Origin of the sequence: Clostridium pacaense (assembly GCF_020709765.2) — a bacterium.
GTDB classification, from domain to species: Bacteria; Bacillota; Clostridia; order Lachnospirales; family Lachnospiraceae; genus Enterocloster; species Enterocloster hominis.
The window spans coordinates 57672-115342 of record NZ_JAJFEB020000007.1 but is presented as its reverse complement, the minus strand read 5'-3'; the positions used below and the strand labels follow the sequence as shown (position 1 = coordinate 115342).

Below are 57671 nucleotides of genomic sequence, written 5' to 3'. Positions count from 1 at the left end.
ATATGTCCTTGACAATCAGGGGAGCCAGACCGAGGGACGGCTCATCCATCATCATCAGCTTGGGACGGCTCATGAGGGCCCTTGCAACGGCCAGCATCTGCTGCTCGCCGCCGGAAAGGGTGCCGGCCAGCTGCCAGCTTCTTTCCTTTAAACGGGGAAACAGGTCGTAGACCCAGTTGATATTGTCCTCCAGGGAATCGCTTCTTAAGTAGGCCCCAATCTTGATGTTCTCTATTACCGTCATGTCGGGGAATACCCGGCGGCCTTCCGGTACCAGGGTAATGCCCTTTGCCACGATATCCGGCGTGTCCATGCCCAGAAGCTCCGCGCCGTCAAACTGGATGGAACCGCCGGAGGCCTTGACCAGTCCTGTGATGGAACGCAGGGTGGTGCTTTTTCCCGCGCCGTTGGCGCCAATCAGGGTGACAATGGATTTTTCCGGGACCTCGAAGCTGATGCCTTTTACGGCTTCAATCCCCCCATAGTTTACCCTCAGATCTTTAATCGTTAACATCGTCACTCACCCCCAGATATGCTTCAATTACTTTTGGATTGTTCTGTACCTCATCCGGCGTGCCATGGGCTATGAGCTTGCCGAAATCCAGCACATAGATGCGGTCGGATATCTGCATGACCAGGTCCATATGGTGCTCAATCATGAATATGGTCAGATGGTAGTCATCCCGGATCTGCCTGATGAAATCGGTCAGGTCCTGTGTCTCCTGGGGATTCATACCCGCGGCAGGCTCGTCAAGAAGGAGCAGGCTGGGGTTGGTGGCCAGCGCGCGTGCAATCTCCAGACGGCGCTGCAGGCCGTAGGGCAGGGAGGAGGCAATCTCATCCTTAAGGTGTGCCAGGCCCTGCATTTTAAGAAGCTCCATGGATTCATCCCGCATCCGCTTTTCCTCTGCATGGTTTAAACGCAGGGTGGCGGAGAATACGTTCTGTTTGGCGCGCATGTGCTTTGCAATCAGTACATTGTCAAATACGGTCAGGTTGCCGAAGAGACGGATGTTCTGGAATGTCCTGGCAATCCCAAGCTTTGTCACTTCATCCGGCGTCTTGCGCACGGGCGTAAGCTCCTTTGGCGCCACGTCCCCGGCGTAGAGACGGCGCATCTTGCCCTGAGGCGTGTCGGCCAGGATCATTTCCCCGTTAAAGGAAACAGAGCCGTAGGTGGGCTGGTAGATGCCTGTCACACAGTTGAAGGCAGTGGTCTTGCCGGCGCCGTTGGGTCCGATGAGGGCCACGATTTCGCGTTCATTTACATCTAAGGATAATCCGTTGACAGCTACCACGCCGCCGAACTGCATGGTTACGTTGTCCATGTGAAGTACGTTTTTCATGTTATCCATTACTTGGCACCTCCTTTTTTGGAGGCGGCTTTCTTACCGCGGCCTTTCTTCAGCCTGTCGGGTATGCCGCGTATGAGCCGGGACAGTCCGTCCCAGGAAAACTCGTTGTTGCCCATGATCCCGCGGCGGTAGAACAGCACCACTACCATCAAAAGGATGGAGAAGATGACCATGCGGAAACCGGAACGGAACAGCGGGATATGCACCCCTGCAATGGTTAACGGGTCATCAAAGAACCGCAGCAGTTCACGTCCCGAGGTTACCAGGAACGCGCCCAGGACGCTTCCCGTGACGCTTCCGATACCGCCCAGGACCACAATCAGAAGAAGGTCGTAGGTAAGCGCCACCTGGAAGGTCTTGGAATCGATGGAGCGCATGAACATGGCCAGCATCCCGCCCCCAACCCCGGTGAAGAAAGAGGAGATGACAAAGGAAAGCTCCTTGTAGCGGAACAGGTTAAGTCCCATGGACTGGGCTGCAATCTCATCCTCGCGGATGGCCTTAAAGACACGGCCGTAGGAGGAGTTGATTAACAGTACCATGAGCGCGATGCAGAGGGCTGCCAGACCGAATACAGCAAAGATATTGGGGAAGCCGGGGATGCTCTTCAGACCGTAGGAACCGTTGGTGACAGTGTCAAACATGGGCGCTGCGATGAAGGCGCGGATGATTTCTGAAAAGCCAAGGGTTGCAATGGCCAGGTAATCGCTCTTAAGGCGCAGCACCGGGATGCCGATAAGGGCGGCCAGGGCAGCGGCGGCAAGCCCGCCAAGGAGCAGGGCCACGGGGATGGGAAGCGCTACATTGGCAATCACGGGTGAGATCCCGCTCACATAGTATACGCTGGCACGGGAGCCTACAGGGATGGTGAATATGGCCACGACATAGGCCCCGATTGCCATGAAGCCTGCCTGCCCAAGGGAGAACAGCCCGGTAAAGCCGGTGAGCAGGTTCATGGAAACAGCCACCACCGCATAGATGGCGCTCCGCTCCAGGATGGATATCTGATAACTGTATTCTGCCGTGTCAGACTGCAGGAATGCCAGGATTCCAATGAGCACGGCCAGGGCAATGATGGTATAAACCTTGTTTTTGTTCTTTGTCATATTCTTCATGTCCGCCACCTCACACTTTATCGGTTGTCTTCTCACCAAACAGGCCGGTCGGGCGGATGAGAAGCATAACAATCAACAGGATAAATGTAAATGCGTCACTGAAGGTGGACTGTCCCATGGCAACCAGGGCTGTCTCCCCAAGTCCAAGGATGAAACCACCGATGACAGCGCCGGGAATGCTTCCGATACCGCCGAATACAGCGGCAACAAAGCATTTGAGGCCGGGCAGTGCGCCTGAGAACGGGAATACGGTCATACGGTCCGTGAAATAGAGGATGGAACCGATTCCTGCCAGCAGGGAACCCACTGCAAAGGTGAAGGAGATGGTCTTATTGATCTTGATGCCCATCAGGGACGCGGTTTCGTAATCCTTAGAAACAGCCCTCATTGCCATGCCGATTTTGGTGTGGTTGATCAGGAGTATCAGAAGATATACCAGGACCAGGGTCAGGACTGGCGTGAGGAAGGTTACGAAGGATGCGGAAAGACCGCCTATCTGGTAAATCCTCTTTAAGAAAGGAATCTCAGGATATCCCTTTGGAAGGGCCGTGAACAGATAGGTAGCAAGGTTCTGCAGCAGATACGATACGCCAATGGCTGAAATCATGACGGACATCCTGGGGGAAGAACGCAGGGGACGGTAAGCCACCCGTTCAATGGTAACACCAAGGACAACGGTGACAATCAGGGTAACCGGGATTGCGATGAACCAGGGAAGGCTGGCCATTGCGAAAATCATAAAATAACCTGCCATCATGAATATGTCGCCATGGGCGAAATTAATCAGACGGAGGATGCCGTATACCAGTGTATAGCCGATGGCAATCAGCGCATAGGCGCCGCCAAGGGAGATACCGGTCAGGCACTGCTGTAGAAATGTTGTTAAACTCATAAGAGTCTGCCTCCTGTTTTCTTAATAATTGTATCCTGCAGGGAATGGCATGAGGACATGGTATCCTGCGCATCCGCCATAAGCCGGAGAAAGGCCGCGGGGCAATGGCTGCCGCCTGCGGCCTCTGTGTCATATGTAACTGTCAGATGACCTTACTCTACGGTTGTAGTTGTAAGGAACTGGAACTTGCCATCCTTGATGGTCTTGATGAAGGCGATATCCTTGTTGGCATCACCTGTCTCATTAAAGGTAATGCTTCCGGTCACGCCGTCAATCTGGACGCCCTTCAGCGCATCGCGGATAGCGGTGGTGTCGGTGGAATTAGCTGTCTCGATGGCCTTGATGGCTGCCAGGTAGGAATCATAGCCCAGTGCGGATACGGCCGGGATGATGTCTTCCTGTTTGTTCTTTACCAGATATTCCTTGAAGCCCTTGATGAAGGCGGCTGCCTCGTCATTGGCCGGTTCAGCCTCGTCAAAGAAGGTGGAAAGCACAACGCCCTCGGCATCCTTGCCCGCGTTCTCGATGATGGTGGAGTTCTCCCATGTATCGCCTGCAGCGATGGTTGCCGTAATGCCAAGCTCCCTGGCCTGCTTGATGATAAGCGGTGCAGTGGTGATGGAGGATGGCGCGAAGATGATGTCAGGGTTGGCTGCCTTGATATTGGTCAGGATTGCCTTGAAATCAGTCTGGTTGGTCTGGAACTGCTCCTCGCTTACGATTTCCCCGCCTAATTTGGCGAATGCATCCTTAAAGAAGGAACCAAGGCCTGAGGAGTAGTCATCGCCCAGCTGTGTGATCACAGCAGCGCTCTTTGCTCCGTTCTGGAATGCGTAGTTAGCCATTACCGTGCCCTGGAACGGGTCGATGAAGCAGACACGGAAGTAAAAATCATTGCCCTCCGTTACCTGCGGGTTGGTACAGGAACAGCCGATGGCAGGAATCTTGGCGTCTGCGAATATCTGTCCGGCTGCAATGGATACGCCTGAGCCGTAGCTTCCAAGGACCACGCTTACCTTCTCGCTTACCAGCTTCTGTGCTGCGTTGACAGCCTCTGTCTTATCGGACTTGTTGTCAACCTCCACCAGCTCTACTTTGTATTCCTCGCCATTGATTGTTACGGTTGGGTGCATCTCCTTTGCATAACGGATACCCAGTACTTCCTGGAATCCGCCGCCGCCGTTCTCACCTGTGGTCGGTTCAAACACGCCGATCTTGATGACTTTTTCTTCTGCTTTCTTGCCGCATCCTGCAAGGGAACCTGCAACAAGACACGCGGCCATGGTTACGGCCATGATTTTCCTGATTCTCATACTACAATCCTCCTCATTTCATGAATGATCCATTGATTCCAAATCCCCTGCGCAAGGTGTGTTCATCTGGCAAAGACAACTGTCCTCAATGGGAAAACAATGAGTATATTATATCAGATATTACGAAAATTTCAAGAAAAAATCAGAAATACTTTAATTTTTACTGTTTTTTAACCGGACAGAGCGTTTGGGCAGTTCTTTATAGTGCTGTTTATAAGCCCTGAGAAAGGTGGAATAGTTCTGGAACCCGGACGAAAAGCAGCTTTCGGTCGCACTTTTTCCCTGGGCAAGCAGGTCGCGGGCCCGTAACAGCCGCTTTTCTGTGATATAGTTTCCGATGGTATAGCCGGTTTCCTCCTTGAACATGCGCATCATGTGGTAGGGGCTGAGACAGCAGCTGTCAGAAAGGGTACGGATACTCAGGTCCCCGGACAGGTGCTCATTAATATAGGATATAAGTCCTGACACATGGTAGTTTAAAGTGCCGGTGGGGATGTACTGGGCGTTGGCGTCCATGGATGCCCGCCCCAGTTCCACCAGGAATTCGAGGCATAGCAGGCGGCAGTACAGCGGTCCTGCAAATTCTTCTTCCTGCCAGTTCTGGGCCCGCTCCAGCCTGCGAAGGAGGGACAGCATGGGATGGCGGGTATCCTCCTTTAAGCGCAGCACATTGGAATGGCGGTAGGCCGCGGTGGAAAAGCAGCTGTCCAGGGAAGAGCCATTTTCACCGTACCGCTCCAGAAAGTCCGGGGACAGGTACAGGACCAGGCGCTCATAGGGAGATGTAAAATCCACCTGGGGCCGGTGGATCTGTCCGCGGTCCACCAACACAATGTCCCCGGGACAGAGGGAATAGGAACGGCCTTCTATTGTATAAGTTACATTTCCTTCCAGATGTACCAGGATCTTGAGGAAATCATGATAGTGGAAATCGTAGGTGCGCTGCAGTTTATCCTTAATGTGGAACAGACGGAAGTCGCCTTCCAGATATCCCTGCTTCTGGGTGGCAGGGGAGCCGTCGCTTATATACATGGATCATTCCTCCTTACAGGAACAGTATATACGAATGACAGCATTATTTGCAATATAAAACAGCATCATATCTATATTTTTATGATAAAATGCCTGATAAAATATAAATCAGGATGTAAATTGGAATGCCTGGAAAATATGGAGGATATGGATATGAGGCTTATAGTGGAGAAATATCATGGACTGGGAAACGATTATCTGGTTTATGACCCTAATAAAAATGAAATGAAACTGAACCCGTCCAACGTGCAGCTGATGTGCAACCGGAATTTCGGCGTTGGGGCGGACGGCGTGCTGGAAGGGCCTGTAATCAGTGAGGACAGGATTTCCATGGTGGTGTGGAATCCGGACGGAAGCATTGCGGAGAAAAGCGGCAATGGGGTCAGGATATTTGCCAAATACCTGAAGGACGCGGGATATGTGCAGAAAAAGGATTTTACCATCTATTCCAGCGGAGGCGAGGCGGCAATCCACTACCTGAACGAGGAAGGGACACGGCTGAAGGCGTCCATGGGCAGGGCCTCCTTCTGGAGCAGCGACGTGCCGGTGGAAGGCCCGCGCAGGGAAATCATCAATGAGACAATGGTATTCGGACGGATTCCATATCCCGTGACCTGCCTGTCCGTGGGCAATCCCCACTGTGTCATCCTTATGGATGAGATATCTAAGGACCTGGTGTGCAGGATTGGGAAATATTCAGAGGGCGCAAGGCAGTTCCCGGAGAAAATCAATACGCAGATCATGAAGGTGCTTGACAGGACCCATATCCAGACCGAGGTTTACGAGCGGGGCGCAGGATATACCCTGGCCTCGGGCAGCGGATGCTGCGCGGCAGCGGCAGCGGCTTACCGTCTGGGACTGACAGACCCCAAGATGGTGGTCCAGATGCCCGGCGGAACATTGGAGATTGAGATTGACGAGGACGGCGTTGTGCACATGACCGGGGATGTGGGGTATGTGGGCACCATGAAATTAGGTAATCATTTCACAGAACAACTTCGCGCTTTAAAGTGATATTGGTGAAAAACACGAAATCGTCAATTCACATTGACAAATAAAAAATCTGTTGCTATATTTTTGTGTAGAGCGAGGCGGGAGCGTCCCAGGGCGTCCCCGCCTTTCCTGTTTCACGGATCCACATGGTTGGTATTGCAGTTTGCAAGAGAGGGAGAATAGAGATGAGCAAATACAGTAAGGACGACATTATCCGCATGGTGGAGGAAGAGGATGTGGAGTTCATCCGTCTTCAGTTCACGGATATTTTTGGTATGCTTAAGAATGTGGCCATTACCTCCAGCCAGCTTGGGAAGGCGCTGGATAACCGCTGCATGTTTGACGGCTCCGCCATTGAGGGATTTGTAAGGATTGACGAGTCCGACATGTACCTGTACCCGGACCTGGATACCTTTGAGATATTCCCGTGGAGGCCCCAGCAGGGCAAGGTGGCAAGGCTGGTCTGCGATGTGTATAATCCGGACGGGACCGCATTTACGGGGGATCCCAGGAATGTGCTGAAGCGGGCGGTTAAGAAGGCCGCCGGCATGGGCTATGTGTTCAATGCGGGACCTGAGTGCGAGTTCTTCCTTTTCCACACGGACGAGGAGGGAAGGCCCACCACCAATACCCATGAGACGGCCGGGTATTTTGACGTATCCCCCATTGACCTGGCTGAGAATGTCCGCCGGGACATCGTGCTTAACCTGGAAGAGATGGGATTTGAGATTGAGGCCAGCCACCATGAGATTGCCCCGGCCCAGCATGAGATTGATTTCCAGTACACGGATGCCCTGAGGGCGGCGGATAACATCATAACCTTCAAGATGGCGGCCAAGACAATTGCCAAGCGCCATGGCCTTCATGCCACCTTCATGCCAAAGCCGAAGGAAGGAATCAACGGTTCGGGCATGCATATCAATATGTCCCTGTCGGACGGGAACGGGAAGAACCTGTTTGCAGACGACTCGGACCCCCTGAAGCTGAGCCGCACGGCCTACTATTTCATGGCGGGCATCCTGCACCATATGAAGCCCATGACCATCCTTACCAACCCGCTTGTGAATTCCTACAAGCGCCTGATACCGGGGTATGACGCGCCCATCTATATCGCCTGGTCGTCCACCTCCAACCGCAGTTCCCTTATCCGCATCCCTTCACCCAGAGGGGAAAGCACCAGGATTGAACTGCGCTGCCCGGATTCAGCCATGAACCCATACCTGGCCCTGGCGGCATGCCTGAGGGCCGGCCTGGACGGGATTGAGAAGCAGATGGAACTTCCGGAGTGCGTGGAAGGTAACATGTTCACCATGGCGCCGGAGGAGATGAAGTCCAGGAATGTGGAGCGCATACCGGAGACGCTGGGGGATGCCATTGAGGCGTTTGACGGGGACTGGTTCATGAAGGATGTCCTGGGGGACCATATCTATACCAAGTATCTGGAAGCAAAGGAAAAGGAGTGGCGCGATTTCAGGGCTCAGGTCACTGACTGGGAAGTAAGCGAATATCTTTATAAATATTGACGCCGGTACCGCAATGAGGTTCCGGTCCCAATGCTTGCTTGGAGGTGAGGCATGTGACTAACATTATCGTAGCGTTCTCCAAACCGGAGGATGGAAAGAATATAAAAGGGATTCTGGTGCGTAACGGCTATCAGGTGGTCGCTGTCTGTACATCCGGTTCACAGGCGCTGTCGGCGGCGGAAGGGGTGGGCAGCGGCATCGTGGTGAGCGGCTACCGGTTTGAGGATATGCTGTACGATGAGCTGCGCCAGTATCTGCCGGCAGCATTTGACATGCTTCTCATCTCCTCTCCCAGCCGGTGGGGAGGCCAGGCCCCGGGCAATGTAATCTGCCTTCCCATGCCCCTGAAGGTCCATGACCTTATAAGCACCCTGGAAATGATGGTGCAGGCCCAGGTCCGTTTCCGCCGGAAGATGAAAAACCGGCCCAGGGAGCGGAGCGGCGAGGAACGCAGGCTGATTGACGAGGCAAAGGCGCTGTTGATGGAGCGCAACAATATGACGGAATCAGAGGCTCACAGGTACATCCAGAAGTGCAGTATGGACAGCGGCACCAACCTGGTGGAAACAGCCCAGATGGTTATCAGTTTAATTCATGTGTGAGGTGTGGGAATGAAGTTTACAAAGATGCAGGGGATTGGCAACGATTATGTGTATGTGGACTGTTTTAAGGAACAGGTAAAGGAGCCGGGAAAGGTATCCAGGTTCATAAGCGACCGTCACTTCGGGATCGGGGCGGACGGCCTTATCCTTATCTGCCCGTCCGGGAAGGCGGACTGCAGGATGGAGATGTACAATGCGGACGGTTCCCAGGGAACCATGTGCGGCAACGGGGTGCGGTGTGTGGGGAAGTACGCCTACGACCACGGCCTGGTGCCGGCTGACAGGAGGACCATGACCGTAGAGACGCTGGGCGGGATCAAGACCCTTGAACTGGAGGTGAAGGACGGGAAGGCCATGTCAATCACCGTGGATATGGGAGAGGGGACCCTGACTTCAGACCTTCCTGAGGACATACAGGTGGATGGGAAGGATTACAGGTTTGTGGGCATCGATGTGGGCAATCCCCATGCGGTGTACTATATGGACGGCATTGACAGGCTGGATTTGGAGAAAATCGGCCCTGCCTTTGAATACCATGAGCGGTTTGCGCCGGACCGGGTGAACACGGAGTTCATAGAAGTGGTGGACCGGAAGCATCTCAACATGAGGGTCTGGGAGCGGGGCAGCGGGGAAACCTGGGCCTGCGGCACAGGCGCCACGGCCAGCGTGCTGGCATCCATCCTCATGGGGTATGTGGATGATGAGGCGGAGGTTTCCCTGCGTGGCGGAAAGCTTATGATACGCCTGGACCGCGCCACTGGCCGTCTTTTCATGACAGGCCCTGCGGTGGAAGTATTTAACGGAAGTATTGACATACCGCAGGAAATATATTATGATTGACAAGATGACTTTAATCAGTTAACACTTTAAACTATATGTAATCAATACACTCTCAGGGACCACGGGCACGAAGATGTGCGGTTTGTCTCTGTACAGGCCCTGTGATGGTGGTTATTTGCTGTCCTTTCAGTCCTGTACGGAGCCGGACGGGTTTCCTGGGAGCGTTTACGTTTATGGGAGACACGCCTTAGCACCGGGCACTGGTTCCGGGGAGGCGGGGCAAGGTATCTTCCGGAAAGGACAGGAGGAACACACATGTTCAAGATTAATGAGAATTATTTGAAACTGCCTGGCAGTTATCTCTTTTCAACCATTGGGAAAAAGGTGGCGGCGTATCAGCAGGCCAACCCTGACAAGGCGGTCATCCGCCTGGGAATCGGCGATGTGACCCTGCCCATTGCCCCGGCGGTGGTGGAGGCCATCCACAGGGCGGCAGAGGAGATGGGACGCGCGGAGACATTCCACGGCTATGCACCGGATCTGGGGTATCCCTTCCTTCGGGAGGCCATTGTGGAAAAAGACTACAGGGCCTGGGGCTGTCCGGTGGAGGCAGATGAGATATTTGTTTCTGACGGGGCCAAAAGCGACTGCGGCAACATCCAGGAGATATTCAGCGGGGACAGCAGGATTGCGGTGTGCGACCCGGTGTATCCGGTGTATGTGGATTCCAATGTGATGGCCGGGCGCACCGGTGAATATGATGAAGGCACCGGGATGTGGAGTGATGTCATATACATGCCCTGTACGGAGGAGAATGGATTTTCCCCGGAGCTTCCAAAGGAGACGCCGGATTTGATTTACCTGTGCAACCCCAACAACCCCACAGGGACAACCCTTGACAGGTCACAGCTTAAGGTGTGGGTGGATTATGCCAACCGGGCAGGGGCCGTCATCCTTTATGATGCCGCCTATGAGGCGTATATCTCAGAATCCGGCGTCCCCCACAGTATCTTCGAGATAGAAGGGGCCAGGACCTGTGCCATTGAGTTCCGTTCATTTTCAAAAAAGGCTGGTTTTACCGGCGTCCGTCTGGGCTTTACCGTGGTGCCGAAGGACCTGAAATGCGGGGATGTGTCCCTACATTCCCTGTGGGCCCGCCGCCATGGGACCAAGTTCAACGGAGCGCCCTATATTGAACAGAGGGCGGGAGAGGCAGTGTATTCAGAGGAGGGAAACCGGCAGGTCATGGAGCAGGTTGCCTATTACATGAGGAATGCAAGGACCATCCATGAAGGGCTTAAGGAGGCAGGGTACAGCGTGTACGGAGGCGTGAACTCCCCTTACATCTGGCTTAAGACGGAAAATGGCATGACCAGCTGGGAATTTTTCGATTATCTCCTGGAACAGGCCAATGTGGTGGGAACCCCTGGCAGCGGCTTTGGACCCAGCGGCGAGGGATATTTCCGTCTTACGGCATTTGGAACTTATGAAAATACAGTAAAGGCAGTGGAGAGGTTAAAGGCCCTCAGACAATAACGCTGCCAAGGGAGGAACATAAGAGTATGGATGATATCGACCGCAAGATACTTAAGCTTCTGCAGGCCAATGCAAGGATGTCCCTTAAGACCATTGCAGAGAACACCTTCCTTTCCTCGCCGGCCGTGTCCGCCAGGATTGAGCGGCTGGAGAAGGAAGGAATCATAACCGGCTACCATGCCATGGTGGACCCCATGAAGCTGGGGTACCACATCCTGGCTTTCATCAACCTGGACGTGGTGCCGGAAGATAAGCCCAAATTTTACGCGTATGCGAAGGAAGTGCCCAATGTTTTGGAGTGCAGCTGCGTTACAGGGGATTTTTCCATGCTGATGAAAGTGGCGTTCCAGAGCACCATGGAGCTTGATATGTTCATCGGACAGCTTCAGAAGTTCGGTAAGACGAGCACACAGATTGTATTTTCCACCCATGTGGGTCCCAGGGGAGTGGATGTGGACGAAATTTAGTGTCAACATTTGTCTCACTTTCACATATGGTATAGTGTAGAGTCATATGTGAAGGAGAGTCTGATATGGCAGACATTAAGAGAGTGATTATCGATGCCGGCCACGGCGGTGAAGAACCCGGCGCCATGTTTAACGGGCGGCGGGAAAAAGACGACGCCCTGCGGCTGGCTCTTGCAATAGGGCAGATATTAGAGAATAACGGGGTGGACGTGGTTTATACAAGGACCACGGACGTGTTTGACACGCCCCTTGAAAAAGCGCAGATTGCCAACCGTTCCGGCGCTGATTATTTTGTGTCCATCCACCGCAACGCAATGCCTGTGCCCGGCACGGGAAGCGGGGCAACGGTCCTTGTATATGAGAACGCAGGGGTCCCGGCCATGCTGGCGGAAAATATCCAGCGCAACCTGGTTCAGACCGGCTTTAACGACCTGGGAATCCAGGAGCGTCCGGGCCTGATCGTGCTCAGGCGGACCCAGATGCCGGCCGTGCTGGTGGAGGCGGGATTTATCGATAATCCGGAGGACAACAGATTCTTTGATGAGAATTTTGACGCCATTGCCCAGGCAATTGCGGACGGCATCCTGGAGACCATACGCCAGCAGGAGGAGCAGCGGCCGGAATATTATCAGGTCCAGGTGGGCGCGTTCCGCACCAGGATGCCTGCGGACCGTCTGGTAAATGAACTCCAGGCCAAGGGACTGCCAGCGTTCGTGGTGTATGATGACGGCCTTTATAAGGTCAGGGTGGGCGCGTTCCTCAACATGGATTATGCGGTGCGCATGGAGCGGACCCTCCGTAACCTGGGGTATCCTACGGTGCTTGTGAGGGAGCGGGCTATTTATTGATTGGCTTGTAAGGGAGCGGGCTATTGATTGAATTGTATGGAATGGCAGATGCTGCCGTGAAATGTCTGTATGGCATTTTGCGGCAGCATTTTTTGTAACTGTTTTGTCATGTATGTGCTATAATTTAGTAAAATGATGTGTGTAAGGAGGAAGGTCCATGGGGGACGAGGGAAGGGTAAAGGATGGAAAAAAACGTTTTTTGACCATTAAAAAGGAAATATTCCTGCTCAGTTTTATTTCCCTGTCCATTGTATCGCTGATTTTTGCCTGTGTATTCCTGCGGATCCTGTACACAGCCAATGTGGACAATGCAAGGAATTCCCTGAGGGAATGCAACAGCCAGATTGTCACCTACACGGAAAGCATGTTCCATGAAAATGCAGCCGTGGTGGGTATCCTGTCCAGGGATGACACGGTTATCCACGGAGGATATGGGAATCCCCAGGCGGTTCTGGACATTTACGGCGCAATCCAGGCGGACAACAGCAATATTACCTACATATATTCGGGATATGAGGACGGAAGCCTGTACATCAGTGATTATGACACGCCTTCCGGCTATTCCCCCATGGACAGGCCCTGGTATGACGCGGCTATGGAAACGGATGGGGTCGCAAGGCTGGCTTACAGTGACGCGGCCACCGGTGAATGGCTGTTCAGCCAGTGTAAGAAGCTGGTGGATCAGGATGGGGAAACCGTGGGCGTTGTGAGCATTGACTGTTCCAATGACAGTATATCCAGGCAGTTAAGCGCCAGATACCAGTATAAGTCCCAGCGCAGCTATATCATGGATATGGATGGAAATGTAATCATCCATCCGGAGGAAAGATATATCGACGATACGCTGATGAACTATATAGACACGTCTGTATGGGAAGCAGTGGTGGAAGGGACCACCAATTACGGTGAATATGAAAAGGACGGGGTCAACGCCATGGCGTACTTTGAACGGATACCGGACACTGGCTTTTTTGTGGCCACCGCCATTGACGCCTCCGAGGTAATCCTTCCGATTGTGCATGGCGTGATACTGTTAGTGGGTCTGGTCGTGTTCATTTCAGTCATCCTTGGATTTGTATTGAGCCGGGTGCTGATATACAGGTTTGCAAGGCCGATCATGGCGCTGCGGGACAGGATTGAAAAGGTAGCGGACGGCTGCCCGGAGGATAATCCTGATCTGGGCTTTACCAATGCGGAGATTAACGGGATTGCTGACAGCATTGAGGTTATTGTCCTGAATATGGGCAAACGGGAGGAGATGCAGAAGGCCGCCGAATACCTGAGTTTCCACGATTCCATGACAGGGATGTATAACAGGCGTTATTTTGCCGAAGAACTGAAGCGCCTTGATACCCCGCGCAATTATCCGCTGTGCGCGGTATGCTGTGATGTGAACGGGCTGAAGCTGGTCAATGACGTGTTTGGCCATGATGTGGGGGACCGGCTGATATGCAGGGTGGCCCGGTGCCTGGAACGCGGTTGCAGGGAGGACGATATCCTGGCGCGGATTGGCGGGGATGAATTTGCCATCCTCATGCCCCGCACCACGGCTGAGGATGCCCGGAAAATCATAAGCCGCATACGTCTGGGGTTTCCCAAGGAGAATATATGCGGGGCAGAGGTTTCGGCTTCCCTGGGCTATGCCGTGAAGGCGGAGGGAACGGAATCCATGGAGGATATCCTGCATAAGGCGGACCGTATGATGTATGAGGAGAAGCTGACGGAGAGCGTACAGATGAAGCGGGACACGGTGGACAATATTATCCGGGCCGCACAGGGGGAGGGCCTGATTACCCGCCTGTCGAGGCCGGAAGAGGAGGTTCTTGGGAAACTGGCAGAAGCCCTGTGCCCGGACTCTGCTGCTTTGTTAAAACAGGGTTACCAGCTTCGCAGGATTGGCATGTGTAGCCTGTTCCGGCCGGGCGGCCCGGATAAGGACGGGATGGACCGGGGACATACGGAACATGCTTACCGTCTCCTGTCTTCCCTGGAGGAATACAGGAATATAGCGGCCTGCCTGCTCCACTATACGGAGCATTGGGACGGCAGCGGATGGCCGGTAGGCCTGGCTGGCAGGGATATTCCCCTGCTCTCCCGTATCATCGCGGCGGCTGACGCATATTTTGCTTCAGGGGAGGATGGAGGTGTGTTTGAGGAGAACGCTTCCTGGTATGATCCGGATATCGTGGGGGTCCTGCTGAGGATTATGGGGGAGCAGGGGCAGTAAGGATAGAGGGAAAGGAAAATCGGCGCCGGTCTGCATGGCCTTGAGGAAAGGATGCAGGCCGGCGTTTTGTTTTATTGGTTCAATCCTTCTAATAATGATTGTGCAATCTGATGATTACAGCCCCCCTGGATGGCGGGATTTAGATAAAAATTGACATGGGGATTTTTGTGTGATATTTTGTATGATGCCACATGTTATGTGGATAGTGTCATTTACAGATGGTACAGATGGGATGAACCTGTTGGGAAAGGAGATGGCTTATATGAAAATCAAGGAAGTCAACACGTATTTTGTCCGTCCGCGCTGGGGATTTGTGGAAATCATCACGGACGAAGGGTTAAGCGGCTGGGGGGAGGCTGTGTTAGAGGGGCATGCAGGCACGGTTCTGGCCTGCGTACATGAGATGGAGGATTATCTGATCGGGGCGGATCCTGCCAATATTGAGGATATCTGGACCGTCCTGTACCGGGCCGGCTTTTACCGGGGAGGAGGCGTGCTGATGAGCGCTATCTCCGGCATCGACCAGGCTTTGTGGGATATCAAGGGGAAATACTTTAACGCGCCTGTCCATCAGCTGATGGGTGGGAGCTGCAGGAATAAGATGCGCGTATATTCCTGGATTGGCGGCGACAGGCCCTCGGACGTGGGGGCGGCGGCCAGGGAGAAGATGGAGGCAGGATTCACGGCAGTGAAGATGAATGCCACGGAGGAACTGCAGTTCATTGACAGCTATGATAAGATTGACGCGGTGCTTGAACGGGTGGATGCAATCCGCGCAAGCTGCGGGAAGGATTTCGGCATTGCCGTTGATTTCCATGGCCGTGTGCACAAGCCCATGGCTAAAATCCTGGCTAAGAAGCTGGAGGTTTACGACCCCATGTTCATCGAGGAGCCGGTGCTCTGCGAGAACATGGAAAGCTTCCGGGAGATTGCGGCTGCCTGCCAGATCCCCATTGCCACCGGGGAGAGGCTGTATTCCAGATGGGACTTCAAGCGCCTGTTTAAGATGGGAGGCGTGGATATCATCCAGCCTGACCTGTCCCATGCAGGAGGCATCACGGAGGTAAAGAAGATTGCATCCATGGCCGAAGCCTATGATGTGGCCCTGGCCCCCCACTGTCCATTGGGGCCCATCGCCCTCAGCTCCTGCCTGCAGGTGGATGCCACCTGCTACAACGCGGTCATCCAGGAACAGAGCATGGGAATCCACTATAATGTGGGCAGGAGCGTGCTGGATTATGTGGATAACCCGGAGGATTTCCAATTTGTGGACGGTTTTGTCAAGCTTCCCACAAGGCCGGGACTTGGCGTTGCGGTCAATAAGGAGTTGGTCCTTGAGGAGAACCGGACGCCCCATAACTGGAAGAACCCGGTCTGGAGGCATGCGGATGGCTCCGTGGCTGAGTGGTAACGGGGAATAGGGCATGAAGGGGATATTACATATCTGGAAACGGCAGACATTCGCCAGGCAGCTTACCATGGTCTTCATGGGGGTATTCCTGTTCCAGCTGGTCATCGTACAGGGACTCAGCAGTTCCTATATGCGCAGGTTCATGAAGGAGAAGATTGAGGAATCCTACCAGAATTCCCTGCGCCAGACCACCCTGAACCTGGATACCTCCTTAAAGGGCTATAAGAAGGCCATAGACGAATTGTTCCGGGACACGGATTTCATAATGGCGGTCAATGCGCTTAACAGCATGAATGAGGAGAATGAGTGGAAGATCAAGTCTGAACTGGATAAAACCATGAAGGAATTCCTGACCTACCGTTCGGAGGTGCGCAGCATGTCCATCCGCACCATTTCGGACATCAGTTACGGCTATGACCGCCAGGAGGTGGAACTGCTCAATCCCAAGATATCCGGCCTGCACCAGCGGTATTTCAGCCAGGGGATTTTTGAGGACAACGGGGGGCTTAAGGGGAAATGGATGCCCACCCAGTACCTGGACCGGAAGGGGACCCGGGAATACTATGTGTATTCCTACGGCAAGCAGATCATGGATTACTACACCAACCGCCAGGTGGGGACGGGGATAGTCAGCATTGAGGAAAGCGTGTTAAGCGAGATATGCGCCAACGGACAGGTAAGCGGGGACAGGGACATCAATTACCTGCTGATCACGGATGCGGACGGCAGGATCATTTCCCACTATGATAAGGACGTCATAGGCAATCTGGTGGACGGATACTTTGAGGAGGCGGACAGGAAGGATCCGGACAGCCCCCATATGGTGCTTATGGAGGAGGTCCCGTCCACCGGATGGAGGATGTACAGCGTGCTGGATGAGAATTATGTCTATCACAGGCTGTATGAAATCCAGAAGACCGTGCTGGCCGTTTCTTTCCTGCTGGCCCTGGCCGTGCTAGCGGCCGTACTGTACGTGTCTAAGAAAATGTCTAAATATATCACGGATATCGTCAATACGATGAACAAGGTCCAGGGCGGCAAGCTGAACGCAAAGGTGGGAATCCACCGGGATGAGAAAAATGAAATCAGCCAGATTGCCACCCATTTCAACATCATGATGAACACGGTCAATGAACAGATGCAGATGGTGAAGGAGTCGGGAGTCAGGGAAAAGGAGGCGGAAATCAGGGCGCTGGAAGCCCAGATCAACCCGCATTTCATCTACAATACCCTGGATTCCATCAACTGGCTGGCCATTGAGAATGACCAGAAGGAAATCAGCAGCATGCTGAGTAAATTTGCCCAGATACTCCGTTACCAGATCCAGCAGAGCAACCAGATTGTCATGATTTCAGAGGAACTATCCTATCTGGAGCGGTATTTATACCTTCAGAAGGTACGTTTCATGGACAGCTTTGAGTACGTCATAGAGTGCCAGGAGTCGGTGAAGACCTGCAAGATCCACAAGATGATATTCCAGCCCTTCATTGAGAATGCCATCCTTCACGGGATGGCGGATGTGGAGCACGGAGGACTGCTTAAGGTCCAGATACGGGAACAGGATGAGGAGCGCCTGGCCTTCATCATCAGCGACAACGGACTGGGCATGTCCAAAGAACAGATTGACGCTGTTTTTGTCCGCAGGATGAATCCGGGTAATTCCATCGGCGTTCTGAACGTGCTGGCAAGGCTGGATTTGTATTATGGGACCGCCTACTCCATCCATGTGGAGAGCGGTGAGGGGAAAGGAACCACCATTGAAACCGTGATACCCAGGCAGTGCATGAGGCCAGGTCAGGAGGAGATTCGTGAAAATACTGATAGTGGAAGATGAATGGAAGACATTAAAAGGATTATCAAACCTGATTGCGGAGCTGGGAGGGGAGTACGAGATGACCGGCCAGGCCAGAAGCGGGGAAGAGGGAATCCGTATGGCAATGGAACTGCACCCGGACATCATCATTACGGATATCCGGATGAACGGCATGACCGGGCTGGAAATGATTAAGGCGCTGAATGAGGAAAAGCTGGACTGCCGCTATATCATCCTCAGCGGCTATGCGGAATTCCAGTACGCCAAAGAGGCCATCAGCCTGGGCAGCATGGATTATCTGCTAAAGCCGATCACAAAGGAAATCCTGGAGGAATCCCTGCGCAAGGTTAGGACAGCCATTGAGGAGGAGGCCCAGAATATCAGGACCTCATCCATGGACACGGAACAGATCCTGGAGCGGGCGCTGTTCATGCAGGGATTCTCCGGGTCCAAATTCGAGGATGAGTGGAAGAAACGGTTCACGTCCCGGGAGATGGACTTCCTTCTCCTCATACGGGGTGAGAACCGGGTGGTACAGGCCGACTGGGAGCGGATCGTGGCGGAGCTGGTACAGGCGGTGCCGGGAATTGAAGCCTGCGTGTGCCGGGAAGCGCGCCACAAGGAAAATTATATCCTGCTGCGTGGGTACGAGGAGGGAATCAACGAGAGGCTGAACCCGGCTGTAAGGCGGTGCAGGGAGCAGGTTAACCCTTATCTGGTTTTTGCAGGGGCCTGCCTTAAGGGGACGGATGAGATAAAGGCAAAGAGGGAACGGCTCCTTGATATGACCAACTGGAACCTTTCCGTGGGGGAACCGGTGGTCCTTACGGAGGAGGTGATAAGCCGGATTGAGACACAGAAATTCAGCTATCCATCGGAACTTGAGAGGAAGATCATCACCTGCATCAATGAGGGGGATATATTGCCGGTGGAAGGGTATCTGGAAGAATTCCTCCTGTATCTCAAGCAGAAGGTTTACTCCTACACGGATATCCGGGAAGCCCTTATCTGCCTGACGGCCGCTGTCCTGTACGCCATACGGAGGGCCAGCTACGGGCTGTATGAGAATATCAGCAACCTGAATATCCTGGAGTGGGTGAGGGACAGCCTGTTTCTGGAACATTATCCCCAGCTTATCCTGAACGTGCTGATGCAGTATGAACAGTATACCAGGAATCTCAGGTCCGGCAACCACCCGATCATCAACCAGGTGCTTAAAATCATGGACAGGGAGTACAAAAGCGACCTGCCCTTAGATGAGATGGCGCAGCGCATGAATGTGACGCCGGAATACCTGAGCACCCTGTTCATGAAGGAACTGGGGATTAAGTATACCACCTACCGGGCCCAGATACGCATTGACGTGGCCAAACGCCTGCTCAGTGAGGGAAAGCTCAAGATTTATGAGGTGGCCGAGGCCAGCGGCTTTCCGGATGTGAAATATTTCACGAAAGTATTTAAGAAATATACGGGGGTCAGCCCGGGGGAATATATCCGGACGAATGGGAAAAATCAGTTTAAGAATTGACACTTTTATTAAAACAGTCAAATTTACGGTGTATGGATTACATGATATGCTTATCTCATCAAATGAGATGGCTCTTGTTGTTAGGAACATGTATCCTGGGAATGGAAAGGACCTGTCTTATGGCAGGTCTTTTTATTGGGGAAATCCCCCGGGGCGTGAATGGGTGACCGGACCCGTCCCGGCTACGGCCCAGAGAAAAAAGGAGGAACAGACGTGAAGAAAAGAAACCTTGTAAAGAAAATGACAGCTTTGGTATTGACAGGGACCATGATGGCGTCACTGGCAGCGTGCGGAGGAGGACAGGGAGCAGCCGCAGGCGGCGGGACGTCCGGGGGCACGGAAAACACAGTTAAGGCGGCAGAGGGCGCGGATACCGCGGCCCCGTCCGGGGAAAAGACAAAGATTACCTACTGGGCACCGTTCTCAGGCGGGGACGGCGATATCATGACGGCCCTTGTGGATGAGTTCAATGCCCAAAGCCCCACCACGGAAGTGGAATTCATGATCATCAAATCAGAGGAATACTATACCAAGCTGCTGGCAGCCATGACTTCTGATTCCGCTCCCACGGTTGCGGTCAACCATATTACCAGGATTAAGGAATATGTGACCGATGAACTGCTGGAACCCTTGGACAGCCTGGCCGCAGATGCTTCCGTGGACTGGACCGGGTTTACGAAACGGCTTCAGGAAGCGTCCCAGGTGGATGGAACCCACTACTGCATGCCCATGGATACCCATCTGCTGCTGATGCATTTTAACACGGATGAATTTGGGAAGATGGGCCTTTTGGAAGATGACGGGACAGTGGTTGTGCCGGATGGGGAAGAGGCGTTCTTTGAATATTTTGAGAAAGTAAAGGCGGACAGCGGCAAGATGCCTCTGTCAGGAACCTCCATGAACGGGCTTCCCATGTATGTGTGGTACACCCTGCTGACCCAGTTCGGCGGCGATGTGTGCGATGCCGACGGCAAGACGGCCACCCTGGACAGCGATGCCAACAGGAAGGCGCTGGAAATCATGATGCGTATGGTGGACAGTGAGATATGGCCCAAGAACCAGAAGAACGGCGCGGAATTGTTTACCGGCAACGTTGCGGTGGCCACCATCAACGGTGACTGGGCAATCCCCACCTTTGAGGGAACCAATGGTCTGAACTTCGTGTCCATGTCATTCCCGCAGTTAGGTACCACCAAATCCGTTTATGCGGATTCCCATACCCTGGTGATGCCTAAGAATGCCAACCTTACGGACGCGGAAAAGACATCTGCCATGGAATTCATGAAATGGATTACGGATAACACAGGCAAATGGGCCAAGTCCGGCCATATTCCCAGCAGGACCTCGGTCATGGAATCCGAGGAATTCAAGGCCCTTCCCTACAGGGAAAACTATGCGGATTCCGCTAACTATGCAAAATTCTATCCTCAGGTATGCGGCGTGGCCGGACTTACGGAGATGACCTACAGGGAACTGGCTGCCATGATTGCAGGGGAGCAGGACGTGCAGGCTACCATGGACCATATGCAGGAACAGTTCCAGGAAATCCTGGATTCCTATAACAGATAGGACGGCGGGGATACGGAAATACCGGGTTAGGAAAATATATTTTTTGAGGCTGCTGCAGGTAATACTGCGGCAGTTTTAAAAAACAGGCGGCGAGGGAACTTAACAGCAATGAAATCGGAGGCATTCCATGGATAAGTCATATCAATCAATCAAACGGAAGAATGCGGTGAGGGAGAACATAACGGCGTGGTGCTTTATCATCCCGTTCCTGCTCTTTTTCCTGTGCTTTCTCCTGTATCCCATCCTTAAGGGCATGAAACTCAGCCTTTTTGATGCGACGCTGGGCGGCAGGACATTTTTTACCGGCATCCAGAATTACGCTGCGATGTTTCAGGACAAAGGGTTCTGGCAGGCCATGTTCAACACCTTGTTTTTTGTGGTAATCTCCACGCCTACGATTGTCCTGGTAGGTTTTATCTTTGCAATGTTCATCAACTCCAGGTTAAAGGGCACCATATTCATCAGGACCTGCTTTTTCTCTCCCTATGTGCTGTCCATGTCCGTGGTGACCGGCCTTTGGATCTTTATTTTCCAGCCTTACACCGGCCTTGTGACACAGCTTACCAATGTACTGGGCATTGGGGAAATGTACTGGCTCAATACGAAATGGCTGGTATGGCTGGCTATCCTGATTACTACTGTGTGGTGGACCGTTGGATTTAACATGATCCTTTTCCTGGCAGGGCTTCAGGATATACCGGAAGACATCTACGAGGCAGCCAGGATTGACGGGGCCAATTCACGGCAGATGCTGTTTTCGGTCACGGTTCCCATGTTAAAGGACACCACGGTCCTGGTAATCATGCTCCAGACCATTGCCTCCTTTAAACTGTTCGGGCAGACCTACCTGATGGCGGGAGGCGGTCCCGGTACCCATACAAGGACCATTGTGCACTACATCTATGAGACAGGCTTTACAAACCGGAGGATGGGACGGGCGGCAGCCATGTCCGTTGCGTTTTTTGTGATGGTGTTCATCATCACCATGCTGCAGAACAAAGTCCTGGGCAGGAAAAAAGATTGAGAAGGAGGAAACCCATGAAGACAAAGAAAAAAATGACCGTGGGAAGGGCTGCTTTATATATTATCGTCTATATTGCGGCATTGTTTTGGATTTTCCCGGTAATCTGGATGCTGGTTTCATCGCTGAAACCCTATGGGACCCCTGTCAGCATCCTGTCCAAGGTGCTGTCCGGTGTGTTCTCACTGGATAATTACGCAGTGGTTGCCAAAAAGGCGCCGATCATCAAATGGATTTTTAACAGTGCCTCCGTTGCCATTGCGGTTACCATAGGCACCCTGATGCTGACTTCCCTGGCGGCCTACGCCATTTCAAAATTGAAGTTTAAAGGGCGAACCGCCATTTTCCTCCTTATCACGGCCGGAATGATGGTGCCCATTGAATCCATCATCATACCGCTGTACCAGGAGATGGCGGAACTTAAGCTTCTCAATACATATGTGGGTCTGATGTGCCCCAGCCTGGCGGCCCCCATCGGCGTGCTGATCATGAAACGGTGTTATGACGGCATTCCCGATGAGCTGATAGAAGCAGCGGTATTAGACGGGGCCAATGCCTTTGAGCGTTGGTGGAATATCTGTATTCCGGTATCCAAATCATCCATGGCAGCCGTGGGGATATTCACATTCACCAATTCCTGGAATAATTTCCTCTGGCCCTTTTTATCCATCACATCGGAGAAAATGATGACCCTGCCTGTGGGAATCCCCCAGTTCCAGGGGGCGAACCTTTCGGAATTCACACTGCCCATGACGGCCAGCGTGATTGCCTCCGTACCGGCCATCATCGTATTCCTCATATTCCAGAAGCAGATCATCCAGGGAATTGCCATGACCGGAATTAAGGGATAATCATGGTTTAGGGTTATAGTTATAAGGCGTGACCGGGCGGGGCGGTTGTTCCGGCACGCCGCAGGAAGGAGATAACAGTTTGAAAAAGGCAGATATGACGGTAGACCGTCTGAATATCATTTCAACCATTGATGACCGCATCTACGGTTCCTTCATCGAACATCTGGGGAGGGCTGTGTACAACGGGATATATGAGCCGGGCCATCCCCTGGCGGACGAAGATGGGTTCCGCAGGGATGTGATCCAGCTGGTGAAGGAACTGCATGTCCCTGTCATACGGTATCCGGGGGGCAACTTTGTATCCGGCTTTAACTGGGAGGACAGCGTGGGTCCTAAGGAACAGCGCCCGGCCCGGCTGGACCTGGCCTGGTTTACCACGGAGACCAATGAAGTGGGGCTTCAGGAATTTGACGGCTGGCTTAAGAAAGTGGATTCAGAACTGATGCTGGCAGTGAACCTGGGAACCCGGGGAGCGGACGCGGCCAGGAACCTGGTGGAGTACTGCAACCATGGGAAAGGCAGTTACTGGAGCGACCTTCGAAGGTCCCATGGGAAAGAAGAACCCTATAACGTGAAGACCTGGTGCCTGGGCAATGAGATGGACGGCCCGTGGCAGATGGGACACAAGACGGCATATGAGTACGGGCGGCTGGCCAATGAGACGGCCAAGATGATGAAATGGGTGGACCCCTCCATTGAACTGGTGGCCTGCGGCAGCTCCAAGATGGTGATGCCCACCTTTGCGGACTGGGAGGCAACGGTGCTGACAGAGTGTTACGATGAAGTGGATTACCTGTCCCTGCATAATTACTGGGGTAATTATGACGGCGATACACAGTCCTACCTGTCAGGAGGCGTCCTGATGGATGATTTCATACGGTCCGTCACGGCTATCTGTGATTACGTGAAGGCAAAGAAGCGTTCAAGGAAAACCATCAACCTTTCCTTTGATGAGTGGAATGTATGGTACCACACCAAGGAAAGCGACAAGAAGATTGAGCACTGGATACAGGCGCCGCCCAGACTGGAGGATATCTATAACTTTGAGGACGCCCTGGTGGTGGGAGGGCTGCTGATTTCCCTCCTAAAGAATTCCGACCGTGTGAAGATGGCCTGTCTGGCCCAGCTGGTCAATGTGATTGCGCCGATCATGACTGAGACAGGGGGGAAGGCGTGGAAGCAGACCATATATTATCCATTCTATTACACCAGCCTTTATGGCCGTGGAACCGCGTTAAAGGTGAACATGGACTGCCCCAGATACGACTGCAGGCAGTACACGGATGTGACTGTATTAGACGCGGTGGCTGTGGCGGATGAAGGGGAAGGCACGGTAACCTTGTTCGTGCTCAACCGCAGCATGGAGGAGGATATCGCCCTTTCCTGTGATTTAAGAAGCGTGAAGGCTGAGTCCTGTCTCTGCCATACGGCCCTTGAAGGTTACGGATATGAGGAAGCCAATTCGGCCCTGGAACCGGACCGGGTGGCGCCGTCCCCTAAACCTACGGACATCCTGGCGCAGGGACGGCTGGAAGTGGTGATACCCAGGTCTTCCTGGCACATGTTCCGTTTCCGTACGAAAGGATGACCGATATGGGAGCACATACAGATCAGCCGGATATACCTAAGAATGAATATCCCAGGCCCCAGTTCAGGCGGCAGGACTGGATGAACCTGAACGGGAAATGGGAGTTTGGTTTTGATGACAAGGATGCGGGGAAGAGGGAAAAATGGTATCTGTCCCACCCCTTTTCCAGGCAGATCACAGTCCCGTTCGCGTACCAGACAGAAATGTCCGGGATCCATGACACGGGATTCCACGATGTGGTCTGGTACCGCCGCAGCATTGACGGACGGGCATTGGAACCGGGGAAGCGCTACATACTTCATTTCGGGGCCTGCGATTACAGGACCGAGGTCTGGGTCAATGGGGAATGGGCCGGCGCCCACGTGGGCGGACATTCGTCCTTTTCCTTTGAAATCACGGATTTCCTCAGGGATGGGGAGAATGTCCTGGTGGTCCGGGCCGGGGACGATTCAAGGAACCTGGAACAGCCCAGGGGCAAACAGTACTGGAAACAGGAGTCCGCATCCATTTTCTATACCCGCACAACCGGGATCTGGCAGACCGTGTGGCTTGAACCGGTGGGAAGCCAGTTCATCCGGCAGGTGTGGATGACGCCGGATGTGGACCGGAAGATGATTGGCATGGAAATCCTTCTGGACCAAAAAACAGAGGCCAGGCTGCAGGTGGAGATTACATACCAGGGAACCAGGATGGTCTGCGATACCGTCACCGTCCTCAATGGGAAGGCGGTCCGGGAGTGGAAGCTGGACCAGAACCTGAACTTGGAATGGGAACACAAATCCTATGAGTGGACGCCGGAACATCCGGTCCTGTTCGATGTCCATTATAAGCTGGAAAGCCAGGGGACGGCAGTGGATGAGGTGGATTCCTATTTTGCCATGCGCAAGGTCAGCGTGGAGAATGGGACATTTCTCCTGAATAACCGTCCTTATTATCAGAAAATGCTGCTGGACCAGGGATACTGGCGCGGTTCCCTGATGACGGCGCCCGACGATGAGGCCCTGATAAGGGATATCACCCTTTGCAAGGAAATGGGATTCAACGGGGTGAGGAAGCATCAGAAGGTGGAGGAGGAGCGGTTCCTGTACTGGGCCGACAAACTGGGATTTCTGGTATGGGAGGAGTGCGCCAATGCCTATCTCTATTCCAGGGAATATATAAAACAGATGATTCCTGAATGGATGGAAATCGTGAAGCGGGATTATAACCATCCGTGCATCGTTGCATGGGTCCCGCTCAATGAGTCCTGGGGCGTGGACAACATCATGTACCGTGAGGAGGAACAGGCCCACAGCACATGCATGTACTATCTGACCAGATCCATGGATTCCACCAGGATGGTCATTTCCAATGACGGATGGAACCACACAAAGTCGGATCTGCTCACCATCCACGATTATACTTGTGACCCGGCGGTATTAAAGGAACGGTACGGGAACCTGGAATGCCTGCTTTCCTCCATGCCCGCGAACAGGACCCTGTTTGCCCATGGATATGGGTATGAAGGCCAGCCGGTCATTGTGTCGGAATTCGGAGGCGTGGCCTACAGGCTTAATCAGGATGAGGGCTGGGGGTATGCTGTGGCTGAAAGCGGGGAGGAATTCCTGAAGGAATATGAGGGATTGATTGCCGCCCTGGCCGCATCACCTCTGGTACAGGGCTTTGTGTATACCCAGCTGTGTGATGTGGAGCAGGAGATAAATGGGCTTCTGACCTATGACAGGGAGCCGAAGGTGCCGGTGGAAACGATACGCAAGGTGAATCTCCAATGCTTTCTTCAGAAGAAGTAAGGGACACCGCCGGATGACGGGGATATATGACAGGAATTTTAAGACAGGCTTCATGCCTGTCGGGAAGGGAAGGACAGGGTAATGAAGGGAATTGTTTATGAAGGACCGAATATCCTTAGTTTAAAGGAAGTGGGTGACGTAAGTCCGGGGCCGGGAGAGGTAAAGCTCAGGGTCAGGGCATGCGGTATCTGCGGAAGTGATGTACACGGTTATCTGGGCATCACAGGCAGAAGGCTCCCGCCCATGATGATGGGCCATGAATTTGCCGGGGAGGTGGCAGAGCTGGGCCAGGGAGTGGACCAGTGGAAGAAAGGGGACCGGGTTGCCGTCTATCCCGTGGATTTCTGCGGCCACTGTGAAATGTGCAGGAAGGGCGATGTCCACCTCTGCCTGAATAAGCGGGCATTTGGGGTTCTGGATGTGGACGGGGCGTTTGCAGAGTATATCTGTGTTCCTGCAAAGTGCTGTTTCCGGGTAGCGGACCAGATACCCTATTCAATCGGCACCCTGATGGAACCGCTGGCAGTGTCTTACCGGGGCGTGGAACACGCCGGGGATTTAACGGGCAGGACGGTCCTCATCGTGGGCGCAGGTACCATCGGGCTGCTGGCCCTGGCATGTGTGAAAATGAAAGGCGCTGCCAAGATCATCCTGTCGGATTTAAGCGATTACCGCCTTGGGATTGCCAGGGAGATGGGGGCGGATGTGACCGTCAATCCGGGCAGCGGTGACTGGAAGGCACAGATACTTGCAGAGACCGGGGGAAAGGGCGTGGATGTGGCCATCGAGGCGGTGGGGGCCGCTCCCACGGTGCAGCAGGCCATGGCGGCATTGCGGTTTGGGGGAAGGGCCATCTGGATCGGCAACAACAAACCATTTGTGGATGTTAACATGCAGGAAATCGTTACAAGGGAACTGTCCATCCAGGGGTCGTTCCTGTACGGTTATGAAGAGTTCAAGACCGTGGTGGGGCTTGTGAACCAGGGCAGGATCCATGTGGCCCCGCTCATAAGCAAGGAAGTCAGCATGGAGGAAACGCCGGCTTATTTTGAAAAACTGGCAAAGGACCCGGGCAGCCTGATTAAAGTGGTAATGGTGGATTAGGAGGAATCTGTGATGGAATATGATGATAAACTGATAAAGGATTTAGAGGACAAGGCGCAGAAGCTGAGAAGGGACGTGGTAATCAGCATTGGCGTGGGAGTGGCCGGACATATCGGAGGTTCCAACTCCTCTGCGGACATTGTGGCCGCGCTGTATTTCCATAAAATGAGACATGACCCCAAACATCCGAAGTGGAGGGAAAGGGACCGGTTCCTGCTCAGCAAGGGACATGTGGGAATCCTCCAGTATGCGGCATTGGCGGAGTGCGGGTATTTTCCGGTGGAGGATTTAAAGCATACCAAGGAAATCGGCTCCTACCTGCAGGGACATCCGGATGTGCAGAAAACCCCGGGCATCGAGGCCGGAACCGGTTCCCTGGGGCAGGGGCTTTCCATTGGCCTTGGCATGGCCCTGGGCCTTAAGCTGGACCGCTTGGACAGCAGGACGTATGTGCTGGTTGGGGACGGGGAGATTGCCGAAGGCCAGATATGGGAAGCGGCCATGGCGGCCAGCGCATTTAAGGCCGATAACCTGGTGGCCATTGTGGACAGGAACCGGCTTCAGGCCAACGGAAGGACGAAGGAGCGGTTTGACACAGGGGATATCATGGCCAAATTCTTGAGTTTTGGCTGGCATGTGATTGAAATCAACGGACATGACATGAGGGAAATCCTGAATGCCCTGGACGAAGCGGAAACCGTGAAGGGGGTGCCGACGGCCATCATAGCCAACACGGTCAAGGGAAAGGGCGTCAGCTTTGCGGAAAACGTGGTGGGATACCACAACGGTATGCTGACAGAGGAAACTTACAGACAGGCGCTTTTGGAATTATCCGCACAGGAACAGGAGGCATAGGCATGGGCTATACAAATCAGAGAATTGCATATGGCAATACATTAGTGGAACTGGGAAGGCAGGATGAGCGGATCGTGGTGCTGGACGCGGATCTGGGCGCCTCCACCATGGGGAAGCTGTTTGAGGCGGAATTTCCCCAGAGACACTTTGAGATGGGGATTGCGGAGGCCAACATGACCAGTGTGGCGGCAGGACTGGCGCAGACAGGGAAAATCCCGTTTACCAATTCCTTTGCAGTGTTTGCAGGAGGGCGCGCCTATGACCAGATACGCCAGACCATTGCAATCGGGAAACTGAATGTGAAAATCTGCGGCTCCTCCTCCGGTTTATCGGATTTTGGGGACGGCGCGACCCACCAGTGTGTGGAGGATTTGGCAGTCTTCCGGGCAGTGCCCAACATGACGGTCATCTGTCCGGCTGACGCCAATGAGACAGTGGAGGCGGTAAAGGCCATGGCTGCCATGGACGGCCCATGTTATCTGCGTCTGAACCGGAATGACTATCCCAATGTGACAAAGGAAGGGGAGAAATTCACCATCGGCGTGCCAACCGTATTAAAGGAAGGGACGGATGTGGCCCTGTTCGCCACAGGATACATGGTGGGGCTGGCCATGGAGGCTGCAGAGGAACTGGAAGGCGCTGTTTCCGTCAGGGTCATCAACGTGTCCACCATCAAGCCCATGGACGCTGAGGCCGTGAGGAAGATGGCGGAAGGCTGCAGGGCAGTGGTGACGGCAGAGGAACACAATGTAAGGGGCGGCCTTGGAAGCGCACTGGCAGAAGTCCTCTGCTGGGAGCCAAAACCCATGAAAATGGTGGGAATCCAGGATACCTTCGGGTGCAGCGGACACAATTACCAGGAGGTACTGGAGTACCATGGGCTGACAAAGTCAGCCATTGCAGAGGCGGTCAGGGAGATGGCAGGCATATAGGCGTCCGGGGACAGCAGACGTGCGTGCGGCCGGGGACGGCGGATATATAAGCGGTTAGGAATAATAAGCGGTTAGGAAAAGAGAGAGGAGCAAAGGACGATGAAAATCGGATTTATCGGTTTGGGAATCATGGGAAAACCCATGGTCAGGAACCTGTTAAAGGCAGGACATGAATTAATCGTATACGATGTGGTGGAATCCAACATGGATGAGGTGGTAAAGGACGGCGCGAAGGCGGCTTCCTCCTCAAAGGACGCAGCCGCCCGGTGCGGCCTGGTCATCACCATGCTGCCCAATTCACCCCATGTAAAGAGCGTGGTGCTGGGAACGGACGGGGTCCTTGAAGGCGCTGTTCCGGGAACCATCCTGGTTGACATGAGTTCCATCGCGCCCCTGGCTTCCCAGGAAATATGCCGGGAATGTGCAAAAAAGGGCATAAGGATGATAGATGCGCCGGTGTCGGGAGGGGAACCAAAGGCTGTGGACGGAACCCTGTCCATCATGGCGGGCGGTGATAAAGAGGTATTTGACCAGGTCTATGACGTGCTCATGACCATGGGGGCCAGTGCGGTCCACTGCGGGGATATCGGCGCAGGGAATACCACCAAGCTGGCGAACCAGGTAATCGTGGCCCTTAACATTGCGGCTGTATCCGAGGCATTCATGCTGAGTACCAGGGCCGGTGTGGACCCGGTTAAGGTATTTGAGGCCATCAAAGGCGGGCTGGCCGGTTCCACGGTCATGAATGCCAAAGTTCCCATGATTACGGACGGCAATTTCAAACCGGGATTCAAGATTGACCTCCATATCAAGGATCTGGGCAATGCCCTGGAAACCGGCCACGGAGTCGGCGCCCCCCTTCCCCTAACCTCCCAGGTGATGGAGATGATGCAGAACCTGCACGCGGACGGACTGGGGGAGAATGACCACAGCGCCATTGCAAGATATTATGAGAAGCTGACGGGAACGGAAATCCGCGTCTGATATGGCGGGGATAAAAAAGGATGGGGGATATCCCTCCCATGTCCTTACCAGTTCCAGCGCCCGTACCGCAGCGTGACAGCCCCGATGGTCTGAAGCAGTTCCTTTGTGACCTGGCCGGGGAGGAGCCTCCATTTCCAGTTTGCGCCTACTGTGGAGGGAGTGTTGACGCGGCAGTCATTGTCCAGTCCCATGTAGTCCTGAAGGGGGATGATGCACAGCCGGGCCTGGCTGCGCATGATCAGGCTGATGAAGGACAGATATAATCTGTTTTCCGGCGTATGGGAATCGCACAGATAGTCCCTGGCAAGCGTTTGCTCCGCGGGCGTGATGGAGTTAAACCACCCCGTGATGGTTTCATTGTCATGGGTACCTGTGTAGGCCACACAGTTTTCAGGATAGTTGTGGGGCAGATAATCGCTGGCGCAGCCTGAATCCCTGGAGTCAAAGGCAAATTCCAGCACTTTCATGCCAGGGAAGGAACAGTCCTTAACCAATTGGCGGACCGAGTCCGTCACATACCCAAGGTCCTCGGCGATGATTTCCTTTTCGCCCAGGGCCTGTTTTACTGCATGGAAGAACCCGATGCCAGGCCCCTGTTCCCAGTGGCCCCCGATGGCTGTGTCAGAGCCTGCCGGGATGGAGTAGTATTCGTCAAATCCACGGAAATGGTCAATCCTCACCACATCATACAGCCTATAGCAGTAGGACAGGCGGCTGATCCACCACTGGTAACCGGTCTGCCTGTGATAGTCCCAGCGGTAAAGCGGATTGCCCCAGAGCTGGCCCGTGGAGGAGAAGCCGTCCGGCGGACAGCCGGCAACAGCAGTGGGGACATTGTCCCGGTCCAGCTCAAACAGTTCAGGATGCGCCCAGGCATCGGCGCTGTCCATGGCCACATAGATGGGGATGTCGCCTACAATGCGGATGCCGTTATGGTTGGCATAGGATTTTAGCTTATTCCATTGCCGGATGAATTTAAACTGGAGATATTCATGGAACTCAATGTCATAATACAGTTCCCTCCGATAGTAGTCCAGGGCATTCTGCCAGCGCAGGCGGATATCCTCTGCCCACTGTGTCCATGGTTTTCCGTCAAATCTGGATTTTACGGCCATGAACAGGGCGTAGTCTTCAAGCCACCACTTATTATCGGCTGAAAACTGTTTAAATTCCTCATCCTGGCTGATGTTGCTGCGCTCATAGGCAAGGCGCAGGAGGGGGAAACGTTCCTTATATATCTTTGCATAGTCCACGGCCCCGGGATGCGCCCCAAAGTCAGCGCTTTCACATTCCTTTCTGGTCAGCACCCCTTCCTCAATCAAATCCTCCAGGCTGATGAAATATGGATTCCCGGCAAAGGTGGAAAAGGACTGGTAGGGGGAATCGCCATAGCTTGTGGGACCCAGGGGAAGGATTTGCCAGCAGGACTGGCCGGCCTGTTTCAGCTGGTCCACGAATTCGTAGGCTTCCTTTGAGAAACAGCCGATTCCATATCTGGAAGGCAGGCTGGCAATGGACAGTAAGATTCCGCTTTCTCGTTTCATTTTCTATATACTCCTTTTCATGGGCAATGATGCCCTGGTTCATATTCCACGATGATTCCATAGTGGTCCGACACGATTGGCTCATAGGAGCCGTTAAATATGACGCGGGAGGACCGGACCGGGACCTTGCGGCTGGTCCAGATATAATCAATGCGCATACCGGAAACATCCCCCTGTTCCCTCCAGCCGTCAATGGCATGGCCCACCGTGATCCCGCTGTCTTTGCTGCCAGCCAGTTCGTAGCTGTCCAGCCATCCGAAGCCGCGTATCAGGTCCCTGCCCTCGCCCCGTACATGGGCAGGGGAATTGAAATCGCCCATGAGCCACACAGGGGCAGGTACAGGGCCAGGGCATGTTTCCAGACATGCCCTATCCCCCAGCTCCCTTCGGATCCGTTCCCACTGTCCTTCAAATGGTTCGTCTTCATCCTTCCACCATCCCATATGGACGCTGTAAAAATATTCCACGCCATGTTCCGCGGCAATACCTATCCCTAAGATCTTGCGTGTCTTCCAGTTGGCATAGTCCTGTGAGGCTGTGATATAAAACTGCTTTGTTTCCGCAATGGGAATCCGGCTTAAGATGGCCAGGCCCTCATCGTATTTACCGTATCCGGTCTTAGCCCCGATCCAGGTCCAATGGTAGGGCCTGCCGTGCTCCGCGCAGATCCTGGCTGCGCGGTATGCATGGTTATCCGTGCGGGGGATGGGGGAGGGATGAACGCTGCATTGGGAGACGGACGCACATTGCGCATGGGGGGCATATGGAGTACAAGGAGCACATGGCACATACCCATATAGTTCCAGATCCTTTTTGTCCACCGGGGCAGCAATCTGGGTCTGATTGACTTCCTGAAGCGCTATGATATCCGGCTCAGCCCTGCAGACGCCTTCGGCAAAGGCGTGGAGCTTGGCCTCGTAGTTTTCTTCCTCAAGGCTGTGGGTGTTTAATGTCATCAGTTTCATGGTACTCCTTCCTGTGGGCTGCTGGATATTCCGCTCCGGCTCTGTTTTACAGTATATCATTAATATCGGACTTCAGTACATCTGCCTTCGGGCCGTATACGGCCTGGATGCCCTGGTCTTTCTTAATCAGGCCCATGGCCCCTTCCGCCTTCCAGTCAGCCAGTTCAGCCACCTTTGTGATATCCTTTACCGTAACGCGCAGCCGGGTCATGCATGCGTCCACCAGCAGGATATTATCCCTGCCGCCCAACAGCGTGATGATGCGCTCAGCCTGACGGTTGCCGGAAATCTGCTTTTCAGGCGCGTCCTGGCTGTCCCCGGACCCGTTGTCATCCGTGTAGTTGCCCAGCCGTCCCGGGGTGGCAAAATGGAACCTGCCAATCATGAAATAGGCAATGGCGTATCCCACGGCAAAGAAAACCGCGACACAGATGATGAAGTTAATGATATCGCCTCCCAGTCCGGCTTTCAGGGACATGGGGATACGGGTCAGGAACTCCAGGTTGCCAAAGGAATGCAGACGCAGATGGATGATACCGGCCATGGCAAATGCACATCCCTGAAGCACGGCATATACCAGATATAGTGGCAGTGCGCAGAACATGAACATGAATTCCAGCGGTTCCGTCACACCGGTCAGGAATACGGCCAGTACGGTGGAAACAAACATGGAGCGGTATTTACTGCGTTTATCCACGTCCACGCGGCGGTACATTGCCAGCGCAATACCAAGAAGCAGTCCGGTTGCGCCAATCATCTGTCCCACCTTAAAGCGGGCAGGGGTGATGGTGGTGAGCAGGTTCTGGTATCCGGCGATATCCCCGGCGTTCTGCAGGTTAATCAGGTCAGTGGCCCATGCAAGCCACAGGGGATCCTGGCCAAATACCTGTGAGCCTGCGTTGACCCCTGTAAGGATGGTGTAAGTTCCCCCAAAGGAAGTGTAGTTCATCGGTATGGTCAGCATATGATGGAGGCCAAAGGGCAGGAGGAGACGTTCCAGGGTCCCGTATATAAAGGGCGCCAGTATGGGGGAGGTGTCTGAGGAATTAGCTATCCACACGCCGAAGGAATTAATCCCGGTCTGCACCACCGGCCACACAATGGCCAGCACCAGGGAAATGACGACGGACCATGCAATGACCACCATGGGAACGAAACGCTTGCCGTTAAAGAATGCCAATGCGTCCGGCAGTTTCCTGTAGTTGTAATATTTGTTATAGATGACCCCGCCTGCAAATCCGGATATGATACCCACGAACACGCCCATATTAAGTGCAGGCGCGCCAAGGACTGAGGTGAAGTATCCATTTACCAGGATCTCCTGTCCGAGAAGGGTGCGGGTGACGGCCTCGGGGTTACTTATGTCAGCGCTGCTGACGCCGAACAGGGCTCCGGTGATGACATTGATAAGGACAAATGCAATCACGGCTGCAAATGCGCCTCCGGCACGTTCCTTTGCCCAGGAACCGCCGATGGCCACGGCAAAGAGGATGTGCAGGTTATTGATGATGGCCCATCCGATGGTTTCCATGGTCCTTCCCAGGGTAAGGACAAAATTCATGTCCCCTCCGGCCATCTGTACCAGCTTCCCCACGCTGATCATGAGTCCGGCTGCGGGCATGACCGCGATTACGGTCATCAGGACCTTGCCAAGCTTCTGGAGGAAATCAAAGTTGATGGGGGACCTGGATTTTTTCTTTTCAGGTCCAGGGGCAGGGGCGTCATCCGGCGGACACTTATCCAGCAGCGTGATTACGGTATCCCTGCCAGCGGATACAGGGCCGGTGACCGTGTTCATGGTGCGGTTTTCCATACCGCCGCAGATGAGTACGGGAGTGATGAGGCTGACCTGCTTTTCCTCCAGCCCCTTTAGGTCGGCTTCTGCCAGCAGGTCCCCTGCTTTTACCTTATCCCCCTGTTTTACATGGCATGTAAAATATTCCCCTTTTAATGCCACGGTCTCCAGGCCGAAGTGCACCATGACCTCAATCCCGTCCTCTGAGCGCAGCCCATAGGCATGAAGGGTTTCTGCCACGGATACAACCTCACCGTCAATGGGGCTTACCAGTTTCCCGTCCTGTGGGATGATGGCAATCCCATCCCCAATGATTTTCTGGGAAAATACCGGATCCGGTACTTCCTCTAATGCTACTGCTGTCCCTGTTAAGGGAGACAAAATCCTGATGCCGATACAGCCGTCGTCTTTTTTGTTCATATGTGACCTGACCTCCTGAAATTATGTTACGCGAATAGTTGCATTAAATTACGCAACCGCTTGCGTTAAATATAGCCCGTTTGCGGATGGAATGCAAGCATCATTTATGAAAAAACAGTTCTTTCTACCTTTTGCACAAAAATGGTAATGGGGTTTTGTGCAAGATTTCAGTGTAAATTCATGCAATTATAGGATTGAAAGTTACGCAAACATTGCGAAAAAGTTTGACAAAAGTTGCATTGAATATTACAATATAGGAAGAGTGATTGAATCCTCAAGTGAATCTGATGATTAAGGAGGCGCGTTATGCCTGTTACAATTAAAGATGTTGCCGCCCTTGCCGGAGTATCCCCGTCAACCGTAAGCCGCACCTGCAAGGACCATCCGTCCATCAGCCGCCAGACCAAGGAGAAGGTACGGCAGGCCATGGCAAAACTGGGGTATGAGCCTAATTTCCAGGCCAGCAGCCTGGCTACCCAGAATTCCAGGACCATTGGGATCATTCTGCCCCCATCCCAGTGGGAGGCATACCAGAATGCGTTTTATCTGGAAGTGATCCGGGGCATCAGCCAGTACTGTAATCAGAAACAGTATATCAATACGGTAATCACGGGCCAGAACGAGGATGAGATACTTCAGGTCATAAAGAATATGGCAAGGACCGGGCTGGCGGAAGGATTTATTGTACTGTATTCCAAGGAGCAGGACCCGGTCCTGGACTACCTGTACGAGGAAGGGCTGTTATATGTGCTGATTGGAAAGGCGTACAGGAATGTGAACCAGACCATCTATGTGGACAATGACAATGTGCTTGCAGGCAGGGAGGCGGCGGCTTACCTGTTAAGCCTGGGCCATGAGAGGATTGCCTATCTGTCAGGCGACCACTCCCTGCTGTTTAACAATGACAGGAAGATGGGGTATATGCTGGCACTGACGGAGCATCAGATTCCCTTTCGGCCTGGGCTGTGTGTGGAGGCGCCGGCTGTGCCGGAAGCCCAGAACCAGGTGCTGATGGCCCTGCTTACAAGGCAGGACCGTCCTACGGCTGTCCTGGTCAGTGACGATATACTGGCAGTGGCCCTTGAAAAGGCGTGTATCGGACTGGGGCTGTCCATACCTGAGGATGTCTCCATCATTTCCTTTAATAACTCCCTGCTTTCCAGGTTCACCACCCCGCCCCTCACATCCGTGGATGTGAATTCCATCCAGCTGGGGATAGAGGCAGCGGCCCAGATGATCAGCCACGTGGAGAATCCGGAACTGGTTGCAACGAAGATCATCGTGCCCCATCATATGGTGGAGCGGGGGAGCTGCGCAAGGGCCGGCAGATAAGGACCATATGTAAGGACAGTGTGCAGGAACTGGAAAATTTTACTTACGAAGATTCGGGAAATATGATATAATCAATACCGGAAAACATAAGATTTCAGAGGATTTTTCATCTATATGGATAATCTCCACTGGTAATTTTCGGGTAAACGGAAGAAGGCCTGTTTCGCTCAAATTCGCTGAGTGAGAAGGGCCTTTTTTAGTTGCCGTATAAGACGGTATTGGTGCCTTTGGCATTGATATAAAATTATGATTAGGAAGGTGTAAGGAATGAAAAGAATCAAAGCGGCATGTATCAGACAGACCCTGCATTTTATGCTGAAGGAGGATGTAAGCAGCGACCTGGCGGTGAAGCTGGTCAAAGAGGAAGTGGACAAATACAAGATGCAGCTGGACCGGAACCGGACCCAGTACAAGATACTTTCCGAGACAGTGGAGCCGGACGGGTCCGTATTGATTGAGATACTGAAGCAGTATAATACCTCCCCGGTGGGAGCCTACCTGGATTAGGAAATCAGCACAATGATGAACTGGCATTACTAAAATCCACGCCTTTCAAGCGTTTTACTGAAATACATCCTATCGTATATATTCCCCTTGAAAAACACAACATTTAGTGCTAAAATCATATACTGTTGCACAAGCAACAGATTTTTCCAGGATTATATGATAGGATACAGATACACCGGACCGCGGGGGACGCGGCGGCGTATGAGAGTAGACGGATAAAAGGAGTGTAGTGACAATGAAGATTATCAAGAGGAATGGCGCGGAGGAAGATTTTGACATAAATAAGATTGTGGTGGCTGTCTCCAAGGCCAACGTGGCAGCGGGCAAGAGCAAGCTGAGCATGGAACAGATCAAGGACATTGCGGATTATGTGGAGTACAAATGTGATAAGCTGAACCGTGCAGTATCAGTGGAGGAAATCCAGGACATGGTGGAGAACCAGATCATGTCCACAGGCGCTTTTGAGCTGGCGAAGGATTATGTAAGGTACCGCTTCCAGCGCTCCCTTATCCGTAAGGCCAACACCACGGACAACCGTATCCTTTCCCTGATTGAGTGCAATAATGAGGATGTGAAGCAGGAAAATTCCAACAAGAACCCGACGGTCAACAGCGTGCAGAGGGATTATATGGCGGGCGAGGTCAGCAAGGACCTGACCAAGAGGATGCTTCTTCCCCAGGATATTGTGGAGGCGGACAAGGAGGGAATCATACATTTCCATGATTCCGATTATTTTGCCCAGCACATGCATAACTGCGACCTGGTAAACCTGGAGGACATGCTTATGAACGGCACGGTCATCAGTGAGACCAGGATTGAGAAGCCCCACAGCTTTTCCACGGCCTGTAATATTGCCACCCAGATCATTGCCCAGGTAGCCAGTAACCAGTACGGCGGACAGAGCATCAGCCTGGCACATCTGGCTCCTTTTGTGGACGTATCCAGAAAGAAAATACATGCGGAGGTACTGGAGGAGGTTAAGACATTCGGCTGCACCCCTTCCGAGGAAGCCATCCGCCAGGTGGTGGAGAACCGGCTGCGCAAAGAGGTAATCAAGGGCGTGCAGACCATCCAGTACCAGGTCATAACCCTGATGACCACCAATGGACAGGCGCCTTTCCTGACCGTGTTCATGTACCTGAATGAAGCGAAGAACGAGAGGGAGAAAAAGGACCTGGCCCTGATTATCGAGGAGTCCTTAAAGCAGCGCTACCAGGGCGTTAAGAATGAATCAGGGGTGTGGATCACGCCCGCGTTCCCCAAGCTGATTTACGTGCTGGAGGAGGATAACATCACTGAGGGCACCGAGTACTATTACCTGACGGAAATGGCTGCCAGATGTACTGCAAAGCGTCTGGTTCCCGACTACATTTCCGAGAAAAAGATGATGGAACTGAAGGAAGGCAACTGCTTCCCTGTCATGGGATGCCGCAGTGCCTTAAGCCCCTGGAAGGATGAGGATGGCAATTATAAGTTCTACGGCCGTTTCAACCAGGGCGTGGTCACCATCAACCTGGTGGATGTGGCGCTGTCTTCCGGCGGGGACATGGATGCGTTCTGGAACATATTCGATGAGCGCCTGGACCTTTGCTACCGCGCGCTGATGTGCCGCCATAACCGTCTGAAGGGCACGCTTTCAGATGCGGCGCCTATCCTCTGGCAGAACGGCGCGCTGGCGCGGCTTAAGAAGGGGGAGACCATTGACAGGCTGCTTTACGGCGGGTATTCCACCATCTCCCTTGGATATGCGGGCCTCTATGAGTGCGTGAAGTATATGACAGGCAAATCCCACACCGACCCGGAGGCAACGCCGTTTGCCCTGGAGGTCATGGAGTATATGAACAAAGCCTGCAACCGCTGGAAAGATGAAACCAATATCGGGTTCAGCATCTACGGTTCACCCATTGAAAGCACCACCTACAAGTTTGCAAAATGCCTCCAGAAGCGTTTTGGCATCATTGAGGGAGTGACGGACAGGAGCTATATCACCAACAGCTATCACGTGAATGTGTCAGAGGAGATTGACGCATTTGCAAAGCTGAAATTCGAATCCCAGTTCCAGGCCCTTTCCACAGGCGGCGCCATCAGCTATGTGGAGGTCCCCAACATGCAGAATAATATTCCGGCCGTGCTTCAGCTGATCCGCTACATTTATGACAATATCATGTATGCGGAACTGAATACAAAAAGCGATTTCTGCCAGGAATGCGGCTTTGACGGGGAAATCCGTATTGTGAACGATGACAGCGGCAAGCTGGTATGGGAATGCCCCAAGTGCGGCAACCGGGATGAGAACAAGCTGAATGTGGCCCGCAGGACCTGCGGTTATATCGGAACCCAGTTCTGGAACCAGGGAAGGACCCAGGAGATAAAGGAAAGGGTGCTGCATTTATAATATGAATTACGGGACAATCAAAAAAAATGATATCGCCAACGGGGAGGGCGTCAGGGTATCCCTGTTTGTGTCAGGATGCACACACCATTGCAGGAACTGTTTTAATGAGGAGGCATGGGATTTTTCATACGGAAATCCCTTTACTCCTGAGACAGAGGAGGAGATACTGGACGCCCTGTCACCGGATTATATTAACGGCCTGACGCTTTTGGGCGGCGAGCCTTTTGAGCCGGAGAACCAGAGGGCGCTGTTGCCGTTTCTGAAACGGGTAAGGGAGCGTTTTCCTGAGAAGGATATCTGGTGTTATACAGGATATCTCATGGATAAGGAACTTCTGGAAGAGAGCCGGGCCAGGTGTGAGGTTACGGACAGGATGCTGGGCATGATTGATGTGCTGGTGGACGGTAGGTTTGTGGAAGGGTTGAAGGATATCAGCCTTCCTTTCCGCGGTTCCTCCAACCAGCGTATCATTGATGTGAGGGCATCTTTGGAAAATAGTGGAATTGTCATGAAGAAACTGTCCTGACAGAGCCGGATAAGTTAGAAAAAGTTGAAAATATAAGATTATCTGCCTCCCTGCGCGTTGCGTTTGGCCTGCTGAAATGTTATACTGGATTAGTTATGGTATAGATGAGCGGTTCACACGGAAATCAGCCGGGAGGCTTTTATTATGAGGTTTAAAAGAGAGTATGGGTAATAGGTCTAAGGAAGAAATAGAGGGATTTGCCAGGAAGATCCTGACCAGGTATTTCTGCGATTGTGATGTGGAATTCCTTATATCCACATTTACAGATGATATTGTATGGCTTGGGGCCGGGGAGAGGCAGAAGGCAGAGGGGAAGGAAGCTGTGGCTGCCTGCTTTAGGGCTGGAAAGGATGAATTATCGCCATGTGACATGTTTGACGAAGTCTATGAAACCAGGAATCTGGGGGGCGGCAATTACCTGTGCGAGGGGATGAGCATGCTCCGCTCCAAGGCTGGAACCGGGATATTCCTGAATATCCATCAAAGGATTACCTTTATCTTCCAGGAACATGAGGATGGGCTTAAGACAATCCACATACATAATTCAGCGCCTTTTAAGGATATACAGGAGGGGGAGCTGTTCCCCCTGGAGGCCGCCACGCAGGCATATCAGAGACTGGAGTCAGTGCTGGAGAAAAAGGAGCAGGAGTATAAGCAGCAGGCGGATTTCCTGTCGCAGCTGTATAACTCGGTGCCATGCGGGATCCTGCAGTTTTCCACGGACCCGGAACACAGGATCATCAATGTGAACCGGATGGTGTGGGAAGCATACGGGTTCGGATCAGAGGCGGAATACCGTTCCGTCATCAGAAGTCCCTATGACCTGGTATCGGACCAGGACAGGAAATGGATTGAGGACCTGGTGGACGGCCTTGTGCTGGACGGGGACACGGTGGCCTATATACGCCAGGGGGTCCGCAGGGATGGCAGGCAGATATGGATCAGCGTGGTCATGGGAAGGATTGTCAATGCGGACGGTCTGGAAGTGATACAGGCCGTATTTACGGATATCACTGAACTCAGGCGTATGGAACTGGAACAGGAACGCCAGCAGATGATTGAGAACAGGTCCCTGCAGGCAGCCATCTGTACCGCATACCCCCTGATCATGAGCGTGAACCTCACAAGGGATACATTTAACTGCTTCATCGAAGGGCAGGAGCTTTATGCCGGTAAGCGCCAGGGCAGCTACTCCGGGATGCTTGAATATTTCTGTCCCCTTGTATATCCTGCTTATCAGGAAGATTATATCAGCCATTTTAAGCGGGAACATGTGATGGAGCGCTTTGCGGCCGGGGAACGGGAAATCTATATGGAGTTCCGGCAGATTGGGAAGGACGATGAATACCACTGGATTTCCCTGCAGATCATCTATGTGGAGAACCCGTTTAATGGTGACATGCTTGCCATTATCCTGGTCAAGGTCCTGGATGCCCAGAGGGCGGAACAGGCCCGCCAGGAGCAGCTTCTCAGGGACGCCCTTGCATCGGCCAAGGCTGCCAACAGGGCCAAATCCGATTTCCTTTCCAGGATGAGCCATGATATCCGCACGCCCATGAACGCCATCATCGGCATGAGCACCATCGGCCAGCTGAAGCTGGGGGACGATAGGAGCGTGCAGGATTGTTTCCGGAAGATTGACGCTTCCTCCAGGTACCTGCTGTCCCTGATTAACGACATACTGGATATGTCCAAGATAGAGACAGGGAAGATGGAACTGTCCCAGGAATATTTTGATTTTGCCGAACTGATAGGGGAGATTGACCAGATTGTCTACCCGCAGGCGCAGGAAAAGAAAATCCGGTACGAGATTTACCATGAGGAACCCCTGGAACAGTACTATGTGGGTGATTCCCTGAGGGTCAAGCAGATCCTCTTAAACCTCCTGTCCAATGCGCTTAAATTCACTTCGGCCGACGGACTGATACAGATTAATATCCAGGAACAGAAGCGCACCAATGGATTTTCCTATATCCGGTTCTGTGTCAGGGATTCGGGAATCGGTATGTCAAAGGAGTTCCGCAGCCGTATCTTCCAGCCATTTGAGCAGGAGTCCCCGGAGGCTGCCCGCAATAATGTGGGAAGCGGCCTGGGGCTGTCCATTGTCTATAACCTGGTGCAGCTTATGGGCGGGACCATTGAAGTGGAGAGTGAGAAGAACAAGGGGGCTGCATTTACAGTGACCATTCCCCTTAAGTTGGTGGAGGACGATGAGCAGAAGGAGAGGCAGAGGAAGCAGCAGGAACTGTTAAACGGTCTGGCCGTCCTGGTGGCGGATGATGACCCGGTGGTGGGGTGCCAGTGCACCGAAATCCTAAAGGACGCCGGAGCTAATTCTGTCTGGGTGGACTCGGGCTTTAAGGCGGTGGAGGAAGTGGAACGCCAGCTCCGGCATGGCAGGTACTATGATATTGCCCTGATTGACTGGCAGATGCCGGATATGGACGGTGTGGAGACCGCCAGACGCATCCGCAGGCTGGTGGGACCTGATACCACAATCATCATGATATCGGCCTATGACTGGAGCTTCATAGAGGAGGACGCCAGGAAGGCCGGGGTGGATTGTTTCGTACCAAAGCCGCTGTTCAGGAATTCCCTGTTTGATGCATTTGCAGGAGCCGTAAGGCGGAACCATCCTGAGGAGGAACGGGTGGAAAAAACGGATTTCCATCACTGCCGTATCCTGCTGGCGGAGGATAACGAGCTGAACCGGGAGATTGCCAAGACCCTGCTGGAGATGTACGGCATGGAGGTGGAGGCTGCCCGGGACGGCCAGGAGGCAGTTGCCCTGTTTCGGGATAATGCCCCGGATTATTACCAGGCAGTACTTATGGATATCCGGATGCCTGTCATGAACGGCATGGAGGCAACCCGGTCCATCCGCGGACTGGAACGCGGGGATGCAGGGCAGATTCCGATTCTGGCCATGACTGCCAATGCATTTGAGGAAGACAGGATGGCAGCCATGGAGGCGGGGATGACAGGATATCTGGTCAAGCCGTTGGATATAAAGGTGGTTTTGGATGAACTTAAAAAGTATGTATAGATATGGGAACCATGAAGAAAGGGACTTGCTGATGCAGGTCCCTTTCATATTGCGGCAGCATGAAACGGATGTGCACCCGGCATTTCCGGCATTTATAAGAACCATATCAGGATGATCCTGCATGTTTTCCATAAAAAAATGAAAATCCCTCTTGACTATTTGGTGGAATAGCCCTATAATACAAATACATTAACGTTAATGTTATCGTTAATGTGAACGATAATGTTAGAAAAAGGAGGCAATCGTGAGTGAAATAGGGACAATTTTTGATATCAGGCAATTGTCTGTATTCGACGGACCCGGTATACGGACCACCGTATTTTTAAAGGGATGTCCTTTAAGGTGCATGTGGTGCCACAACCCGGAAGGACTGTCGTACAAACCACAGCTCATGCGTTCCGGTAACGGATGCCTTCATTGCGGCAAGTGCAGGGATGCCTGCAGCCATCCGGACGCATGCGTGCTCTGCGGCAGCTGTGTCAGGGCCTGCCCCAAGAACCTGATCCGCATCTGCGGGGAAGAGGTGACGGCAGAATGGCTGGCAGGGCATCTGTTAAAGGATAAGGATTATCTGGAACAGGTGGGGGGAGGGATTACCTTTTCCGGAGGGGAACCTCTGGGCCAGCCGCGGTTTTTGCTGGAATGCCTGGAACGGCTTGGGGATGTACATACATGCATCGAGACAAGCGGCTATGCCCAGCCGGAGCTGTTTGAGAAGGCAGCCGGACTTCTGGATTATGTAATCATGGATTTAAAGCTCATGGACGGGGAAAAACACAGGCATTATACGGGATTTGATAATGAACCTGTTTTAAGGAACCTGGAGTATCTTAAGCAAAGCGGTCAGGCATTCCGGATACGGATCCCGGTCATACCGGGGGTCAATGACGACCGGGAGAATTATGAGAGGACCGCGGCAGCGCTGGCCGGGGCCAGGAACCTGGATGTGGTGGAGCTTCTTCCATACCATGTGACGGCGGGCGCCAAGTACTCCATGGTGGGAATGGAGTACTCCCCGGAATTTGACGAAGGCCAGGAACCGGAGCTTGACATGTCCGTGTTTGAACGGGCAGGGATCCCCTGCCGCAGGATATAGAGGAGGATGACATGAACGCAAGGATAGAGATGTTGCTGGACAGATATGTGGTACAGAAAATCCAGAAGCGGTTCCGCAGGGAAAAGGACAGCCCCTATGCCCTGGCTGAGGATTTCCATGAACAGGGACTGTCCGGCCTGGAACGCAGTGTGAAGAGGCTTACATATATGCTGGAGCAGGAGAGGCCGGTGGTGTTTAAGGATGAGAGGATTGGCCTGATCCGTACGGTTCCTGTGAATTATGAGATATTTACTGAGGATGAATGGAAGGAGATTAAGAAAGACCACTATATCCATGAGCAGGGGAAGGTCTGTAATATCAACCCGCGTTACGGACTGCTGTTAGACCGGGGATTTGACGCGGTGAGGAGGGAGATTGAAAGGCAGAAGGGGATGTATGCCCTGGATGGGCAGGGCGGCCCGTCCGCCCAAGGCACGGGGCACGGATTGGAATCAGAAAGCCTCCGCTATCTCAATGCGCTGACGGAAACGCTGGACGCCATCGAAGCATTTGCCGGACGCTATGGGGAAGAGGCACAGCGGGCCGGCAACCCGGAGATGGCCCGGGTGTTTGGGCACATACCGAAGCAGCGCCCGGGCACCTTCATGGAAGCGCTGCAGTTCCTCCGCCTGCTTCATTACTGCCTGTGGTGCAGCTTTAATTACCACAATACCTTTGGGCGGTTTGACCAGTACATGTATCCATATTACAAAGCAGACATGGAAAGCGGCAGGCTGACCAAAGAGGAGGCCCTGGAACTGCTGGAGGAATTTTTCATTTCCTGTAACAAGGACAGCGACCTGTATCCGGGCATGCAGCAGGGGGATAACGGGCAGAGCATGGTCCTGGGCGGGCTGAACCCGGATGGAAGCGATAGCTTCAATGAACTGTCCGACCTGTGCCTGCAGGCCAGCCTGGAACTTAAGCTCATTGACCCCAAGATCAACCTGCGGGTGAATAAGGACACGCCCCTTGCCAGATATGAGCGGGGAACCCAGCTGACCAGACAGGGCCTGGGATTCCCGCAGTACGCTAATGATGATGTGGTGATACCCTGTCTGAGGCACTGGGGCTATGCAGAAAAGGATGCGTATGATTACGTGGTGGCGGCCTGCTGGGAATTCATCATCCCGGGAACAGGGATGGATATCCCCAATGTCAACGGCCTGTCCTTTGCGGCAGTGGTGCTGGATGTGCTGGACAGCCTTCCCGGATGCGGGACCTTTGAGGCATTCATGGATAAGGTGAAGGGGGAAATATTCAGGATGGCTGGGGAACTGTGCGACAGCGTACATAATGTATATATGGAGCCGGCGCCCCTTATGAGCCTGATGATGGACGGATGCGTGGAGCGGGCCAGGGATATTTCCAAGGGAAATCTGTATAACAACTATGGATTCCACGGCACCGGGCTTTCCACGGCAGTGGACTCCCTTGCGGCCATCCGCAAGTATGTGTATGAGGACAGGATGTTTACGGCAGAGGAACTGCTTAAGATGCTGGACGCGGACTTTAAGGGATATGAGGATATCCAGAACATGCTCCGCTACCAGTCGCCTAAGATGGGCAATGACGATGACAGGGTGGATGAACTGGCAACCAGGCTTTTGGACTGGTTTGCGGATTCCCTGGAAGGCAGGAACAATGATATGGGAGGAATCTTCCGGGCAGGCACCGGGTCTGCCATGTACTATGTTTGGCATTCCCGCAACCAGCATCCCACCCCGGATGGAAGGAATGAGGGGGAAGAACTGGCCTGTAACTATTCGCCCAGCCTGTTTACACGGCTGGAAGGACCTGTTTCCATCATTAAGTCATTTTCCAAACCCCATCTGGAACGGGTGGCCAACGGCGGTCCGCTGACCATTGAACTGCATGACAGCATGTTCCGCAATGAGGACAGCATACGCAAGGTGGCGGTGTTCGTCAAAAGCTTCATGGACATGGGCGGGCACCAGATGCAGATTAATGCAGTGAACCGGGAAACCATGCTGGATGCGAAGGAACACCCGGAGAACCACAAGAACCTGATTGTGCGCGTCTGGGGCTGGAGCGGGTATTTCGTGGAGCTGGATGAGGTGTACCAGAACCAGATCATCAAGAGGATGGAGCTTACTGTTTAGAGGAGGGGTGGTAGTGTCATATCTGCAGATTAAGAATATAAGTAAATCCTTCTATGGCGTCAAGGCCCTTAACAATATAAGCCTTGACCTTGAACTGGGGGAAATCCATGTGGTCATAGGGGAAAACGGAGCAGGGAAATCCACCCTGATGAAGATCATCGCCGGACTGTACCAGGCGGATGAAGGTGAGATCATCCTTAAAGGAAATCCGGTTAAGATAGGAAACCCGGTGGAGGCCATTGCCAACCGTATATCCATGATCCATCAGGAACTGATGCCGGTCCCCTACCTGACCGTGGCGGAAAATGTATTCCTTGGAAGGGAGCCGAAGAACAAAGCAGGGATGCTGGACAAAAAGGCAATCATCCGGGGGACAAGGGAACTTTTTGAGGAGATGAAGATTGAGATTGACCCCAGGGCGCAGATGGGGACCCTGAGCGTGGCCCAGGTCCAGCTGGTGGAAATCGCAAAGGCTGTTTCCTTTAACTCAGAACTTTTAATCATGGATGAACCCACGTCTGCCATCAGTGACAGGGAGATTGAAAACCTATATGACCTGGTATTCCGGCTGAAGGCGCAGAATAAGGCCATTGTGTTCATTTCCCATAAACTGGATGAGATTTTCAAGGTGGCTGACCGGATTACCGTGTTAAGGGACGGGGAGTACATTGGCACAAGGATGAAGACGGAGCTGGATAAGGATACCCTGATTGCCATGATGATCGGTAGGGAACTTAAGGATGTATATGAGCGAAGGGATAAGAACATCGGGGAGACAATCCTGGAGGTCAAAAACCTGGGGCGCAGGGGAAGGTTTGAGGACGTAAGCTTCACCCTCAGAAAGGGTGAAATCCTTGGGATTGCCGGGCTTATGGGCGCGGGAAGGACCGAACTGGCCGAGGCCATCTTCGGGCTGAACCCCAGCGACAGCGGGGAAATATACATCAAAGGAAAGCAGGTGCAGATACGAAGCACCAGCGATGCCATCAAGAACCGGATAGCGCTGGTGCCTGAGGACAGGAAGTTATTGGGCCTTAACCTGAAGGATACCACTGGCTTTAATATAAGCCTCAGCGTGCTGAAGCTGTTTGAGAAGATGGGAATCCTTGATAAAAAGGCGGAGAATGACCAGGTTGACAGGTCCATTGAGCAGTTTGGCATCAAGGTGATGGGGCGGAAGACCCCGGTGGTATCCCTGTCAGGCGGCAACCAGCAGAAGGTGGTCATTGCAAAATGGATGCTTTCAAAGCCTGAGATACTGATCCTGGATGAGCCTACCAGGGGCATTGATATCGGGGCCAAGACAGAGATATACAAGCTGATTAACACATTGGCCAATGAAGGCAAGGCCGTCATCATGATATCCTCGGAACTGCCCGAAATCATAGGCATGAGCGACCGGGTCCTGGTGCTCTCGGAAGGGCGGCTCACAGGCGAGCTTCATGAGGGAGATATCAGCCAGATGGAAATCATGAAACGCGCAACCATACAGAATAAACCGTTGAGTGAGGTGGGGTAAATGGAACAGGCATACAGACGTACAAAGAAGGGCTTTGACATAGGAAAATTCTCCCAGTACGGGATATACTTTGCATTCATCATCATGTGTATCCTGTTTGCTGTATTCAATCCGGTTTTCCTGTCCCTTGGCAATATCATGAACATTGTAAGACAGATTTCCTTCAATGCAATCCTGGCCATGGGCATGACCATGGTCATCATCACAGGAGGGATTGACTTAAGCGTGGGTTCGGTGCTTGCAATCGCAGCAGTGGTGTCGGCCAGCTTCATCAAATCAGCCAGCCCCATCCTTCCCATGCCCGCGGCCCTTCTTATAGGACTTTTAATCGGCGCGGTGTGCGGGCTGTTTAACGGGGTATTTGTTACAAAAGGAAAGCTTCCGCCGTTTATCGTGACCATGGTCATGATGACCATTGCAAGAGGCGCGGCCCAGCTGTTTACAAAGGGGCGTCCTGTTTCAGGGCTGCTTCCTGAGTTTACATATCTGGGAGCCGGATTCTTCCTGGGAATCCCGGTGCCCATCTATATCCTTTTAGTGGTGGTGGCCGTGTCCCACTTCATCCTTAACAATACCAGGCTGGGACGCTATATCTATGCGGTGGGCGGCAATGAGATGGCCGCAGAGGCCTCAGGCATCAAGGTACACAGGATTAAGCTGTTTGCTTACATTTATTCAGGCATCCTGGCAGCCCTGGTGGGCATGATACTGACGGCAAGACTGAACTCCGCGTCCCCGGTGGTGGGAAGCGGGTATGAGCTGGATGCAATCGCGGCCTCTGTCATCGGAGGCACCAGCATGGAAGGAGGACGGGGCAAGGTCATAGGCGTCCTGGTGGGCGCGCTGATCATCGGCACCATCAGCAACGGCCTTGACATACTTAACGTATCATCTTATTGGCAGCAGATTGTAAAAGGGTTAATTATCCTGGTGGCGGTTCTCATCGACAGAAAAGGCGCCAGGTAATAAATAGCAGTAAACATAATAAGGAGGAAGAATATGAAGAAACAGTTATTAGCAGGAGTATTGGGGGCAGCAATGGTGCTTGGGAGCTTGACGGGATGCGGATCCAAGCCCGCAGAGACAACAGCGGCACCCGCGGCAGCGCCGGCAGGGACAGCAGCGCCCGCGGATACAGCGGCGGCGGACACGTCAGCGCCGGCAGACACAGAGGCGGCAGCGGAGGGGGAGGAGCTTGTGATTGGATGTACCCTCCAGAACCTGTCCGAGGAGTTCATGACCATGCTTCAGGGAGCCATGGAACTGCAGCTTAAGAATTATGACAATGTCAAGCTGATCATCAATGATGCGGAGAGCCAGTCTGACAAGCAGGCTTCCCAGTTAGACAGCTTTGTGGCACAGGGCGTGGACGCGGTCATCATTTCACCCGTGGATGCGGACGCACTTGCATCCGCCGTCAAGACGGTTGTGGACGCAGGGATTCCGGTCATCACATGCAGCGCGGATGTCACAGGGGACCAGGGCCAGGTATGGGTTGGTTCTTCCAATGAAAACGGCGGTGAGATTGAGATGAAGTACGTGGCTGAGAAGCTTGGCGGCAAGGGCAAGATTGCTGTCCTGCGCGGGCCTCTTGGGGCATTTGCGGAGCAGGGCAGGTTTGCGGGATATGAGACCGTGTTAAAGGATTACCCTGACATTGAAATCGTTTTTGACCAGACAGGCAACTGGCAGCGTGAAGAGGCCATGGCCCTGATTGAGAACCTTCTGACAGCCGGAACCGAATTGGATGCCATCGTATGCCAGAATGACGGCATGGCCCTGGGCGCGCTGGAAGCTGTTAAGGCAGCCGGAAAGAAAGACCAGATTACAATTACCGGTATTGACGCCATCGTGGACGCCCTGGATTCCATCAAGGCCGGGGAACTGGATGCAACCTGTTTCCAGGATGCCATCGGACAGGGAACCAATGCGCTGGATATGGCGGTCAAGGCAGCCAGAGGCGAGACCGTTGAGAGGATGGATATCCCATTTGAGCTGGTGACAAAAGACAATGTGGACGGCTACTATGACAGGATTAAGCTTCCCGAATAAAGTACAGTACCAGTAATGTTGGCAAGGCGGGCCGGGGCGGGCGGCAGCGTACAGGACGCTGCCCCGCCCCGGCCTGTTTTGCAGACAGGGTTTCCAGACCGCAGCAGATGCAGTGCCCATGCATTTTTCACGCACTTCCAAAAGAACCAGTTGACAAGAGCACAAAATTACATTAACGTTATTACCGGGGTGATGATTAACATTGAAACGAGTAAAACAGACAGTTACACTGAAAGACCTGGCAAAGCGGACCGGGTACAGCGTCAACACGGTATCCAGGGCCCTCAGGGGAAAGGACGACATCTCCGAAGAAACCATTGAGCTGATTAAGAAAGAAGCCAAGGAGATGGGCTACATCAATAATACCATTGCCTCATCCCTGCGTCTTGGTTATACCAATACCATTGCCGTGATACTGGGGGATATTTCCAACCCCCATTTTGCCATTATGACAAAAGAGATTGAGAATCATGCAAGGGGACTGGGGTATTCTTCATTCCTCCTGAATACCAATGAGAATTCGGGGATTGAGCGGGATGCCATCAAGACCGCCATCAATAAGAATGTGGACGGCATCATTATCTGTCCGGCCCAGGAGGATGACAGCAACCTTAAGTTCCTGCTGGATTCCGGGGTCCCGTTCATACAGATTGGACGTTACCATGATACCGTGGATGCCAACTATGTGGTGTGCGACGATGTGCTGGGCGGTTACCAGGCGGTCCATTACCTGATAGAAAACGGTCATAAGAAGATACTCATGCTCAACGGACCCAGCTACATATCCAGTGCCAGGGAGCGCCGGATGGGCTATGGGAAGGCGCTGGCGGAGGCCGGAATTGAGGTGGATGAAAAGCTGGTGCGTGAGATTGATGTATCCAGGTCCAACTGTTCCGGGGTTGTGGAACAGGTGCTGGAGGAAGGGCTGGAATTTACGGCCATCTTTGCATTCAGCGACATCCTTGCATGGGAGGCGTGGACCTGCCTGCACAAGAAGGGAATCCGCATACCCGAAGACATTTCCCTGGTGGGCTTTGACCATATCCAGTCCAGGATGGCCCTGCCCTTTGACCTGACCACCATCAGTTCCTATAAGGCCAAGATGTCAATTACGGCTGTGGAGTGTTTAAGCTGTAAGATTAACCGGGACTATGGCAGGGAAGGGCATTGTGAGGAGATATGCCACCATGTGATTGCCACTAATCTGGTGAAGGGGGAGACTGTGCGGGATATACGGGGGTAGTGGAAGGCGCAGGATGATGGCGCCGGAATGGCCAGTCAGGAGATAGGAACACCAGCGCCGGCATAAATGGAGTGGGTCCTGTTATATGCAATATACTCCTTAAACTGTTCCAGACTGTAATTCACCACCAGGTCCTGCGGGAAATCCGCTTCCTCCAATACGGGGACGGCATGGTCCAGATTGGCGATATCCGCAGTATAATGGGCATCGCTGCTGGCAATGACGGGAACACGGTGCTTTTTGCAGAGGTTTAAAAAAGTGAGTACATTTTCGTGGGCGTTTTTACGTGTGGGTGTGCGCAGGGAATTGTTGTTTACTTCCAGCAGGGTGTGGCAGCGTTTGGCCGCAACGACGATTTCCTCGTATATCAGGGGGCATGTCCCGTCATCCGGATGGCTGATGATATCCACCTCCGGATTGGCAATGGCGCTCAGCACAGCGTCTGTGTTTTGTCTTGGGGTGCCCGGCTTATAGCACATTTTGTGTATGTCGGCTATCCTCAGGTCCAGGTGCTTCATGTACCGTTTACCAAGGCTTAAGGTACCCTGGTAATCCAGGATATTGATTTCAGCGCCAAGCATCAGTTCTATTCCAAACATCTGCCTGGGCACCACCTTCAGGTTGACAAAGTAAATATCCTCGCAGGTTCCGGCTATACCTTTGGTGTGCTCGGTAATGCCTAACAGTTTAAGTCCTTTATCTGAAGCAGCCTTTGCCATCTCGGTCAGTGTTGCGTAGGCGTGTCCGCTGGCAACCGTGTGTGTGTGGACATCAAGTTCAATTGGTCTCATATGGGATTCCTCATTTCCAGTCATTGAATATTTACTGTATAGTCTATCACAAATCCTTGATAAAAACACAGGATCATGATAGACTTTATCAAGATATGAATAAGTAAACACAGCTGCCTGCCACCGGGTATGCAGCGCTTATGTGCCTGAACACATTCCGTTAGGTCAAAGAAGGAATGTGTCCGGGCTTTTTTTCGGGAAAATCCAGCTGGTGGCACTAAATCGTGTTTGAAAATTGCTTTCCGCCGGCTGCATAGGGAGGACAGGGATGGGAAAAAACAGCGGAGCTTATGAATTTTTCAGATATGTGGGACTCAACGTGATGGGGATGATCGGGCTGTCATGTTATATCCTAGCCGATACGTATTTTGTATCCAAGGCCCTGGGAACCAGCGGCCTGGCAGCCCTTAACCTGGCTATTTCCGTGTACAGTGTAATCAATGCCACCGGACTTATGATGGGCGCCGGAGGAGGCACCCGGTTTTCCATCTTCAGGTTCCAGGGGCATGAAAGGGAGGCGGGGCAGGTATTCACAAGGACCGTGGGACTGGCGCTGGCAGCGGGAGGCGTGTTCCTTTTAGCCGGTCTTTTGTGCGCGCCCGTCCTTGCGGCTGTCCTGGGGGCGGACGGGGACACCATGGACAATACGGTGGTCTACCTGAGGGTCATCCTCTGCTTTGCCCCCTGTTTCATCATGAACAATACCCTGCTGGCCTTTGTCCGCAATGACGGGAACCCAAAGCTGTCCATGGCAGCCATGCTGACGGGAAGCCTGGCCAATATTGCCCTGGATTACCTGTTCATGTTTCCCTTTTCCATGGGGATGTCCGGAGCGGCCTTTGCGACCGGGCTTGCTCCTGTCATCAGCATGGGCGTGCTTGCCCTGCATCTGTCCGGGAAAAAAAGCTCCCTGTCCATCATAAGGTGCAGGTGGAGCCTGAGGGAAGCCGTATCCATCCTGTCACCGGGCGTGTCCTCCTTTATAACGGAATTGTCATCCGGCATCGTGCTCATGATGTTTAACCTCATCATCCTGTCCCTGGCAGGCAATACCGGGGTGGCGGCCTACGGCATCGTGGCAAACCTGGCGCTGGTGGTGACCGCTGTATTCACAGGGATTGCCCAGGGGATGCAGCCCCTGGCAAGCCGCAGTTACGGGGCGGGGGATGGAAAGACGTTAAAGCTTGTGTTCCGGTATGGGGCCATCCTTTCCATTGTGCTGGCGGCCGGTATCTATGCCTGCGCCAATTCATGGTGGCAGGGAATCATCGCCATATTCAACAGCGAAGGCAGCCAGGAGCTGGTGCCCATTGCAAGGCGGGGAATCCAGCTGTATTTTGCAGGATTCCTCTTTGCAGGGATTAATATTGTCAGCGCGGCTTTTTTAAGCGCTGTGACCGAAACCGGGAAAGCATTCGCCATATCCATTGTCAGGGGCTGCCTGGCCATCATCCCCCTTGCGTTCCTGCTGCCTGGCATATGGGGGATGGACGGGGTGTGGCTTGCGTTTGTGCTGGCTGAGGCATTGGCCTGCCTGGTGTCCGTGTGGGGAATCAGGAGGGCCGGCGCCGCGCGTTAGGGCGTGTTTGAAAATTGCTTTCCGTCAGATGCACCCATCCCACGCATCAGGTTTGCCATCTCAATGGCTCCCATGGCGCACTCATAGCCCTTGTTGCCGGCCTTGGAGCCTGCGCGTTCAATGGCCTGTTCGATATTTTCCGTGGTCAGCACGCCGAACATGACAGGAATCCCGCTTGTAAGGGATACATGGGCAATTCCCTTGGAAACCTCACTGCACACATGGTCATAGTGGCTTGTGCTGCCGCGGATGACGGCCCCAAGGCAGATGACGGCGTCATATCTGCCGCTGGAAGCCATCCTTAAAGCTGCCAGAGGAATCTCAAAAGCTCCGGGCACCCATGCAACGTCAATATTCCCGTCCTCCACGTCATGGCGCCTTAATCCGTCCAGGGCGCCGCTTAAGAGCCTGGAGGTGATGAATTCGTTGAAACGGGCGGCTACAATGCCCACCTTCATGTTGTCCGGTATCAGTTTTCCTTCATATATATTCATAATGAATCCTCCTTATATTGTATTCCTTTCGTAGTGCAGGATGTGTCCCATCCTCTGCTGTTTTGTTTTCAGGTAAAAAAGGTCATGGCCAGTGGGTTCCATCTGGATGGGGACCCGTTTTATGATTTCCAATCCGAACCCGGAGAGCTGGTACACCTTGTCCGGGTTGTTGGTCAGCAGCCGCAGGGTCCTGGCGCCCAGGTCCTTGAGTATCTGGGCGCCGATATGATACTCCCGCATATCCCCTTTAAATCCCAGGGCCAGGTTGGCTTCCAAGGTATCCATCCCATGGTCCTGAAGCTCATATGCCTTCAGCTTGTTAATCAGGCCAATGCCCCGTCCCTCCTGGCGCATGTAGAGCAGGATGCCGCGCCCTTCCTTTTCAATCTGTCCCATGGCGGCGGCAAACTGCTGCCCGCAGTCACAGCGCAGGGAGCCGAACCCATCGCCTGTCAGGCATTCGGAGTGTACACGGCATAGAAGGTCCCTGCCGTCCCCGATGTCTCCCTTTACCAGGGCAACATGGTGCTCGCCGCTTAGCTTGTCCACGTAGCCGTAAGCGCGGAAGGTCCCGTACCGGGTAGGCATCCTGGTGCAGGCCACGCGTTCCACCAGGCAGTCATGCTGCTTGCGGTAATCCTGGATGGCTTTTATGGTGGTGATGGCAAGCCCCCAGTGTCCGGCCAGTTCCATGAGCTGCGGTGTGCGCATCATGGTACCGTCCTCCTTCATGATTTCACAGCATAGGCCGCATTCCTTCAGTCCGGCCAGGCGCATCAGGTCCACGGTGGCCTCTGTGTGGCCGGGACGCTCCAGGACGCCGTTTTCCTTTGCCATCAAGGGAAACATATGGCCTGGACGGCGGAAATCCCCGGGCTTTGCACCCTCATCCGCGCAGGAACGGGCCGTGGTCCCGCGTTCCTGTGCAGAAATGCCGGTGGCCGTGCTTATATGGTCCACGGATACCGTAAATGCAGTTTCATGGTTATCGCCGTTGTCCGCTACCATCTGCGGGAATTTAAGCTTCTGGCAAAGCTCCCGGCTCATGGGCATGCAGATAAGACCTTTGCCGTGGACTGCCATGAAGTTGACATTCTCCGTGGTGGCATACTGGGCGGCGCAGATAAAATCGCCTTCATTTTCCCGGTCCTCATCATCCGTGACCAGGATGATCCTGCCCTGGCGCAGGCTGTCCAGCGCCTCCTCTACGGTGTTAAAGTGATACATGATGTTAACCTCCTTATAATTGTGGATTCATATGGATGGGTAAGATTAAAAACCGTTCCTTAATAAAAATTCCTCCGTCACGGCGGACCCGGGATGGCGGTCATGGCGCGGGACTGTAAGCAGCTTTGCTAGGTATTTCCCCACATATTTCCCCACACAGTCATTTTCCAGATTCACCGTGCTTCCCACTGTCTTACGGACCAGGTTCGTATGGCCGGCAGTGTGCGGGATGACAGATACGCAAAAATCCCGGTCCGTCACCCTGGCAACGGTGAGGCTGATCCCATCCATGGCAATGGAGCCTTTTTCTATGATGAGGTCCAGGATGGAAGGGCAGGTGCGGACGGTGTACCAGATGGCATTGCCTTCCCGCTTTATCATGGAAATGGTTCCGGTGCCGTCAATGTGGCCGGAGACAATATGTCCGCCGAACCGCCCGTCTGCAGCCATTGCCCGTTCCAGATTCACAAGGGCGCCGGGGTTCATGGATCCAAGACCGGTACGCGCCATGGTTTCCGGCATGACATCAGCCGTGAATCCGGTTGATGAGACAGCGGAGGCAGTGAGGCATACGCCGTTAACCGCAATGCTGTCACCGGGCACGGTGCCGTCTAAGACGGCGCGCGCCCTGATATCCAACACACAGGAGCGGGGGCCGCGGATGGAGGACACCAGGGTCCCTGTTTCCTCTATGATGCCTGTGAACAAGGAACCACCCCGCTTTCTAAAAGGATATCCCTGCCAAGGACCGTGATTTTTGGGGGTTCCAGGGTGAAAGCCATTCCGGGCAGTTCCACCCCTTTCCCTCCTACCGGGCAAAGTCCCTTTTCTCCGCCGAAAATCTTTGGGGCAATGTAGGCCTGAAGCTTATGGACAATGCCCTGGTCCAGCGCGGACCAGTTGAGGGCGCTGCCTCCTTCCAGCAGGACGCTGTCAATATCCATCCCGCCCAGGCGTTCCATCAGGAACCTAAGGTCCGTGTGACCGTCCCTTTCGGGCAGGATCAGGATTTCGCAGCCCGCATCCTTAAAGGGAGCCATGGCGGCAGGGTCCTGGCAGCAGGTTGCCAGGATGGTCCTGACATGGGGAGCGGTCCTGACTACGTTGGATGTAAGCGGTGTCATGAGGCGGGTATCGCAGATGATGCGCACCGGATTCCTTCCGCCCGGGATTCGGCAGGTTAACTGCGGGTCATCTGCAAGGATGGTCCCAAGCCCTGTCATGACGGCGCTTAAACGGTTCCTGGTCTTATGGACGTGCTCCCGGGCCTGTTCCCCGGTAATCCATCTGGACAGGCGGCCGGATGTGGCTGTCCTGCCATCCATGGTCATGGCGTATTTCATGACCACATAGGGCTGCCTGGTGCGGATGAAGTGGAAGAAGACCTCATTCTGGCAGATGCATTCCTCCTCTAAAACGCCCTGGATTACTTCAATCCCGTGACTCTTAAGGGCCGCAATCCCTTTTCCCGCAACCAGCGGGTTAGGGTCCCTGGCGCCGATGACCACCCGGCGGATGCCGCTTTTTATGATGGCATCCGTGCAGGGCGGGGTTTTGCCATAATGGCAGCATGGCTCTAAGGTGACGTAGAGCACGGCCCCTTTGGCTGGCGCGGTCAGGGAGTCAAGGGCGGCCCGTTCAGCGTGGGGACCGCCGTAAAAACCGTGATATCCCTGGCCGATGACGGCGCCGTCCCTGACAATGACAGCGCCCACCAGGGGATTGGGGTTAACGCGGCCTTCCCCTTTTGCAGCAAGGGCAAGGGCGCGGCCCATGTAGATGTTATCGGATATTTCCGACATTTGGACACCTCCTTTTCATGATGGGAAAATGTAAAAGAATGGAATAAAAAACGCCTTGAACATCAGGTCCAGGGCGGGTGGAAGGGGAAGCTTTGAGATATGCCGATATCCGTACATCGATTGGCCTGTATCCACCATCGGATGAATCCGCCATCAGATGCATCCACCATCGGATGAATCCGCCATCAGATGCATCCATCATCAGATGAATCCACTATCAGATGCATCCGCCAATCGGGTGAAATCAACATAATACGGTCTGCTTTACATGTTATGATAAAAAATGCCCCGGTATGTCGTCATACCAGGGCAGCCATTAACATTCTTCATACGGATGGGACCAGTCTTCAAATCCATCCCGGGCATACTGGCCGGGATAAATAATCCATCATAATCCATCCATCATAAAACATCCATGTCCATCTTCTTCCATCCAGACTATACTGTCGGCTTCGGAATCACACCGAATCATGCCTTGCGGCTCGTGGGCTGTACCACCGGTAGGGAATCGCACCCTGCCCTGAAGATATTGATTCAATTGAGTGTTATTATAGACAGGCAGGGCACGGATGTCAAGCATTTCCTGAAAAATGTAAAATACCTTTTTCCAACCGGGACATGCATATAATAAGAAGGCCCTGCTTATATTTAGGTAATGATAAGAGATTATGAGGTATTACATGGCAACCAATCCAGAACGGACATCCAGTGGAATGCTGCAGATTAATGTAATCAACATCCAGAACAATTTCCCCATCCAGAATGCCAGGGTTACAATCAGTTACAAGGGAGAGCCAACAAGCGCCCTGGAACAGCTTCAGACCAACAGTTCAGGCCAGACAGAGACGGTCTCCCTTCCCGCGCCTCCGGTGGAGCTGAGCCTGGAACCAGGCATCATCCAGCCATATTCGGAATACAACCTGACCGTGGAGGCGGAGGGATTTGACCCGGTGGAGGTATCGGGAACCGAGATACTGGCTGAGTCCACTGCCATCCAGCCAGTCAGCATGACGCCGGCAGGGGAGGGGACGCCTCCCGAGGATCCGATTGTGATTCCGGACCACACCCTTTATGGGAATTATCCGC

Annotated in this window: 47 protein-coding genes and 1 riboswitch (2 of these 48 cut by a window edge); of the genes, 33 read left to right on the top strand and 14 right to left on the bottom strand. The window is 53.4% G+C overall.

What is annotated here, in order from left to right; genetic code table 11:
- From LK536_RS43370 to LK536_RS43345, 6 genes are all read right to left on the bottom strand, one after another.
- On the bottom strand, positions 1–514 hold the 5' portion of the coding sequence (locus tag LK536_RS43370; protein ID WP_025486348.1) for an ABC transporter ATP-binding protein. 194 nt of this gene lie to the left of the window's left edge; only the first 514 of its 708 coding nucleotides appear in the window; its start codon is at positions 512–514; its stop codon lies beyond the left edge, outside the window.
- On the bottom strand, positions 501–1355 hold the full coding sequence (locus LK536_RS43365; protein ID WP_008718363.1) for an ABC transporter ATP-binding protein: 855 nt from the start codon (positions 1353–1355) through the stop codon (positions 501–503). The genes LK536_RS43370 and LK536_RS43365 overlap by 14 nt, the downstream gene beginning before the upstream one ends.
- Positions 1355–2470, bottom strand: a complete 1116-nt coding sequence (locus tag LK536_RS43360) for a branched-chain amino acid ABC transporter permease (RefSeq protein ID WP_227796118.1) — start codon at positions 2468–2470, stop codon at positions 1355–1357. Before LK536_RS43360 ends, LK536_RS43365 begins: the two co-directional genes overlap by 1 nt.
- 10 nt (positions 2471–2480) lie before the next feature.
- The gene (locus tag LK536_RS43355) at positions 2481–3362 is read right to left on the bottom strand and encodes a branched-chain amino acid ABC transporter permease (RefSeq protein WP_008718361.1); all 882 of its coding nucleotides are present in this window, start codon (positions 3360–3362) and stop codon (positions 2481–2483) included.
- A gap of 152 nt (positions 3363–3514) precedes the next feature.
- A complete protein-coding gene (locus LK536_RS43350; protein WP_008718360.1) occupies positions 3515–4675 on the bottom strand; it encodes an ABC transporter substrate-binding protein in 1161 nt (386 codons plus the stop codon).
- A gap of 153 nt (positions 4676–4828) precedes the next feature.
- Positions 4829–5707, bottom strand: coding sequence for an AraC family transcriptional regulator (locus LK536_RS43345; RefSeq protein WP_227796119.1), 879 nt, complete (start codon positions 5705–5707; stop codon positions 4829–4831).
- 153 nt (positions 5708–5860) lie between these two features.
- Here LK536_RS43345 and dapF (LK536_RS43340) point away from each other — a divergent pair, with 153 nt between their 5' ends.
- The 20 genes from dapF (LK536_RS43340) (at position 5861) to garR (ending at position 30129) form a co-directional block, all read left to right on the top strand.
- A complete protein-coding gene (dapF, locus tag LK536_RS43340; protein ID WP_008718358.1) occupies positions 5861–6721 on the top strand; it encodes a diaminopimelate epimerase in 861 nt (286 codons plus the stop codon).
- 164 nt (positions 6722–6885) lie between these two features.
- Positions 6886–8223 carry a type I glutamate--ammonia ligase gene (gene glnA, locus LK536_RS43335; RefSeq protein ID WP_227796120.1) on the top strand — a complete coding sequence of 446 codons (1338 nt, stop codon included), beginning with the start codon at positions 6886–6888 and terminating at the stop codon, positions 8221–8223.
- Between the two features lie 53 nt (positions 8224–8276).
- On the top strand, positions 8277–8825 hold the full coding sequence (locus tag LK536_RS43330) for an ANTAR domain-containing response regulator (protein ID WP_008718354.1): 549 nt from the start codon (positions 8277–8279) through the stop codon (positions 8823–8825).
- Between the two features lie 9 nt (positions 8826–8834).
- Positions 8835–9665, top strand: a complete 831-nt coding sequence (dapF, locus tag LK536_RS43325; RefSeq protein ID WP_227796121.1) for a diaminopimelate epimerase — start codon at positions 8835–8837, stop codon at positions 9663–9665.
- 255 nt (positions 9666–9920) lie between these two features.
- A complete protein-coding gene (locus LK536_RS43320) occupies positions 9921–11141 on the top strand; it encodes an LL-diaminopimelate aminotransferase (protein WP_227796122.1) in 1221 nt (406 codons plus the stop codon).
- Between the two features lie 26 nt (positions 11142–11167).
- Positions 11168–11608 (top strand): Lrp/AsnC family transcriptional regulator, encoded by a 441-nt coding sequence (locus tag LK536_RS43315; protein WP_008718351.1) that lies wholly within the window; start codon positions 11168–11170, stop codon positions 11606–11608.
- Positions 11609–11673: 65 nt separating this feature from the next.
- A complete protein-coding gene (locus tag LK536_RS43310; protein WP_025486355.1) occupies positions 11674–12456 on the top strand; it encodes an N-acetylmuramoyl-L-alanine amidase in 783 nt (260 codons plus the stop codon).
- A 157-nt stretch (positions 12457–12613) separates the two neighbouring features.
- On the top strand, positions 12614–14683 hold the full coding sequence (locus tag LK536_RS43305) for a diguanylate cyclase (RefSeq protein ID WP_227796123.1): 2070 nt from the start codon (positions 12614–12616) through the stop codon (positions 14681–14683).
- Between the two features lie 262 nt (positions 14684–14945).
- Positions 14946–16094 (top strand): galactonate dehydratase, encoded by a 1149-nt coding sequence (gene dgoD, locus LK536_RS43300; RefSeq protein ID WP_227796124.1) that lies wholly within the window; start codon positions 14946–14948, stop codon positions 16092–16094.
- A 13-nt stretch (positions 16095–16107) separates the two neighbouring features.
- Positions 16108–17928: a cache domain-containing sensor histidine kinase gene (locus LK536_RS43295; protein ID WP_008718347.1), complete on the top strand. Its 1821-nt coding sequence runs from the start codon at positions 16108–16110 to the stop codon at positions 17926–17928.
- The gene (locus LK536_RS43290; protein WP_227796125.1) at positions 17903–19435 is read left to right on the top strand and encodes a response regulator transcription factor; all 1533 of its coding nucleotides are present in this window, start codon (positions 17903–17905) and stop codon (positions 19433–19435) included. The genes LK536_RS43295 and LK536_RS43290 overlap by 26 nt, the downstream gene beginning before the upstream one ends.
- Positions 19436–19648: 213 nt before the next feature.
- On the top strand, positions 19649–21004 hold the full coding sequence (locus tag LK536_RS43285) for an extracellular solute-binding protein (RefSeq protein ID WP_227796126.1): 1356 nt from the start codon (positions 19649–19651) through the stop codon (positions 21002–21004).
- 127 nt (positions 21005–21131) lie between these two features.
- Positions 21132–22028 carry a carbohydrate ABC transporter permease gene (locus LK536_RS43280; protein ID WP_227796127.1) on the top strand — a complete coding sequence of 299 codons (897 nt, stop codon included), beginning with the start codon at positions 21132–21134 and terminating at the stop codon, positions 22026–22028.
- A gap of 14 nt (positions 22029–22042) precedes the next feature.
- The gene (locus tag LK536_RS43275; protein ID WP_227796128.1) at positions 22043–22876 is read left to right on the top strand and encodes a carbohydrate ABC transporter permease; all 834 of its coding nucleotides are present in this window, start codon (positions 22043–22045) and stop codon (positions 22874–22876) included.
- A gap of 79 nt (positions 22877–22955) precedes the next feature.
- Positions 22956–24464, top strand: a complete 1509-nt coding sequence (gene arfA / locus LK536_RS43270; protein ID WP_227796129.1) for an arabinosylfuranosidase ArfA — start codon at positions 22956–22958, stop codon at positions 24462–24464.
- A 5-nt stretch (positions 24465–24469) separates the two neighbouring features.
- Entirely contained in the window at positions 24470–26254 is a 1785-nt protein-coding gene (locus tag LK536_RS43265) for a glycoside hydrolase family 2 protein (protein WP_227796130.1), read from the top strand.
- 81 nt (positions 26255–26335) lie between these two features.
- On the top strand, positions 26336–27358 hold the full coding sequence (locus LK536_RS43260) for a zinc-dependent alcohol dehydrogenase (RefSeq protein ID WP_008718337.1): 1023 nt from the start codon (positions 26336–26338) through the stop codon (positions 27356–27358).
- 12 nt (positions 27359–27370) lie between these two features.
- Entirely contained in the window at positions 27371–28213 is an 843-nt protein-coding gene (locus LK536_RS43255; RefSeq protein ID WP_040379893.1) for a transketolase, read from the top strand.
- Between the two features lie 2 nt (positions 28214–28215).
- The gene (locus tag LK536_RS43250) at positions 28216–29145 is read left to right on the top strand and encodes a transketolase family protein (protein WP_227796131.1); all 930 of its coding nucleotides are present in this window, start codon (positions 28216–28218) and stop codon (positions 29143–29145) included.
- Between the two features lie 99 nt (positions 29146–29244).
- The gene (gene garR, locus LK536_RS43245; protein ID WP_227796132.1) at positions 29245–30129 is read left to right on the top strand and encodes a 2-hydroxy-3-oxopropionate reductase; all 885 of its coding nucleotides are present in this window, start codon (positions 29245–29247) and stop codon (positions 30127–30129) included.
- Between the two features lie 44 nt (positions 30130–30173).
- On the opposite strand, the gene malQ is transcribed toward garR, so the two are convergent.
- Genes malQ through LK536_RS43230 form a run of 3 tightly spaced genes read right to left on the bottom strand, consistent with a single transcriptional unit; the run spans position 30174 to position 34853 of the window.
- The gene (malQ, locus tag LK536_RS43240; protein WP_025486369.1) at positions 30174–31673 is read right to left on the bottom strand and encodes a 4-alpha-glucanotransferase; all 1500 of its coding nucleotides are present in this window, start codon (positions 31671–31673) and stop codon (positions 30174–30176) included.
- Between the two features lie 17 nt (positions 31674–31690).
- Entirely contained in the window at positions 31691–32638 is a 948-nt protein-coding gene (locus tag LK536_RS43235) for an endonuclease/exonuclease/phosphatase family protein (protein WP_227796133.1), read from the bottom strand.
- Positions 32639–32684: 46 nt separating this feature from the next.
- Positions 32685–34853 (bottom strand): PTS transporter subunit IIBC, encoded by a 2169-nt coding sequence (locus tag LK536_RS43230; protein WP_227796134.1) that lies wholly within the window; start codon positions 34851–34853, stop codon positions 32685–32687.
- Positions 34854–35159: 306 nt separating this feature from the next.
- Between LK536_RS43230 and LK536_RS43225 the strand changes: the two genes are divergently transcribed.
- The 11 genes from LK536_RS43225 (at position 35160) to LK536_RS43175 (ending at position 50692) form a co-directional block, all read left to right on the top strand.
- Positions 35160–36185 carry a LacI family DNA-binding transcriptional regulator gene (locus LK536_RS43225; protein ID WP_227796135.1) on the top strand — a complete coding sequence of 342 codons (1026 nt, stop codon included), beginning with the start codon at positions 35160–35162 and terminating at the stop codon, positions 36183–36185.
- A 267-nt stretch (positions 36186–36452) separates the two neighbouring features.
- Entirely contained in the window at positions 36453–36692 is a 240-nt protein-coding gene (locus tag LK536_RS43220; protein ID WP_008718323.1) for a hypothetical protein, read from the top strand.
- A gap of 235 nt (positions 36693–36927) precedes the next feature.
- Entirely contained in the window at positions 36928–39087 is a 2160-nt protein-coding gene (gene nrdD / locus LK536_RS43215; RefSeq protein WP_025486372.1) for an anaerobic ribonucleoside-triphosphate reductase, read from the top strand.
- 1 nt (position 39088) lies between these two features.
- The gene (nrdG, locus tag LK536_RS43210; protein ID WP_227796136.1) at positions 39089–39613 is read left to right on the top strand and encodes an anaerobic ribonucleoside-triphosphate reductase activating protein; all 525 of its coding nucleotides are present in this window, start codon (positions 39089–39091) and stop codon (positions 39611–39613) included.
- Positions 39614–39776: 163 nt separating this feature from the next.
- Entirely contained in the window at positions 39777–42659 is a 2883-nt protein-coding gene (locus tag LK536_RS43205; RefSeq protein WP_227796137.1) for a hybrid sensor histidine kinase/response regulator, read from the top strand.
- A gap of 244 nt (positions 42660–42903) precedes the next feature.
- Positions 42904–43755, top strand: a complete 852-nt coding sequence (locus tag LK536_RS43200; protein WP_227796138.1) for a glycyl-radical enzyme activating protein — start codon at positions 42904–42906, stop codon at positions 43753–43755.
- Between the two features lie 11 nt (positions 43756–43766).
- A complete protein-coding gene (locus LK536_RS43195) occupies positions 43767–45878 on the top strand; it encodes a pyruvate formate lyase family protein (protein WP_120056925.1) in 2112 nt (703 codons plus the stop codon).
- A gap of 13 nt (positions 45879–45891) precedes the next feature.
- Complete coding sequence (locus tag LK536_RS43190) at positions 45892–47397, top strand: sugar ABC transporter ATP-binding protein (RefSeq protein ID WP_331472184.1); 1506 nt, start codon at positions 45892–45894, stop codon at positions 47395–47397.
- Positions 47398–48363 (top strand): ABC transporter permease, encoded by a 966-nt coding sequence (locus LK536_RS43185; RefSeq protein WP_120056923.1) that lies wholly within the window; start codon positions 47398–47400, stop codon positions 48361–48363. It abuts the gene before it with no gap.
- 33 nt (positions 48364–48396) lie between these two features.
- Complete coding sequence (locus tag LK536_RS43180) at positions 48397–49449, top strand: sugar ABC transporter substrate-binding protein (protein ID WP_227796139.1); 1053 nt, start codon at positions 48397–48399, stop codon at positions 49447–49449.
- Between the two features lie 202 nt (positions 49450–49651).
- A complete protein-coding gene (locus LK536_RS43175) occupies positions 49652–50692 on the top strand; it encodes a LacI family DNA-binding transcriptional regulator (protein ID WP_008718307.1) in 1041 nt (346 codons plus the stop codon).
- A gap of 35 nt (positions 50693–50727) precedes the next feature.
- Here LK536_RS43175 and LK536_RS43170 read toward each other — a convergent pair whose 3' ends face one another.
- Positions 50728–51483, bottom strand: a complete 756-nt coding sequence (locus tag LK536_RS43170) for a phosphatase (protein WP_227796140.1) — start codon at positions 51481–51483, stop codon at positions 50728–50730.
- A gap of 268 nt (positions 51484–51751) precedes the next feature.
- On the opposite strand from LK536_RS43170, the gene LK536_RS43165 reads away from it, so the two are divergent.
- Positions 51752–53062, top strand: coding sequence for an MATE family efflux transporter (locus LK536_RS43165; protein ID WP_227796141.1), 1311 nt, complete (start codon positions 51752–51754; stop codon positions 53060–53062).
- Here the strand turns inward: LK536_RS43165 and ribH are convergent.
- The 4 genes from ribH to ribD are packed head-to-tail and all read right to left on the bottom strand — an operon-like array spanning position 53059 to position 56585.
- Positions 53059–53556 carry a 6,7-dimethyl-8-ribityllumazine synthase gene (gene ribH / locus LK536_RS43160; RefSeq protein ID WP_227796142.1) on the bottom strand — a complete coding sequence of 166 codons (498 nt, stop codon included), beginning with the start codon at positions 53554–53556 and terminating at the stop codon, positions 53059–53061. The genes LK536_RS43165 and ribH overlap by 4 nt on opposite strands.
- 12 nt (positions 53557–53568) lie before the next feature.
- On the bottom strand, positions 53569–54783 hold the full coding sequence (locus tag LK536_RS43155) for a bifunctional 3,4-dihydroxy-2-butanone-4-phosphate synthase/GTP cyclohydrolase II (protein ID WP_227796143.1): 1215 nt from the start codon (positions 54781–54783) through the stop codon (positions 53569–53571).
- Positions 54784–54828: 45 nt separating this feature from the next.
- Positions 54829–55491, bottom strand: coding sequence for a riboflavin synthase (gene ribE / locus LK536_RS43150; RefSeq protein ID WP_227796144.1), 663 nt, complete (start codon positions 55489–55491; stop codon positions 54829–54831).
- On the bottom strand, positions 55473–56585 hold the full coding sequence (ribD, locus tag LK536_RS43145; protein ID WP_235712159.1) for a bifunctional diaminohydroxyphosphoribosylaminopyrimidine deaminase/5-amino-6-(5-phosphoribosylamino)uracil reductase RibD: 1113 nt from the start codon (positions 56583–56585) through the stop codon (positions 55473–55475). Before ribD ends, ribE begins: the two co-directional genes overlap by 19 nt.
- A 417-nt stretch (positions 56586–57002) precedes the next feature.
- A riboswitch (FMN riboswitch) is annotated at positions 57003–57117 on the bottom strand.
- A gap of 136 nt (positions 57118–57253) precedes the next feature.
- On the opposite strand from ribD, the gene LK536_RS43140 reads away from it, so the two are divergent.
- Positions 57254–57671, top strand: partial view of a peptidoglycan-binding protein gene (locus LK536_RS43140; protein ID WP_008718279.1) — the beginning only. It continues 845 nt past the right edge of the window; 418 of the gene's 1263 nt are visible here — the first part of the coding sequence; it begins with the start codon at positions 57254–57256; the stop codon falls past the right edge of the window.

What these genes read in the sequence shown, in the direction of transcription:
- malQ (WP_025486369.1), bottom strand. Translation starts at nt 31,673, where the DNA reads ATGAAACGAGAAAGCGGAATCTTACTGTCCATTGCCAGCCTGCCTTCC.
- LK536_RS43180 (WP_227796139.1), top strand. Translation starts at nt 48,397, where the DNA reads ATGAAGAAACAGTTATTAGCAGGAGTATTGGGGGCAGCAATGGTGCTT.
- ribH (WP_227796142.1), bottom strand. Translation starts at nt 53,556, where the DNA reads ATGAATATATATGAAGGAAAACTGATACCGGACAACATGAAGGTGGGC.
- LK536_RS43345 (WP_227796119.1), bottom strand. Translation starts at nt 5,707, where the DNA reads ATGTATATAAGCGACGGCTCCCCTGCCACCCAGAAGCAGGGATATCTG.
- LK536_RS43250 (WP_227796131.1), top strand. Translation starts at nt 28,216, where the DNA reads ATGGGCTATACAAATCAGAGAATTGCATATGGCAATACATTAGTGGAA.
- LK536_RS43350 (WP_008718360.1), bottom strand. Translation starts at nt 4,675, where the DNA reads ATGAGAATCAGGAAAATCATGGCCGTAACCATGGCCGCGTGTCTTGTT.
- LK536_RS43165 (WP_227796141.1), top strand. Translation starts at nt 51,752, where the DNA reads ATGGGAAAAAACAGCGGAGCTTATGAATTTTTCAGATATGTGGGACTC.
- LK536_RS43320 (WP_227796122.1), top strand. Translation starts at nt 9,921, where the DNA reads ATGTTCAAGATTAATGAGAATTATTTGAAACTGCCTGGCAGTTATCTC.
- LK536_RS43260 (WP_008718337.1), top strand. Translation starts at nt 26,336, where the DNA reads ATGAAGGGAATTGTTTATGAAGGACCGAATATCCTTAGTTTAAAGGAA.
- LK536_RS43195 (WP_120056925.1), top strand. Translation starts at nt 43,767, where the DNA reads ATGAACGCAAGGATAGAGATGTTGCTGGACAGATATGTGGTACAGAAA.
- LK536_RS43360 (WP_227796118.1), bottom strand. Translation starts at nt 2,470, where the DNA reads ATGAAGAATATGACAAAGAACAAAAACAAGGTTTATACCATCATTGCC.
- LK536_RS43280 (WP_227796127.1), top strand. Translation starts at nt 21,132, where the DNA reads ATGGATAAGTCATATCAATCAATCAAACGGAAGAATGCGGTGAGGGAG.
- ribD (WP_235712159.1), bottom strand. Translation starts at nt 56,585, where the DNA reads ATGTCGGAAATATCCGATAACATCTACATGGGCCGCGCCCTTGCCCTT.
- LK536_RS43255 (WP_040379893.1), top strand. Translation starts at nt 27,371, where the DNA reads ATGGAATATGATGATAAACTGATAAAGGATTTAGAGGACAAGGCGCAG.
- dgoD (WP_227796124.1), top strand. Translation starts at nt 14,946, where the DNA reads ATGAAAATCAAGGAAGTCAACACGTATTTTGTCCGTCCGCGCTGGGGA.
- LK536_RS43275 (WP_227796128.1), top strand. Translation starts at nt 22,043, where the DNA reads ATGAAGACAAAGAAAAAAATGACCGTGGGAAGGGCTGCTTTATATATT.
- LK536_RS43185 (WP_120056923.1), top strand. Translation starts at nt 47,398, where the DNA reads ATGGAACAGGCATACAGACGTACAAAGAAGGGCTTTGACATAGGAAAA.
- LK536_RS43295 (WP_008718347.1), top strand. Translation starts at nt 16,108, where the DNA reads ATGAAGGGGATATTACATATCTGGAAACGGCAGACATTCGCCAGGCAG.
- glnA (WP_227796120.1), top strand. Translation starts at nt 6,886, where the DNA reads ATGAGCAAATACAGTAAGGACGACATTATCCGCATGGTGGAGGAAGAG.
- LK536_RS43155 (WP_227796143.1), bottom strand. Translation starts at nt 54,783, where the DNA reads ATGTATCACTTTAACACCGTAGAGGAGGCGCTGGACAGCCTGCGCCAG.
- dapF (WP_008718358.1), top strand. Translation starts at nt 5,861, where the DNA reads ATGAGGCTTATAGTGGAGAAATATCATGGACTGGGAAACGATTATCTG.
- LK536_RS43220 (WP_008718323.1), top strand. Translation starts at nt 36,453, where the DNA reads ATGAAAAGAATCAAAGCGGCATGTATCAGACAGACCCTGCATTTTATG.
- nrdG (WP_227796136.1), top strand. Translation starts at nt 39,089, where the DNA reads ATGAATTACGGGACAATCAAAAAAAATGATATCGCCAACGGGGAGGGC.
- LK536_RS43355 (WP_008718361.1), bottom strand. Translation starts at nt 3,362, where the DNA reads ATGAGTTTAACAACATTTCTACAGCAGTGCCTGACCGGTATCTCCCTT.
- LK536_RS43225 (WP_227796135.1), top strand. Translation starts at nt 35,160, where the DNA reads ATGCCTGTTACAATTAAAGATGTTGCCGCCCTTGCCGGAGTATCCCCG.
- nrdD (WP_025486372.1), top strand. Translation starts at nt 36,928, where the DNA reads ATGAAGATTATCAAGAGGAATGGCGCGGAGGAAGATTTTGACATAAAT.
- LK536_RS43235 (WP_227796133.1), bottom strand. Translation starts at nt 32,638, where the DNA reads ATGAAACTGATGACATTAAACACCCACAGCCTTGAGGAAGAAAACTAC.
- LK536_RS43205 (WP_227796137.1), top strand. Translation starts at nt 39,777, where the DNA reads ATGGGTAATAGGTCTAAGGAAGAAATAGAGGGATTTGCCAGGAAGATC.
- garR (WP_227796132.1), top strand. Translation starts at nt 29,245, where the DNA reads ATGAAAATCGGATTTATCGGTTTGGGAATCATGGGAAAACCCATGGTC.
- LK536_RS43230 (WP_227796134.1), bottom strand. Translation starts at nt 34,853, where the DNA reads ATGAACAAAAAAGACGACGGCTGTATCGGCATCAGGATTTTGTCTCCC.
- dapF (WP_227796121.1), top strand. Translation starts at nt 8,835, where the DNA reads ATGAAGTTTACAAAGATGCAGGGGATTGGCAACGATTATGTGTATGTG.
- LK536_RS43310 (WP_025486355.1), top strand. Translation starts at nt 11,674, where the DNA reads ATGGCAGACATTAAGAGAGTGATTATCGATGCCGGCCACGGCGGTGAA.
- LK536_RS43315 (WP_008718351.1), top strand. Translation starts at nt 11,168, where the DNA reads ATGGATGATATCGACCGCAAGATACTTAAGCTTCTGCAGGCCAATGCA.
- LK536_RS43365 (WP_008718363.1), bottom strand. Translation starts at nt 1,355, where the DNA reads ATGGATAACATGAAAAACGTACTTCACATGGACAACGTAACCATGCAG.
- LK536_RS43265 (WP_227796130.1), top strand. Translation starts at nt 24,470, where the DNA reads ATGGGAGCACATACAGATCAGCCGGATATACCTAAGAATGAATATCCC.
- LK536_RS43170 (WP_227796140.1), bottom strand. Translation starts at nt 51,483, where the DNA reads ATGAGACCAATTGAACTTGATGTCCACACACACACGGTTGCCAGCGGA.
- LK536_RS43305 (WP_227796123.1), top strand. Translation starts at nt 12,614, where the DNA reads ATGGGGGACGAGGGAAGGGTAAAGGATGGAAAAAAACGTTTTTTGACC.